A 42,890-nucleotide genomic window follows, 5' to 3' on the forward strand; every position below is an offset into this window, starting at 1 on the left:
GTTTAACTGCTTATCAATCTATTCAACAAGCTCTCTCTATTGATGGCTCCATTTTTTCCCCTAGTTGAGCAATTACGGCTAATCATTTTTTCTGAGCACTAATCTCATGGCAAACGTGTTTATCGCTTTCATCAGCATTATTCTGCAAATAGTCGCGCAGCCAATCGCAGCCTTGCACCAGCATTTCATCTAAACTTCTGATTGGTCACAACCGGGCTGTATTGTTATATGATGCCGTAGCGATGTATTGGCCGTCGGGACTAAAACTGACACTCGATACCCCATCTGGATGCCCTTTTAACCGATTTTGTTCTCGGATGTTTTCGAGAATCTGGTTGAGGGCAATCTGGGGAGTAGATATCGGGTAATCAGCAAAAGAACGAACTTCCTTGACTGTGGCTTTAAGTTTTTTTCCAATCTTCACGGCTGAGATTAAAGCATCTATTTGATTATTCCCCAACTCAGATAGTATCAAAACATCACTTGCCGATCGATCTAATTGGGTCAGTTTCTGTGCCTGATCCACTTGCTGGTACGCTACTCCCATTATAAGGAGAAACCCAATTAAGGTAATGCTAAGTATCGTTGCTAAAATAATAATAGTCAGCCAAGCATTTAGCTCTTTTAGCTTTGCTTCTGCTTTAGCAAATAGCTCTTTTCGCTCTGCTTCTACTTTGGCAAATAGCTCTTTTCTCTCTGCTTCTGCTTGTGCTAAAACCTGTTTGCAGTTCTCTGTTAGTTCTTCTGCTGTCAGAATTAAAGCTTCAACCTCCTTAACTTTTTTCCTTATTTCTAGTAATTTCGCATTTTTCCATTGGCGGACAAAAGGCACTAAATAATCGTGAACAAGTTGGTAGCGTTTCGGAGTTCCCGGCACTTCTAATACCAATCCCGATTTAACGACCATCTCTAAAACTAGCTCTAATTCTACTAACTCTGTTCGTAAATATGCTGCTAATTCAGCAAAAGTTTTCTGAGGACGAGTGTTGTTTTCATCCGTCAGTAAGTACAAGACAACTGCGGCAATATCTTTATTCTCTTTACCACAATCTGCGATAACTTCATCTAAAAAATCCTCAACCAGTTTGAGCTTTGCCTGACTGCCAAGTTGCTGATATTCACTCAGTTGAGTAATCTGCCTTTTTTCCAGTTGCATTCCCGCGATTTGCAGTTCTATCAGCCGCACTTCCCGCACTTCACCTGCTAAATCTTCTACCAGTACGTCTACCAAATCTTCGGATAAGTCAAGTTGAGAGCGTTTTGTTAAGGTTTGGAGAACAATTTTAGCATCGGGTATCGAAAAATTACCCAAGTAATAACAGATTTTTTTATTGAGAATGTCGTTATCAATCATCGATAAGTTGGTCGTGCGATTCCATTCTAATAAGTAGTAAAGATAATCTTCCCGCAGCGACAGGATAATTTTGAGTTCACCAATCTCATTTAAACATTCAGCCAAAAAATCATAGAACTCTCTCCGGCTAGTTGGGTCTTGATAAGCAAAGAAAAATTCCTCGAACTGGTCAAAGATTAGTACAGTCAATAAATTGCGGTTTTGATTCAGTCGTAACTGTTCCAGAAGAGCTGTCGGCGTGTCAAGAGGAGTAGATAAACTCTCACCTCTTAATTTGGCAATTCCCGATCGCAAACACTGACCGCAATCCATCACCCAATCATGATAAGACTGCAATAAAATAGGCAATACGTCCCGCGCATCAAAAGTTGTAAGTTGCAGGGCTGGAACTAACCCCGCTTGAATAATCGAACTTTTTCCTACTCCAGATTGTCCGTGAATGATAGTCAGCTTGCAAGCAGGTGTACCTATCCGTTCAATTATCCGTTTAACATCCTGCGAACGCCCGGAAGCGGCGACAATTTCCTCAACTATTTCAGCTTTTGACTGACCTGATTCTAAAGCAAGATTAATTGTTTGTTGCGGCGGCTGCAAACGGCCGACGCCAATAAAAGCTTGCAGTCGATATTTGATTTTAACTTCCTGTTGTTCTAGTTTTAAATCAAATGCTTTTAAATATTCGCTTTGCTCAAAATAGAGAGTTCTCAACTCTTCTAAAATCCTCAGATAAAGCTGCACATCATCTTGAGGCTGCGTATTGTCTTTAGCCGCTTCTAAGTTTTTAACAGCCTCCGACTGTTGACTGAGATTTCGCTGCGCTTTTGCCAAAAGTAGCAGATACAAACCAGTCTCTTTTTTGGTGGCTTCTGCTTGTTCTAAAACCGACAGTGCTGATTTAGCTAATTCGCAAGCTTTTTCCCACTGAGATTGTTGCAGCGCCACCTCAGCCCAAAAGCCGTAATCTTCAGCTACTTGACTCAGAGTGCCACAATCTTCGTGCATTTCTAAGGCTTTGACTGCTAAACTTTGCAACTCTTCCCAAGCTTGTAAAAGTCGCAGCACTTCGCCAAGTTCGCTAATACATTTAGCCGCTAAATCATTTCGTTGTGCTTGCTCAAAACTCTCCAGAGATTGCTGCAAATACTTTCTAGATTTTTGCCAATAATCCTGACTTCCCGCCCGGTGCAATTCTGCTTGGCGGTTGTAAGCTTGAGCAATTTTATGGCAGACAATTCCTTGCCTTTCTAATTGGCGATTGTGCTCCCAAAATGTCAAAGTTTCCTCATAATGTTCGAGTGCTAAATCTATTTGACTTTTATGAAATGCAACTAAACCACCAATAAATAGCCAACTTGCTTGCAATTCTGGGTTTAATGTTTCTCCCAAACTTGACAGGTCATTCCTCAGGGACTCAATTTTACAGTCATCTAATTTGAAATTCTCAGCATTAGCAAAAGCTTGCTCTGCTTTTTGCCACAACAAATTCATCAAATCATCGGGCGGCATGGTAAACTCAATTGGAGGAGGAGCCCAGGACTTTAGATCGTTAGCCGATCGACTAAATTTAGACAGTACGGAATCCGTAACCCATAATATCAAAGGAAAAGCAAAATCTTGCTTGAATTGATCTCGCGCTCTATTAGCCCCCGCTAACAGGTCATCAAGAGCCACCACCGATTCGATACCGAAAACTATTAAAGCTTTCGGCGGTTGCTCTTGGACGGCATTGAGAATGGTTTGATAAAGTGTTTTAGTTGCAGGTTCGAGGACTAATTTTTGATATTCAGCAGTCGAGCGATCGCGCAATTTTTGCAGCATTGCAGAACGCAAGCTAGCATAATTGCAGCGCACTATAGTTAAAGAAAACTTTCCTTGAAAGCGGGCGATCGTCCGTACCAAAGTAGAGAGCGATCTCTCATTTTGTGCTGCAATATCTTCGGCTAGATTTGAGTTTAGCATAATCTCACGAATTTTGCTGCTGCCACAGCTTAAATTTGTCAGTTTCCATCAACAGCGGATTCAACGCGAACCAATTTCCTTGAGTGTCTACATATTCAAAAACTCGCAGCTTTCCCAGCAAATCTTGGTATTCTTTATCTCCATTAATGCTTTGTTCTTTCACCACCTTAAAGAGTAATTCCCACTCATCATTATCAATGCCATTCCTAAGAGTATCGCGGGCACTGCGAATCACTGATTTTAACACATTTTGCGAAATAGGAGGGTCTTCTTGCTGCAAGCAACCAAACAGCATCCCCATCAAGTTTCGCAGATGACCTCCGCTGACACGACACAATTCATCTAAAGTTTCAGGACTCTCAAAAACTTCGGTAATTAATGTAATATTTTCCTCTGGAAAAACATCGGGAAATGCCCGCGACATCACCATGCGCCGCAGCAAATTCATCCCCTCAACACATTCGCTGCCGTCTCTATTCTTTACTGGTACCATCGGCAAAACTTTCGGGTCAAGTCCGCCCCCCAAGCGATTTTTTAAAATTTCACTTTCATTGCCAAAAATCAATCCCAGCGGCAGGGTATAAACTAAATGGCAATTCAGTTGCCGCAACTGATCGCCCCGGTCAATAAAGATATATTCTGGCAACAGTCGCCCCGCTGCATTGGGTCGAAAAACTATCCGATCTAAGTTATCAACAATCACCACCAATCCTTTTTTATCGCGCTGCTTTAACTGATTAATTGCTACATCAATAATTTCTTGATTAATCAGTTCTAACATTTTATTAGCTTGCGGTTCCATGTACTGTCTCAGTTTAGAGCGCAAGTCGGGATTACTTTTGATTTTGGCAGTAATTTTGGCGATTCCTAAAGGCAGAGAAATTTCCATATTTCCGTCTGTATTGCCCTTATATTTGCTGCCAAAAAGTTCTCCTTCAGCTTCTAAAGTCACAGGGGTTTGTAAAAAATTCCAACTATTTTTTAAGAATTCTTTAAAGCGCTGGGGCTGCAAAGAAATTTGGCCCTCTTCCAAGCTTTGGGTGACTCGCCGGGCGATCGCTAACATGATATCTGTCAAATCGAGATCCATTTCATCGAGGTCTTGTGTTGACTCGAAGTAAACTACATGAAATCCCTGATCTGTCAACTCTTTTTGCAGTCGCGATAATTCAGTAGACTTGCCGCAACCAATATGTCCGGTAAATAATTGGCAAGTCGGTTTATCTCGTGCCAGACGGGTAATTGTTCGTTTGAGTATGTCAATAATTTTCCCGCCGCGCACCTCAGCAAAATCAATGTAGTAGCGAATATCTTCTGAATTTCCAAACTTGAGGGAGTGACTGGGATTGCAGGCATCGCAAAATTGATCGAAATCTAGGTTCATAAAATTTTTTAAATTAGTTTTTGTAGTTATTGTAGGGTGGGTCAGGGCTGAATGTTATTACCAGAGACAAAACAATTTTCCGGGTAAGCACCCTACGGTTAGTTAGCTGACCACCCATACGTCGAAGACTATTAGTGTGAACCTGGATGCTGTTTCCAATATTGATAGGCGGCATAGGCTAAGGTGACAGCGCCGGTCACGATCGCCGCTTCGTCTACCTCAAATTGCGGGTGATGGAGGGGATAGTTCGGTTTGTCAGTCAGTCCCACTCCTAAGCGAAACATGGTTCCCGGTGCGTGTTCTAGATACATCGAAAAATCTTCCGCGCCGAGGGAGGGTTCTGGTAAAATTTGGACGCGCGATCGACCTAAAGCTTCTAAAGCCGCAGTTTCGACTAATTGCGTGAGTTTTGGGTCGTTTTGGACTCCGGGGACTCCGCGCTTGTAGGTGAGTTCGTACTTAGCGCCGTAAGTCGCGCAAACGCTAGAAACAATTTGTTCGATCCAAGCCGGCAGTTTTTCGTGGGTTTCCGGATGCAGCGATCGCACAGTTCCCAATAATTTTACTCGATCGGCAATTACGTTCGGCGCTCGTCCGCCGTTAATTTGCCCGATCGTCAAAACCAGTGGCCTCAAAGGATTTTGCGTGCGGCTAATGGCCTGCTGCAAAGTGGTAATTATCTGAGAAGCAATCCAAATTGCGTCGATCGCCTCGTGGGGACGCGCACCGTGGCCGGATTCGCCCATCACAATCAATTCTATGTCATCTGCCGCCGCCGTCAGTGCCCCGTGGCGGATACCGATGCAACCGCCGGGAATCGTCGGAAAAACGTGCACTCCGAGGATGCCGTCAACATCTTCCATCGCCCCATCTTTAATCATCCATTGAGCACCTTGGGCAATCTCTTCCGCCGGCTGAAACAAGAAGCGGACGTGACCGGGCAATTTTTCCCCTAGCTGAGACAATATCATGGCTGCGCCCAAACCGACGGTGGTGTGGATGTCGTGGCCGCAGGCGTGCATCACTCCCTCGTTGCGGGAAGCAAATTCTAAGTTAGTGCGTTCTTGAATCGGCAAAGCGTCCATATCGGTGCGAATTGCCAGCCAGCGGGACTCGCTGCTGTGGCCTTTGAGTTCGCCGAGCACTCCTGTTTTGCCGATTCCTTCGATCGCGCGGACTCCGCTGGATGCGAGAACTCCGGCTACGTAGGCGGCGGTTTGATATTCTTGGCCGCTGAGTTCGGGGTGGGAGTGGATGTGGCGGCGAATTTCGATTAAGCGGGGTGCTAGGGTGGTGGCTAATTCTTTGATGCGGGGAAGCATGAATTTAGTTGGGGAGTGCGGTACAAGTTGTAGTCAACTAGGTTAACGCATATGTTTGGGGTGAACCCACATCAAGCACCATTCTCCTGAACAGGCATCCTGCCTGTTCCAGCGGCTTAATCGTCTTTGGATTCATTGAACCTCCCTTCCTTCTGCGCTCTTTCGAGCCCTTCCTCCACCAAAAGTAATGCCATTTGGGACATCGAACGACGCTCAATGCTCGCCAGCTTCTCTAATTTCTCCTTAATTTCGGGCGGCGGGTAAAAGGCAACTCTGGGAGATTTTGCAGGACTCACATGGTTTGGGGGTAGCGTGTTCACCATGTCATTTTAGCTGACTGCAAATTTTTTAGATATTTTTTAAGTCAAGGTAGCACACCATAATCTAATTTATGCTATAGTAATCTAAATACCGAAAAACCAAACCCCCACCGCTCAGACTCGCAATCGTTCGGTGGGGGCTTGAACTCCCATATTCAGGAGGAATACCTATGATATCACAGCCAAAATCTGTTCCCGAACTACTTCGGGAAGAAATTCCTGACGTACCTCAAGGTAAGCAACCGATTCGTTTGCTGTTGTGTGGCGTTCCCAAAGCGGTAGACAGCATCGTTAATCTGTTGCACGTTTTAGGTTTTGCAGAAGTTGGGGAATGGAGCCCGCCTCTACCATCGCCTCTAGCGGGTGAGGTGATTCGGATTTTAACCCGTTACTGGAAAGAGTAATTGTTGAGGGCGATCGCACGAATTGAAAAAGTGCGATCGTCCAAGATCTTCAAACCGCACTGCCATTAATTAAATTGCGGTTGCCTTTTTGGATGTAGTCACGAGTTGGTAAGGCTATGACTTTTCAATACTCCGGACAGTTTTTGGAACGATACTACAAGCCTTACAGGGCAAGCATCATAAAAAAGTCGAATTAAATGCAAGTCAGGGGTAGAGGTGACATTGATTTAATTATCCACACTCGCCTCAAAGTCCTAGGGAATAAGCCATTGGGCCATATAAAAAGTGTCCGGACTATTGAGTTTTAAGAGTTTGCTAATGGTTTAATCACGTCCAGTATTTCTTGAAGCGTAAAGTAAATGTAGTAAAAAACTGGCTTTCCATTTATGTCTATAGTGCCATATCGACGCTGTAGGCGACCCTTACCATTTTTCTCTGCTATTTTAGGGTCAAAGCCACGAGATTCACTACTAACATAAATTAACTCAATAGGAGCGCATTTTAGGTCAAAAGTGATACCCCATTTTATTTTTGCTTCTAACTTTCCATCAGGCTTTCGCTCCAAATCGTAGAAGATATTTTCATAAAAATAGCTCATATCAATTTTTTTAAAGTCCAATTCTGTGATAAGTAGTGGATAAGCTAGTGGTTTTACTTCCTGAGCTTTCAACAATATCTTAAAAAAATTATTTGCTTCCCTAGTTATGTAATCCTCAGCAGCTTTTTTTTGATCTTCATTTTTAAATGAAATTAGAGGAACATAACTGCTTTGGAAAAGTAAAGTTTCAGGGCAAATTCCTATAATATTTATTTCCTGATTCATGAGTTTTCCAGGTATAGTTTTTGGATAATAAAGAAGTTAGCCTTAAATATTTTGATTCCTTTCATTTCTGGATTTTGTTCAGTTTCTCCCAAAGGGCTGTGCTGAGGTTCTGCTGTGTAATACCAAGGAATAAAAAATACACTCTCTGCAACAGTATGGGTTTGCTGGAGAGCCAATTCATAAGTAAGCTGCTTGATGATATCATTTTTGTATTTATTTGCCGATTTTGGCGACGATGAGGGATTTATATAAAAGTCAAGTGGTACATCTTTATAATCCAATATTTTCAGTTCAAATCCATTTTTTGTTTCCAATTTAAGAACTAAGTCGGGACGGGGAAACCGGCGCATTGCCGTACTTCTATCTCGGTTTTTTAATTCATCATGCGTTCTGTTTGAGTAGACCAGTCTTCCAACTTTAGTATCAAACTCAATACAAAGGAGTTCATTCCATCCAAAGAAATCGTCTTTATTAGGATAGCGAATATCAGATTTTGTCTTATAAATCCATTTATTACCGTACCCGTTGTTTCCATGATTAGCTCGGTGGTTGCCAACCCGTTTTGGTTCTTCACCTTGCCTCTTAGGTTCTGGATGTGGAGGATCTTTCAAAGGTATATCGGTATCTGCATAGCAGATTTTATCTGGGTATTTTTTGAAGAAATAGGTGCTGCACATATCCTCCCAAACCAGAGAAAACCCTTTTATTCCCCAGTAGTTACCATCATTCTGAGCGGGATTTATTTCGCCATATAGGAATATTTCAATAGCTTCATAAAGTCCCCAATAGTCAGCGTCTTTATAATAAGTATTTTTGTCTATATTATCCAGCGCTTCTTTAAGAATGCTGATAGTTTCACCAAAAGTGTCTTTGTCAAAAATTGACTGGTTGCTGGTCAAGTAGCCGTCTTGGAAGCCTTGAGCAAGGAAGCGAATATCTTGACTGTGTGCTTGAATATTATCGGGCACATCGCCATCCAACTGCTGTACAATCTCATCGAGTATATAACAATACAGGTTCACGATATCAGTGCTTTCATAGCGCACCGTCGGACGTGGCAAATCCATCGCCTCGACGTAAATTACATGGTTATCAAGGTAGATAGCGCGATCTAAGTATTTGTAAAGTTGAGAATAATCAATATCTTCACTGCGTCTGGCTTTCTTTTGGATTGAGTTGATAGCAAGGTCATCGTAGGCTTCCAGTACCCGCTCGATCATTTTAATCTTGCTATAGAGTACACAAACTTCCCCATCTTCCGTTTGCATACTGACTCCGCCACCAGAAAGGGTAGTCTGATCTTGGTCTTGCTGGAAGTCCGGTCTGTTAAGGTTGAATCGGTTTGTGCCTGTATTGTCTCTCTCAAACTTGCGGAAAGTGCGATACATCTTGAAAAATAAATCCCGCACCTCGTTAAAATCACCATCTGGAAAATTATCAAAGCCATTTGGCAGACAAAACTCATAACCATCTTCTAAAGCCGATTTACGGATTCCAACAAAAAAGTCATTGGAATTTTTAATCAACTTAAAGCTTGAAAAATCAAACATGGAGTGTCAAAAAAGAAAAGCTATTATTTTTAAGTAGAGACTTAAGACAAATTCAACGCTTGAAATTCATTATGTTTGTAATGAACTCATTATGCAATTTAGTGAAATCACCGAAAGTGACGAGTTCATCTCTTGTTACCTCCAAAAGCTCCACAAGGGGTTTTTTGTCACGGTTGAAAACGCTATCCCAGAGGAAGAACATGAGTTTATTTTGTATCTGTTCAGCAGTTACAGGTTGTTTGATAAAGTAATAACCAATTTGCTTGTCCTCAATTCCCCGAATGGAAGTGTGATGACTTTTGATAAAGCCGTTAAGGTTTTTGATTAGCTTTTTCCATTTATCTTCATCCAAAGTACCTTTTGTACCGTATGTTGCAGCAGGAGGTTTACTGTCATCCCAATCCCAGTTGACAAATTCCCAATCCCAACGTCGCTTGAAAGCACTGTCCATAAAGTAAATGGAATTGTCAGAGGTGTTCATAGTAGCTAGGAGTGATAAGTTAGGCGGAATGCGAATTGAACCGCCAACCATACTACTGCTAACTATATTAACGCTTAGATGTATTTTGTCCAAAATTTCTTGATACTCCTCAATTGCTTTAGCGTTTTTTACTTTACCATATTTATAGAAACCTATATTACCGCCATCTTCAAATCCCACTAACGTTAGTATTCTGTCTAACTCTAGTGCCGAAACATTTATACCATAATCTGACCAACCATTTGGGCTGCGATCTAAAAGTTGAAAAATTGTCCCAAAAATTGCAGAAGAGTTGCCACGATTGATTTCATCTATAACCAACGCAACATTTTTTATCTCCTCATTGTCCTTCGCCACAAGTATGTTTCTGTAAGCTTGGGCAAGGGATTTTAAAAAATGGCCTTCATAAAAGTTATATTCCACTTTTCCCGATTTTGTAATCGGCACCAGTTTTCCCATGAAGTCACCATAGGTGTACTCTGGATGAAATACTGTTTTAATGATATTCTCTGGACTTGTTATTCCCAAGTCATTGGGAATAATTACCTTATCGATTGTATGGCTTTTACCGGTTCCGGGACTACCAAAGAGGATTTTTTGAATGGGAGTTTTCACTTTGTTGGTCTACTTAAGTTACAAAATGCTGGTGAAGAGATATCAAGCTACAGATGATCGTAGTCGATAGCAAATTGAATTTGTCCGCTTAAATCAAGTAGGTTCCGCTTTTTACGGGTGCGAATTAATTCTTGCAAAGCAAAGTCAATCAGTTCTTTTTCTGTCTTAAAATTGGTTAAGCGAAAGGCTTCTTTAACCAATTATTCGTCAAGTTCAAGGGGGCTTTTCATAGTTGAGGCTTCCTTTCACTCTCTAATTAATTATGGCATATCCACACCCTAATCCTCAACCTCGCCCAACTCCCCCAACTCACCGAAACCAAGCTGCACACCTTCTATCCAACTCCTCTGCATCGACGGCAGCAAATTCGATAACCCCGATCGCCGGATGCCCTTACCCGCTTCGAGGGTACAATCTGTCTCATCACCGACACACCTCATCCACTCCTGCAAACCTTCTCCCCCCATGACCCCGATTTACTTCAAACTGTCGTAAACTGGCTCAAACGACTTCATCTAGAATCCTAAGTTTTGACTGTTGGGAGTTACGCATCAAAACCAAAGAAACCGGGTTTTTCACTTTAGTTAAAGGTCGGGATGCAGTATTCTCGAAAAAAAACCCGGTTTCTGACCACCCGCAAACCAAAGAAACCGGGTTTTTTGCCGGTTCTGTCGCTATAGCGCAATATTCTCGGAAAAAACCCGGTTTCTAGCCAGCCGTGCGTCCAGCACTATTAAAGCCATCCTCAATCCCAAAAATTGAGATAAAATATCGACAAGCCCTCAACATAACGAACAATGACTCTAGCCAACTATCAACTTTCCCTAAACTTTGAGCAAATTTTAGCCCTAGTCAAACAACTGCCCTATCCAGAAAAATTGCAGTTAAGTCAAGAGCTTGAAAAAGAAGTATTAAACAGTAAATTAACAGCTCTTTTGGAGTCATTTAGAACCGATGAGCTTTCTTTAGAAACTATCACTCAAGAAGTAGAAGCAGTCCGAAGCGAAATTCATGCCAGAAAAACCAGCCCTTAAAGTAATTATAGACACTAATCTTTGGATTAGCTTCTTGATTGGCAAAGAATTAGCTAATCTCAAAAAATTAATAGTAGATCAAGCTATCCAAGTTGTCTTGTGCGAACAAATAATCGAAGAAATCAATCTGGTAACTCAAAGACCCAAACTTCAAAAATATTTTCCGGTAACGAAAGTCCAAGAATTGCTAGAATTGTTGAGAATTATTGGTTTATGGATAGAAATAACCTCGGAAGTCTCTATTTGTAGAGATGCTAAAGATAATTATTTGTTGGCTTTAGCGAAAGATAGTCAAGCTGATTTTTTGATTACAGGAGATGGAGATTTATTGAGTTTGGTGAATTTTGAGGGGACGGAAATTTTAACTTACAAAGATTTTTTAGGCAAACTCAATTAAAACTATTATCCTAAACTATATTCATTATCTGCTAAAATGTCTTGTAAAATTTCAGGCGTTAAGCCTCGCTGCATGGCCCGATCGGAAATTTCTGCCATAACCTGCGTTAAAGTTTTATTGTGTAAATTTTCTCTAAAAAACAATTGAATAATCAAACTTAACTCTTGCTGAGTCTTAGGACTAGCTTCTTCAAACGCTGTCTTAATATTTTCATCAACTTGAATCGTAATTATTGCCATAGCCGTTAAAAAAAGTGTTAATACGAAAACATTTTTTTTCTAACTCTACTTTATCACACGTCTTGCACCATTCTCAAGAACAGGCAAGATGCCTGTTCCACAACAGATGAATTTTCGCGGGGGGCACGCGAGCCCGCCCTGAAAGGATTATTGAGAATGGTCAAGGTATTTTACATACTTATGACTTGGGCGTATAAGTCGATCGCACTTGCAACTCCTTCAACTGCTTCTCATCCACCCCAGCCGGCGCATTCGTCAGCAAACAACCAGCCTGCTGCGTCTTCGGAAACGCAATCACATCGCGAATCGATTCCTCGCCAGCCAACAGCATCACCAACCGATCCAAACCGTAAGCAATGCCTCCGTGGGGCGGAGTTCCATACTCAAACGCATCCAACAAAAAGCCAAACTTATTGTAAGCTTCCTCAGTTGATAAGCCGATCGCCTCAAACACCTTTTCCTGCACTTCCCGCTGATAAATCCGCAGAGAACCGCCGCCGATTTCTGTACCGTTTAACACCAAATCGTAAGCTTGAGCTCTCGCAGTTTTCAAATCGTTAATATCGTCAGGATGCGGCGCAGTAAACGGGTGATGCAATGCTTCCAAACGCTTCTCGTCAGCGTTCCATTCAAACATGGGGAAATCTGTCACCCACAGCAGATTCATCTTGTCTTTGTCTATCAATCCCAATTCGTTACCCACGAACAAACGCAATCTATCCAAAGTCTTATTGACAGTTGTCACATCAGCCGCTGCGAATAACAACAAATGACCGGGTTGCGCGCCCGTGCGATCGAGCAATTCCTGTTTTTGCGCTTCCGTCAAATTATCCTTAATAGCGCCGATCGTATCAATTTCGCCATTATCCCGCACGCGAATGTAAGCCAATCCCTTCGCACCCGCTTCGCTGGCTTCCTTAAACAAATCGCCGCCCGGTTTAATCCGCACGTTAGAAATCGCATCATTCCCGCCCGGAATCGGCAAGACTTTCACAATTCCGCCCGCAGCAACCGCCCCGGAAAATACCTTAAATCCCGAATCTTTCATCAAATCGGAAACATCGACTAATTCCAAACCGAAGCGAGTGTCTGGTTTGTCGCTACCATAGCGATCCATTGCTTCAGCGTAAGTCAAGCGCGGAAAAGGACGAGACAATTCTACACCTTTGACACTTTGGAAAATCTGGGAGACTAAACCTTCGTTTAATTCGATAACTTCTTCTAAAGACATGAAACTCATTTCCATGTCTAATTGTGTGAATTCCGGCTGTCTGTCGGCGCGCAAATCTTCATCGCGGAAACAGCGGGCAATTTGATAATATCTGTCCAAACCCGAAACCATTAACAATTGTTTGAACAACTGCGGCGACTGTGGCAATGCGTACCAATCGCCCAAATTGACGCGGCTGGGTACTAAATAATCTCTCGCACCTTCAGGAGTCGATCGCGTTAAAATCGGTGTTTCAACTTCAATAAAACCTCCCACATCTTCCAGGTGGCGACGCATAGCTTTGACTACTTGGTGGCGAAGCTGCAAATTGCGACTCATACGATCGCGCCGCAAGTCCAAATAGCGATATTTCAGCCGCAAATCTTCCCGCACGCTTTCATTTTCCGCCGTCGCCACCTGAAACGGTAACTGTTTGCGAACCGCATTCAACAATTCAATTTCGTCAGCATAAATTTCCACCTCACCCGTAGGCAATTTCGGGTTGAGGGAATCTGCGGGGCGGTTGGTGACTCGCCCGGTAATTTTAAGCACGTATTCGCTGCGTAAAGCCTCAGCCCCGTGATAGGAATCGGGGGTGCGTTCAGGATCGCTGACAATTTGCACGATACCCGATCGATCGCGCACATCCAGAAAAATCACCCCGCCATGATCGCGGCGGCGATCCACCCAGCCGTAAAGGGTGACAGTCTCTCCGATGTGTTCGCTTCGCAGTTCGCCGCAGTAGTAACTTCTCATAATTGGGGGTTGTGGACTAAAAATAAAGCTTTTTAATTATGCAGTATGCCTGAAACTTCTGCTGAATGCAAATGCACGCACGATCGCCATTAGCTTTGGAATTAATTCCAAAGCTAGCTAGCCTAACAACCCGCTGGGAGTTCCCAACCCCCGGCTGGCCCTTCTAGGAATCTCCGCGATCGCTGTGAGACTTGTCAAAAAACGCCGTCAGCGAGTTCCATGCAGACTTAGCCGCATCCGTCAAGCGAGTGCCGATCGACTCAATTTGCTTCACAATAACGTGCCAATTCTTTTCAGCTTCCGTGTGAATGTGGTCAACAGCTTGTTCGATGCGATCGCGTTCGATCAATTTATTTTGTTCCACCGCTTCTCGCGCTTGTCGCACTGCTTTCAAATAAGCTTCGCGACTGACTTCGCCGGCATCTTGCACCTGCGCTTGCGCCCGCGTTTTAATCGCATCCACCACCAGCCAATTTTTCTCAGTTTCTTTTTTAATCAGCCTGACTGCTGCTGTGACTCTCTCGTGGGCGAGATCCTTATTTTCTTCGATCGCTGCGGAGGCCTTATTCACAGCTTTTAAATAAGCTTCGCGGGTGAGTTCGCCCGCTGCTTGCACTTCGGCGGTGGCGCGTTTTTTAATTGCTTCAAACAGCGCCGCAGTTTCTGCGATCGCCTCATCAGTCGCGTCGGGCATCTCTTTTTTGACGATCGCCGTCGTTTCGAGAGTTGCCTCTAAAATTGGTTCCTCGGTTACTTTTGGATCTGTCATATCAATCTTCTCCTGTGGTAGTAAACATTTTCAAAAAATCTCACACTTCCTGGATGCAGACTTTGTAGGTGTAGCGCCCGAAGGAATTGTGGTCTTTTATACCGACTTTGTAGGTTTAGCGCCAGAAGGAATTCTGGCGTTTAATAAGAACTAGGCAATTCTTGTTCCAGCTTTATCAACTTTTGTATCCGCGCTTACCTAGTTGGAATGACCTCAGTTTTATTATATTATATCTACCAAAGTTGCTCTCGTGTGTAGGGTACCGCCAACTTGCAGGTACGGTTTAGCGCACTTAAATTTGTGATAAGTCTCTCTACCTCAAAACACACACACTAATAAACTTGATCTCTCAACACAATAAAACTGGTCACTTTAATAGTTTTTATTTTCCAACTGCAAATCTTCGTTTTCGTCCGTATATAACAAGTGGTGACATCTTTGAGCGTGCAATAAAGATTGAGGAAATTCGTACTGAGAGAAGAGGACTTCTTCGAGCGCAACTTTCATTTGATTGGCGCAGATATGTGGCGGTACTTTGCCCATTCCCGTACCCATGCCGGGAATAGCGATAGTTTCAATGATATGTTTGACTGGCGTTCCATCTGGGACTGAACCAAATTTTACCAGAGTCAAAATAGCGCGGGTTGCTAGATAAACATTTACTGTTTCTCTTAAAACTGTGGGAACGCGCATAATTGGTGCAGCTATTAAATAGGGAATTTCATCATGATCTGTGTCTAAAACTTCTGCCATTCCTACTAATAGTTCACCGTGATGTCGAGCCTGAATTAGTTTTTGCAAGCGTTGAAGAACCTGCCCTCCAAAATATTCCGAAATTTCTAAATCTAAGCCGTCGTCCATGAAACCAAAACTATTCCCAGGACTAACAATAGCATCGCATTTCACATCAAAGATTGAGCCGCGGTATATCTTGACATTTTCCATATTGCCGCAAGTGCTTTGCCACGCTCTAACTAAGTCATCGTCTAAGGTAGCCAGCACAATTTGCATAAATACTCTCTCTTAATTTTAATTGCGAACAGCTAGAGCGATCGCCAATTTAATCCTACAATACTTTACATAAGTCGGCTGAATTTAAAATTCCTCTCGATTTCAACTAGCAAATGTTCAATAGCTACGACATTTTTTGAACGCACACACCCTTAACCTAATACAGAGAGAGCTTTTAAGCCGGTTGCTACCCTCTCAGGTTTAGGTGTGATGATGTGTACTGCATCGTGTTTTCCGGCTGAGCGGCTAAAGTCTTCAAGCTGTTTCCCTATCTTGTTGTCAGTTTACTCTTTCTCGCTTGAACTCACGTTTAATAAATAATGCTTATGGCGCTTCAATATCGCTGTTCTCAAAAGAACGGTTGAGGATTTAAACAGCATTTGGTGCGTTTATGCTCGTACATGAGTTTGTCAGCCTTTGCCAGCAATTGTTCTAATAAAAATTCATTGTTTAAATCCCCAAACTCCACACCAAGACTTATTGATATATAAGCTCGCTCGGACTGTTGATTAAAGCGATCTATATTTTCTTGCAGCCGAGAATGGAAATTAGTAGATGGATCGCCGGAAAAGTTAGGAATAAATAAAGCAAATTCATCTCCTCCCAGTCGAGCCACAATATCCGCCTCACGAAAGGTTTGCTTCAATATTTGAGCTGCGTCAACGATTACTCTATCTCCCATTTCGTGTCCTAAAGTGTCGTTAATCTTTTTCAAACCATCTAAATCAGCGAACAAAATAAAATAGGATGTTTGCGTGCGTCGAGCAATTCTTAATTGTTGATTGGCTAGTAAAAAGAAGCCTCGTCGGTTATATAATCCAGTTAATTCATCGGTCACGGATAGCTGCCTTACTTCTGCTTCGGCTCTCAGACGTTCTTGGATTTCGTGTTCTAAACGTTGGTTTTGTTCGAGCAGTTGTTGGCGTTGCTGTTGGATGAGTAATTGATTTTTTACTCGCATCAGCACTTCCTGGTCTTGAAACGGTTTGGTAATATAGTCTACACCACCCAGTTCAAAGGCTAGTACCTTGTTTTCCACTCGTTCAAGCGCACTGATAAAAATAACTGGTATCTGAGCACTGGCTTCCGATGCTTTTAACTTTTGGCAGACTTCGTACCCATTCATCTCCGGCATATTGATGTCAAGTAAAATCAGACTCGGTGGGTCGCGATGAACACCTTGGAGTGCCATTCTGCCGTTGAGCGCTTTACGCACAATATAGCCCTGTGACTCTAGAATTTTGGCTAACAAGCGCAGATTGTCTGGGGTATCATCCACGATGAGAATATTCGTTTGGGCCGCAAGTTTGAATAAAGCTGTCATGGTCTTATTCCTAAATCTGGGTGAGAGTTGCGATCGCTTCAAGCTGAAAGTTATCGACCAGAGATGTCATCGCCGCGATGAAATCTTGTTTCTCCTTGGGAATTTGAGCAATAAGTTCATAAAGCTTATTATCACTAAGATCTAATGCTGCTTCATGAACTTCTGCAATCCACTTGGTTGGCATGGTTTTTAAGTCTGGAGTAAATATCTTTGGTGGGGAAGCTGATGAGTCTGGCGGAAGTTTTTCGGCGTAGCAGTAGCGGACGCCCAAGTGATGAGCTATTTTGTCGAAGAGTGTGTCTTCATTAAACGGCTTGGCAATGTAGTCATCGCAACCGACTTGCAGGCTGGCGATACGATCTTCTTCAAAAGCATAGGCAGTGAGGGCAATGATGCGTGTAATTTGTCTTTTGTTCTGTGATATTTGCCCTGAGTTATCTGCTGATGACTCATGACTAATGACTAATGACTGTTGCGCTCGAATCTGTCTGGTCGCTTCATAACCATCCATGACAGGCATTTGAATGTCCATCAAAATCAGGTCAGGGTGCCATGTTTGCCAACGAGCGATCGCCTCTACCCCATTTTCCACCGCACACACATCAAAGCCAACTGACTCCAGCAGCGTCACCAGCAGTTGCCGATTTTCTGGAACGTCTTCTACTACTAGAATTCGGTAGATAGGTTGCCCAGGTGCGAGCCCGATAATCCGATCGCTAATTTCAGGTTCCCTTAAATCAACGGACTCTGGTAGTTCCAAAACCACATGACAGGTAAAAGTCGAGCCTCGATTCAGGGTGCTTCGCACGGTGATATCCCCTCCCATCAGACGCGCAAACTCACGACTGATAGACAGTCCTAAACCTGTTCCCCGACCGTGACGACCGCGATTGGTTTGCATGAAAGCGTCAAAAATTGATTCTAAATCGGAGGGAGAAATGCCAGATCCGGTATCCTCAACTTCGAGACACAGGGTAATAGTTGGTTTAATATCGGGTGGATTAGTGGCGCGATCGCGAATTGTACCGGATGGCATATCATCTGATGAAAAAGCTCGTCCGCGCAGCACGATCGTTCCTGTTGTTGTAAATTTGATCGCGTTCCCCACCAGATTAATCAAGATTTGGCGAAGTTTTGCTTGATCGCCACAGACATAACGGGGGACAGTAGCATCCCACTCGCTGCTCAGATGTAACCCTTTCTCAGGCGCTTTGATGGTGAACATCTCGTTAATAGAACCTAGCAGTCGATGCAGATTAAAACAGCTTGTACTCAGTACCAATTGCCCTGCTTCAATCCTAGACATTTGCAAAACATCGTCGATCAATGTCAGCAGGTGTTCTCCACTACGGGTAATAATCCCTAAATGCTCTTGAAATTCTTCTGCGATATAGGGGCTGCGGTTCATAAGCTGGGTAAATCCCAGAATGGCGTTGAGTGGCGTTCTGAGCTCGTGGCTCATGTTGGCAAGGAACTGGCTTTTGGCACGGTTGGCTATTGCTGCCCTTTCTGCAGCGTGTTCTAGGGCAGCTTGCGAAAATTCTAACACCGCCAGCATGAGGATATGTCTCATTTCGGCGGCAGCTTCTAACTCTGCAATCTCCCACGGATAAGACATCTCCCGCACTGTCTCTTGCCACAGTTCAAAAGATTTGCGGGGACACAGGTGCATTTTTCCAATTTCGTCGATCGACACAGCATCATGTGGATTACCTGCCCAGTTTATAGTTTGAATTTGTTCGGGTCGGAACCAAAGGATATGGTATGACTTTTGTTTGGTGTAGGATAGAAAGATTGAGATTGCTAAAACACCGCTAGCTCGATCTTTGAATTGCTTCGCTTGGGGATACAACTGAGACAAAGAAGCGGTTGCAAACACTCGTTCTTTGTTTTGTTGCAGCAACCACTCCATGAGAGCGCCAACCTCAGCTTCAGATGGTGTTTTACCCACCAATGTCAGACCGCCATCGAGCAGAATTGCAGCTCCCTGAGCATGAACTAAATCTAGCAGTTGAGAAGCATTTTCGGTCAATACCTGTTCGATAAAATTAGAATCTCGCCGGAATGCCTGCTGAAGTTGATCCTGAATATTTTTCGCCTGCGATCGGTAAACGTTCAATTCTCGCTCTTGCTGATGTACCAGTTCGATCGAGGCAAATTGTCCTAAAAATTCACAGGTTTTGCGAGTTTCGTAATCTACCAATCGCGGGCTGTAATGGTGACAGGCAATTAATCCCCAGAGGCGCCGATCGTCAATTAACGAAATCGTCAGTGTCCCAGCAACTCCCATATTCTGCAAATATTCAATGTGGTAGGGAGATACTCCCCTTAACACACAAGCACTTAGATCCTGGGGTGTATTGGTTAGGGGATGGTTGGTAGGAATTAGGCGGGCCGGAGTGTAATTGATATTGGGAATTTGGCGTATCCAATTGCGGTAAAACAATTGGCGGGCGGGTACGGGAATATCGATCGCCGGGTAATGCAATCCCAGGTAGCTTTCTAGATAGCTTTCTTTCTCTTCAGCAATCACCACCCCATGCTCATCTGCTTCAAAACGATAGATCATCACGCGATCGAACCCGGTCAGGGCTTTCACTTCTCTAGCAATGGTTTGAGCTAAATCCGAAATATCGATCGCACTGCGAAAGTTGAGGATAACTGCTTGCAGACGCTGATAAAAATTGATTGAACGATCATTTTCAATAGTCAATTGGGGTTCTAGCTCCAGAATCAACTCATCTGGTAGTTGATTCAGTGTGCTTCTAAATGTTTGAATTTTGCCATCTTTTAGAGGTATTTTTATATCAAAAGTATTATGAATGTTGAGTTGTTCTTCATTGAGATGCCTGACAATTTCTTGTACTCGATCGTGACCCCATAAATCTGGCAATGGCTGACCTAGCAATTCTTGGGCAGAAATGCCAAAAAACTCTTCTACATTTTCGCTAGCTTGTAAAATATTGAGGCTGTTTCCTTGCATCAATAAAACGATTCCGTGGGGCTGAATATGACCGGGAGCATACACGGATTCTTCAGTGCATTCCTCTAAATTTGTTAAACTTAAAGGAGTGATTTGGGAAGATTTGGTAATTTTATGAGGCATTTTAGAGCAGTAATTTTCAATATAAATTAAGGAGGTTTTGTTCAAAAATCACGAATAACTAGATTGTATTCTTGTGTGCTGTTCCTAATTCCCTAGTCCTAATCAAACGTTTAACTGCACAACAGCTTATAAATCCAATGGAGGAATTCCACTGGGGAAATTACCTTGAATTAGATTAATGATTTTCTCAAATTGATACTGGTTGGCGAGTTCCGTCAGATGAGTACCGAATTGAGCGAGGTCTGAGGAAAGTTGAGCTACCAGTTCAATGATCGCAACATCATCCCCACATAAAGCAGCATCTTCCAACTGAACCACCCATACTTTTGGTAATGTCGCCAGAAGCGTTGGATCGAGGGAATGTGAAACCCCAGGGGAAACAGAACAGAGGTAAGAAGGAAAACAATCTGTTCCCCGTTCCCCCTTTTCTGTTTCCTCTTCCTCATATACATACTCTAAACTTAGGTATTCCGCCATCTTAAGAAATAGGGTCTGTTCCCGGAAGGGCTTGCTGATGTAGTCGTTGCAGCCAGCAGCTAAGGCGAGGGCGCGATCGCTCTGCGACGCCTGGGCCGTAAGTGCAATAATGATACTGTTGTGTCCGTCTTCCATTGCCCGAATTTGCTTCGTAGCCTCGTATCCATCTAACACGGGCATCCGAATGTCCATCCAGGTTAGGTCGGGTTGCCATTGTTGCCAAATCTGCACCGCTTGCTGTCCGTTGGTAGCTTCTTTTACCTCTAATCCTAATTGTGTCAGTAATCTGACCATTAGCAAGCGATTTTCTGCTTGATCGTCAACCACCAAAATGCGATGATCCAGTTGACTCGGAGCCAGCCCAATCACAAGGCGATTATTCTCTTCGGGTGTAACGTTAACTCCACTGATGGGGCTGACGGGAATGGTAAAGGTGAAGGTACTCCCCTGTCCCACAGTGCTGCTGACAGAAATTTTTCCGCCCATGAGTTCCAACAATTTGCGGCTGATGGTTAGACCTAACCCGGTACCGCCGATCGATCGCTTCCCAGCTTGGGCTTGCACAAACGCATCGAAGATAGTATTGAGTTCGACCGATGCAATCCCTACACCTGTGTCAGCGACTACAAACTGGAGAATCGGCCGAGTTGTGGTTAATGCCCCTGTACCGTCCGCCTTAATGCTGACTTGCAAACTAATGCTTCCGCGATCGGTAAATTTGATGGCATTACTCAGCAGATTGAGCAAAACTTGGCGCAGTTTTTGAGCATCGGCAATAATAAATTGGGGAACTTCTGGCGCAATCTCGAAACAAAGGTCAAGTCCTTTAGAACTTGCTCGTTCCGCCAACATATTTCGGAGGGAATGCAGCAGCGAAATTAAGTCAAATCCGCTTTCTTCAACTGTGAAGTGTCCCGATTCAATTTTGGAAAGATCTAACACATCGTTAATCAAACTCAAGAGGTGTTCCCCACTCCGCCGAATTGTTTGCAGGTCTTCTTTTTGCTTGCAAGTTAAAGAGGGGTCATGGGTCATCACCTGGGCAAATCCTAGAATTACGTTGAGAGGAGTGCGTAATTCATGGCTCATATTGGCTAGGAAGGTACTTTTTGCCAAGTTCGCGGCTTCTGCTGCTTCCATTGCGTGCAGCAGTGCCAGTTCTTTCCGTTTGCGATTGCTGATGTCTTTGTGCGTTCCAATCATTCGTAAAGGCTTACCATCTTCATTGTAGGCAACGACTTTCCCGTAGTTAGCGATCCACTTCCACTCACCTGACTTGCAACGCACACGATAGTCAAAGGCATACTTAACTGAGCTATCTTGCAAGTGACTATTCAGAGACTCCAAAACCCAGAATTTATCATCAGGATGAATGATCTGGTTCCAGACGTTCACATCCATCACCAATTCACCCGGCTTGTAACCCAGCATTTCCTGGTAGTAGGAATTAATGTAAACTTCTCCAGTTTCAATTTTCCAATCCCATAGTCCATCTCCAGAGGCTTCTAGTGCCAGCATTAAGCGTTCCTCACTCCGTTGTAAAGCGGTTTCCGCTTGATGCTGTCGCGTCACATCGATCGCCACACCACCTACTAGCATTTGCCCTGATAAGTCGGGGATGAGAAATTTGTAAACCAGAAACTCACCCAGGGTTCCATCTCGACGGGACGCAATCTCAATCGTTTCCATTAGCTCGTTGGTTTGAGCAACCGTTTGGATATTGTCTAAAAATTGTTGGGCAATGGCGACGGGGTAAAGTTCAAAAATGGATTTTCCAATCAGATCCTCAGTGGGTAACTCGAAGGTATTGAGATAAGTCTGGCTGGCATAGAGCATTACACCATTTCCATCGGTAATCCAGGCAGGGGCAGGGCTGTGATTCATGAAGGCTTGGAAGCGAGTTTCACTCTCTCGGAGTGCCTGTTCTGCTTGTTGGCGTTCCGCTTCGTTCCGTTTGCGATCGCTGATATCCCGGCAAATACAGAAGTGCATCATCTGACCTTCTAATTCCACCCGGCTCCAGCTAATTTCCACGTCATACTCCGAACCATCCTTACGCCGATGTCGCGTCTCAAACAGAGGAAGATTTTTCTCTTTTCTTAACATAACTTGTAGTTCTTCCTTCGTCCATTGAGCATCCCAATCAAAGACATTAAGATTCATTGTTTCTTCCAGGGTGTAGCCCAGCATCCGCGCAAAACTCGGGCTAAAATCGACTATTTTTCCGAGCCGATCCATGATAACAACACCGTCCAGGGAAGTGTTGAAAAAGCCTTTACTTCGCCGAAGTTCCTGTTCGAGTGCAACTTCGGCTTTTTTGCGATCGCTAATATCTTTCATGAAGCAGTAATGCCCCAAAAATTGCTGCTGTTCGTCGTAAGTTGAAATCATCACCATTTGTTTGTAAAAAACCGAACCGTCTTTACGAATTCCTTTCATTTCAACTTCCACTCTGCCCTCTTTCACCATCGGCCAATAGAGGGTAATCAGTTTTTTCAATTCGTCGGGATGTATCGTATTTTCCCAGGACATCCCGATCATTTCTTCTGGCTGATAGCCTGTCATGTCAGCATAAGCTTTATTCACATAGAGATAACGCCCTTGTATATCCAGTTTGGAAATGCCGGACACCGCATTTTTCATCACCTCACTCATTTCTCTAAGCTCTGCTTCTGCGTGTTTGCGATCGGTGATATCTTCTGAAAAACAAAGTAGGTACTGGGGCTGATGCTGCTCGTCGTAAATGGGAATCTTCACAGTATGCAGCCAACGTTGACCCAGACTATGACTGTCAATAACTTCTTCGAGAATATCCTCAGTTTTACCTTTCTCAAAGGCTTCTCTATCCTTTTGGTCAAAAAATATAGCCTGTTCTATTGGGAAAAAATCATAACAGCTTTTGCCGATCGCTTGTTCGGATGAGATGCCAAATAACCGTTCGCTGGTTTTATTCCAAAACTGAAATCTGCCAAATCGTTTAGGCTCTGCGTCCTTAACAAAAATTGCCACCGGTAGATGATCCAACAGTGCTTGTAAGAAATTGCGAGTTGTTTGGATTTCCTGCTCTACTTTTTTGCGCTTAGTAATATCAATAAAGGTAACTACAACTTGTGTAATTTGACCATTTTTATCGATCTCGGGGTAGGCATTAACTAATACCCAAACACAACTATCAATGTCTTTTTTAATTCCTAATAGATAATTTTTTCGGGAACTTCCAGTGGATAAAACCTGATTGACCGGATATTCCTGTAGGGGCAGAACGCTGCCATCTTCCCGCACAAAATGCCAGGCCGGAGATATCGCGGTTTTTCCCAGCATTTGATCCATTGAAAGCCCTAGTAATTCACCGGCCGTTTCATTACATAATTGGATGCTGGTATCTGTCGCATGAATCACAAAACCCGCATTTAAGTTATCGATCAATTGCCGATATCTGGCTTCGCTTACCTGTAAAGCAACTTCAGCTTGCTTGCGCTCCGTAATGTCGCTGTGAGAGCCAGCCATCCGAATTACCTTACCTGCATTATCCCAAAGTGCCTGACCGCGATCGAGAATCCATTTGTAGGAACCATCTTTGCAGCGAATACGATGTTCTGTGAGATAGAAAGGAGTTTTCTTGGCAAAATGGTCTTGAACGGCTTGCATTACCCATCCCAAATCATCGGGATGTACCCGATTTCTCCATTCATCTACACTATTTTGAATTTCCTTCTCTTCATAGCCCAAGATTTCCTTCGAGCGACTAGAGAAGAAGACTTCGTTGGTTTGAACATTCCAATCCCAAATGCCGTCGTTATTACCGCGTACAGCCAGTTCCCAGCGTTCTTCACTTTGACGTAGTGCTGCTTCTGCTTGTTTGCGGTCAGCAATATTCCGAGCAATCTTTGAGGCTCCAATGATATTCCCTGTTTTATCTTTAATGGGGGAGACACTCATCGAGACATCGATTAATGTTCCATCTTTCCTCAGCCTCTTTGTATCGTAGTGTTCGATGCGTTCTCCTCGCTGGATTTTGGTGAGAACTTCGTTTTCCTCATCTCGATAGTCTGCGGGAATCAGTTTTGTCCCTGATTGCCCTACTATTTCGACGGCTGTATAGCCAAAAATTGTTTCTGCTCCTACATTCCAACTTGTAACTACACCCTCTAAATCTTTACTGAGAATGGCATCTTCCGAAGATTCAACGATCGCAGCTAGTCGAGCGATCGCCATTTCTGCCTGTTGTCGCTGGTGAATTTCCCATTGCAACTGGCGATTGGCTTTTTTGAATTTATCGACTTCGGAATAACTAACTTGTGCGAGATACACGACCAACATAAGCAACCCAACTAAAATCAAGCCACCTATTAACACAACTCTTGGTAAATAAAATTTTCCTTCTAGGAACTCTAAAGTTGGATAAACATCTATTCGCCAGTCTACACTATAGGCTTTTACTACAACTGTTTTAGGCTGTAAATAGTGAGATAAAATCTCTTGACCGTAGATCAAATCTGTGCCAGCATAGATAGCCACATTGTACCCGTGTGACACTTTTAAAATACTGTCAAATAGAGTTTGAAACTGAAAAATTCCGACAATAAACCCCTCAAATTGGTTCCCTACAAATAAAGGAAAACTTGCTATAAACCCTTCACCCCCTTGAACAAGTGAAATATTGCGACTTAAGATAGGTTGACGCAAATCACGAGCTACTTGCAAAGTAATTTTGCAACGCAGTTCCCGATTAAAATCTAGGTTTTGCGCTGCCTCATTCCCTGCCAGGGGCGCAACCCATCGCACTTTAAATGATGGATCGACTAATGCGATCGCCTGATAACCGTAGAAATCCTTTACATAAGCCTCAGCATCGGCTTCCCAAAGAGCCTTTGGTGTACCGCCATTAGCTTCCCAGCGATTCGCCATTTGCCGAAGTGTCAACACCCGAATTGATAATCCTTCGCTCAGTTGTGACTGAATCGCATTGGCTTCCTGCTGAATTAACTGCTCGATGTGGATTTGTCCGTTGATGGTTAGCTGTTGCCACGTAAATAAAACAGCAACAGAGGCCACCACACCCAGCAAAAGAGGTAGCAATCGTTTAAGTGGTGTTTGGCCTAAACTTATAATTACGTTGCGTCGAGGGATTACCATAAATTAAGCGAGAAATGAATAGAGATCTCTTCAATTTTTTGGGATATACTTGGGTAATTTAATGATGCAATAAAACTAAGGTTTTACCTGAAATCCAGTTAATAATAAGGCCATCTCTAAACTTTATACCCCCTAAGTTGAGCTGTTAAATTGCATCGGTAAAGAATGTTGTTTCTTAACCCCTAGCCCTTTAACTATATTTATATAGGGCGATGAGCTAGATCTGTTCAGATTGTAAATAGGTATTGTTTGCCAACATTGGCGACAAAACCAGTAGATTTGATGCTGGCCAACGTGACGCAGCATTTGATTCGAGCAGCAGGGGCAGTGGGTCATAAAGACCTATTTTTATAACTAAGGGTATTTCACTCTTGTTGCAAAGTGCTGTAAGCTCGCTTGAAGCAACCATAACAAGACCCGAGAGAAAAAAATAAATATTTGGTAAATAATATAAAAGGGTTAAGAAAAAGATACAAATTTAAACATTCCGTAATAAAAGTAAGAGCGCCAAGAATGTTTATCCCACAATAGGCACATTGTTACACACCTTGTAATGTCACCTCTGTTTTTTGAGAATTCTACACTATTCGGAGGCAATTTATGAAGGTATCACGGGCCGACAGTCGGGTGTAAAAGATGCGGTATGCGGAACAACCGATGCCTTCGCTAGCGACAGGATGCTGTTAGTCCCAGAAGCGCTGAGACAGGGTGTAACTCAAAGCCAATATTCTCTTAAACAGCAGCAGCCTTTAACCTGCATTTCCTACGGCATAATCTTGCCAGTAAGCGACACTGAATGGAAAGAAACAGTCAATAATTTTATTCGCAATCAAAGTTCGACGAACCTGTTGGAAAAAGTGAGCGGGCGCAATTCTCCTTTCCTACCAATGAGTGTCGCCGATCGAGATAAATGTATTTAATACCCACTCGGCTAAGCTGCTTCGCGCGCACCCGATGGAGAGGGGTAATACTAAATCCCCGTTAAAAACCCTTTGCTCCGACTCGACGATGGAAATCGCTCAAAAGTCCAACTTTCGTCCTCGCTGAGAGCGACTAAGAAACAAAGGGGTATTTAAGCCGGATTTCATATAAGCTGCGGATATTGTCAGGGCAAGTGCGATCGCCACTGCAACCAGTGGCGTCAATAGGCTCTAAACTGGATTCAGGAAGGCGCGCAGCACAGGTTTAGGAGGGTCATCAGTGACAACAGAAAAAAATTATCAATCGTCTTCTCTACCCACCTACGCGCGAAAAGAACTCCGGGAATTAGTTCGATCGCAGTTAAGGGCCCTGTTGGAAGAAGGAGACTTTAAAGGAGCAAAAGCGATTTTGCACCCGGTGCAGGAAGCAGACATAGCTGAAGCTATCGAAGGTCTGCCAGAAACCATGCAAGTAATAGCTTTCCGCTTGCTTTCCAAAGACGAAGCCATCGCAGTTTACGAATATCTCGACTCCAGCGTTCAGCAGTCCCTCTGCGAAAAATTCAAACGCCAAGAAGTCATTGATATTGTAGACAAAATGTCCCCGGACGATCGAGCTAAACTGTTTGACGAACTGCCGGCAATATTAGTCCGTCGCCTGTTGGGGGAATTGAGCCCGACGGAACGCGAAGCTACGGCTCAACTTTTGGGTTACGAAGCCAGTACCGCCGGTCGGATCATGACCCCGGAATATATTTCTCTGAAAGAAAGCTTTACCGTCGCCCAAGCTTTAGACCGAATTCGCTCTTTGGCTAGAACTACCGAAACAATTTATTCTCTTTACGTCACCGACGCCGGACGCAGCTTGACTGGCATTTTATCCTTGCGGGATTTAGTCACTTCGCCCCTCGACAAAACTGTCGGCGAAATTATGACCCGCGACGTAGTTTCTGTTCAAACAGGAACGGATCAAGAAGAAGTAGCTAGGCTGATCCAGCGTTACGATTTTTTAGCTGTGCCCGTTGTAGACCGCGAACAGCGGCTGGTCGGCATCATTACAGTTGACGACGCGATCGACATCTTAGAACAAGAAGCAGCCAAAGATATTTATACCTTGGGCGGCGTCCAGTCCGGCGGCGACAATTATTTTCAGACCGATTTAATTACCGTTGCCCGGAAAAGAGTCGTGTGGCTGTTTGTTCTGCTTTTAACTAATACTGTCACTGGCGCAATTATTAGAGCTCAAGAAGATATTTTGAACCAAGTAGTCGCCTTAGCAGCCTTTATTCCCCTGCTGACTGGCACTGGAGGCAATGTCGGAGCTCAGTCCTCAACTGTTGTAATTCGCGGTTTGAACACTGACGAAATTACAGCAATGGGCCCGTTTCAAGTAATTGTTCGGGAGGGGATGGCGGGAGCGCTGCTAGGAGGTATATTGGGGACTGTAGCGACGGGCTGGGCTTATACTCTGCAAGGGAGTTTAGCAGTGGCACTCGCGGTGGGAGTGAGTTTGTTTGCGATCGCAATTTTAGCTTCTATTGCCGGTTCAGCTCTGCCGTTTCTATTTCGTTCTTTGGGTTTAGACCCCGCTTTAATGTCTGCCCCCTTTATTACCACCGCAGTTGATGTCCTTGGGGTCTTGATTTATTTCACTTTAGCTCGACTAATTTTGCAGCTTTAATATATTTAATTACATGGCTGTCAATAAAAAACTTAATGGGTTTTTCACCATTACTCTATCCTGCGCCTGCGTGCAATTCCCTACCGGATAGTTGCGCTCGCGTACTTTATTGTTATCCGCATACTTGTACCAGTTGAAAAAAATAATGCAATTATAGGCCCACGCTCCCAACTCCAAGCTTCCTCAGTCATTCCACATCTAAAATCTAAAATCTAAAATCTAAAATGGTATTAGCCTATGTCATCATCCAATTCACCAACGAAAATCCAAAATCCCACGTCCAGCAATTTGTTAGAAACTGCTGAATTGGTTTTTCTTGCTGCCTCTGCTGTGGGATTGGCTGCTAGTTTGGTTTGGGGGCAGAGCGTTTATGCTCAAGTGCCTGTAGTGATTTCGTTGGTGTTGAATTTTGTGAACCGGCAGAAGCTGCACGGGCAAGTTAAAGCAAGTACGGCGGCCACGTTCGATCGCGTAAATCAACAAGCAGCTACTACCGATCGCGCGATCGAGGAATTGCAACTTGCTGTAAATGCTTTAGACGAAGCTGTTGCTCAAACATCTCGCGAAAATCTCAATGTTGGGCCTGGAGAAAACGTACACTCTCTCATTTCCGCAATTGAGAACCTGCGCCAGCGACTAATAATTTTAGAAAAAACTATTAAAATGATTCAAAGCGAGATCGAACTCACCAGCCGCCAATTCAAACAGCGACCGGAGTTGCAACAAGTCGAAACTTTGACAACAATAATTCTGGACTTGCAGCAGTTTATCAACGAACTGCCGCAGTGGGGCAGTTTGCAGCAGCGGCAGCTAACAGAACTTCAGCAAAAAGTAGACAATGCTTTGGCTGAGCTCTCAGAAGAAATTGCTGTGATTCCCAACCGCGTGCAAGAGGCGCTAGCTAGTCGCGGTGGGGAAATTAACCCACAGTTTGGTTCTGGTTTGAATGCCGATCAAAAGAATGGTTATCGACCTAAAACCCAGAATGAGAAAATTCGCCAGAAATATCCCAGAGCTTATGTCAAGTGGAGTCAGGATGAAGACGAAAATTTGAAGAAAGAATATGCTAGCGGTCAACAAATTGACGAATTAGCTCAGAGATTTCAGCGACAGCCTAGTGCCATTCGTTCGCGATTACAAAAATTAGGATTAATCGAATAATGGGAATGGTATAGACAAAAATGAGTAAATCTAAAATCTAAAATCTAAAATCGGCAATAACAAAGCGATCGCCCTTTTTTCAAAAGAGCGATCGCTTTGTTTCTGTATTCAGTACCGGCTGCCAACAGCGGGCCACTAACATTACATCTCCAGACTTTTTAGCCTGGGTCTACCTCATTTTAGAAATCTTGGGGTAACAAAGAACTTAAACGCTCCAACAAAGGATCGGAATTCCGAGGAGGAGCAACTTCAGCATCAGACACTACATTATCATCCGCCACAGATTCAGACTCAATCGGGCCAGGCTCTACTACTTTTGAAACTTGGGCAAAAGAAACTTGAGCAAACTTACTGTTAACAGTCCCCTGCAACTGATCCAACTGCGCGCTGAGTTGACTCAGGTGATGTTCCAGTCCCTCCAAACGGCTTAATTCCTCTGCCGAAACATTGTGCTCAAACTCAGCAAATTTGACCACAAGTTCAGCAATACGCTGTTCCAACCGCTGAAAGCTCTGTGTAGAGCTAGCAGACTCAGATACAGACAAAAACTGCCACAAAGCTTGCTTGCAGAGATTGCTGAAAGTCTGATACTTCGTGAAAGCCAACTCTTTTTCAATAGCGGCCAGCAAAGTTTGATCCGCAGCATCTTCCGTAAACGCCACCGAGAAATTCGCCTTATTTTTTGCCCACAGTGCCATAGGGTTCAAGCCTTAATGCGTTACTTTATCGTGGCTAGCTGAGCCTCAGCATAAATAAACTGTCCCAAAGCATTAGCTTTCCGGGAAGGCTGAGCCAAGTGAGCCTTAAGATTGGCGTCTTTAAGCAAAGGTTGCAAAACCTCCCAGAAAAACTCGCCGCCCCCGCCAGTCAGAACCACATCCGTCACACGTTCCGGCAGCCACTGCACCAAACGTTCGGACAGTTCGTTAGCGAAAGCCTCCCGCAAATCCTTAATAATCGGATCTAAATTAGTCGGCTTAGTCGCTCCTCTGGGACGGTAAAAACGCTGGCCCTCGGGTTTATTCACCGCTTCCAGTAAAGACAGCGATTGAGGGTCTGCTCCCGGAATCTTTGAGGCAACTTGTTCGTAGAACTTGTTCATTGCGAAGGAATCGCTCTTAGAAGCCGCCCGGGCGAACCGGAAACGATCGACCATTAACAAATCGGTAGTTTGGTGTCCGATATCAACAACAGCCACCGACAGTTCGGGCAACTCCGGCGTAAACTCCTTGTTATCTTGAGCCTCACACCAAATCAGGCTGCCGAACCCTTCCGGCATCACCCAAACGTGACTGATGTTAATATCCACCCGCTCGCCCCGGTACACCACAACGTGGGGAGAGCGCAGTTGGCTGATAATCTCTTCCTTTTCCTTCTCAAACTGATCCTGCGAATAAAACGGCAAACCCAGCACAACTGCTACTTCGCCCTTCATCTGGAAATATCCAGCACAGGAAAAGACCTTAACCAAAGCATCTACTACTTTCGACTGGTCGGCGCCACCGAGATTAGCGCCAAAATCTGCCGCCAGTTGACCGATCGCGTACCCCTTGCCCTGGTACTCCAGCCACATATCCAACAGAGGGTCTGTTGCTTTCGACTCAAAGCTGCCACCCCGCACCTTTTCCACGGGCATAGTAGCCACGTTGGCAGGGATGAAAACAACGCTACTCGGGTTGCGACTCACGCAAGCTTTAGTTGCCGTCCGACCCAAATCAGCACTAATAATCGATTTGTTAGAAGCGACTTTAGTCTGCTGGGTCAGCATAGCCGAATTAGGAACAAGCTGTCTAGTTGTCATTGAAATGTGTTACCTCACTGAGCCTCACCATTATCATGCCTTATCCCTTGACACTGCCACGCTTAAAGACAGTGGGTTTTGCGGCGATTCTTCTAACTCTACCTAGATCGGTATCGAAATCAGCACCAAACATTATATTCGGGACGATCGCCCTTACCGTAACTAACCTAACTTTTTCTGGAGCGATCGTGGTCGAAGCTCTGTTGCCTGAGAGTGCATTGTTAAGTTAAATTTAGTTAAGATTCTGAGTGTAAACTTTTGTCGCACTTCTCCGACACCGCGATCTTACCCGATCTGTCCCCCATTCAAGGCATCCGCATTTATGAAAATTTCTTGGCGAACTATACTACTTTGGACTTTACCCGCCTTAGTCATCGGCTTTTTCTTGTGGCAGGGGGCCTTTGCCCCATCCCCGGCAGAAATGAGCAAGAACACCGCCAGCACCCGCCTGAGCTACGGTCGATTCTTAGATTACTTAAACGCCGGTCGAGTGACCAGCGTTGACCTTTACGACGGAGGTCGGACGGCTATTGTCCTAGCAGTCGATCCCGAACTGGACAATCACGAGCAGCGGTGGCGGGTAGACTTGCCCTCAAATGCCCCGGAACTGGTTTCTAGGCTCAGAGACTCCAAAATCAGCTTCGACACTCACCCACTACGCAACGACGGTGCTGTCTGGGGACTTTTAGGCAATTTAGTATTTCCCCTCTTGTTAGTAGGAGGCCTGTTTTTCCTCTTCCGCCGCGGTGGCAACGTTCCCGGCGGCCCGGGCCAAGCCATGAATTTTGGCAAATCCAAAGCTCGCTTTCAAATGGAAGCTAAAACAGGCGTACTGTTCGACGACGTAGCAGGCGTTGAGGAAGCCAAAGAAGAACTACAAGAAGTAGTGACATTCCTCAAAAAACCCGAACGCTTCACCGCAGTCGGGGCGAAGATTCCCAAAGGCGTGCTGCTAGTGGGCCCTCCCGGAACAGGTAAAACCCTGCTGGCAAAAGCGATCGCAGGCGAAGCCGGCGTGCCTTTCTTCAGCATCTCCGGTTCGGAATTTGTTGAAATGTTCGTCGGTGTCGGCGCTTCCCGCGTTCGGGACTTGTTCAAGAAAGCTAAAGAAAATGCTCCTTGCATCATCTTCATCGATGAAATCGATGCAGTCGGTCGCCAACGCGGCGCCGGTATCGGCGGCGGTAACGACGAACGGGAACAAACCCTGAACCAGTTGCTGACGGAAATGGACGGTTTTGAGGGCAATACTGGCATTATCATCATTGCTGCCACCAACCGCCCCGACGTGCTCGACTCAGCGCTGCTGCGTCCGGGACGTTTTGACCGCCAAGTTACTGTAGATACGCCGGATATTAAAGGCCGCTTGGAAATTTTGGAAGTTCACGCGCGCAACAAGAAGCTGTCTGCGGAAATTTCTTTGGACGCCATCGCCCGCCGTACTCCTGGTTTTACCGGCGCTGATTTGGCTAACTTGCTCAACGAAGCGGCTATTTTAACCGCCCGCCGCCGCAAAGAAGCGATTACGATGCTCGAAGTTGACGATGCAGTCGATCGCGTGGTAGCAGGTATGGAAGGCACTCCCTTGGTGGACAGCAAGAGCAAGCGCTTGATTGCTTACCACGAAATCGGCCACGCGATCGTCGGTACAATCATTCAAGCCCACGATCCAGTTCAAAAAGTTACCTTAGTTCCTCGCGGACAGGCCCGCGGCTTGACTTGGTTCATGCCCAGCGAAGACCAAGGTTTGATTTCTCGATCGCAAATTTTAGCCCGGATTAGCGGTGCTTTAGGTGGCCGCGCAGCCGAAGAAGTAGTTTTCGGCGATGCCGAAGTAACTACCGGTGCCGGCAACGACTTGCAGCAAGTAAGCGGCATGGCGCGGCAAATGGTGACTCGCTACGGGATGTCTACCTTGGGCCCGATCGCCCTGGAAGCTCAACAAAGCGAAATTTTCCTCGGCCGCGACTACACAGCGCGATCGGAATATTCCGAAGAAATAGCCTCTCGGATTGACGGACAAGTTCGATCGATTGTCGATCATTGCTACGAAGACGCCCGCCGAATTATTCGCGAAAATCGCACCGTGATCGATCGCTTAGTCGATTTGTTGATCGAAAAAGAAACCATCGACGGCGAAGAGTTGCGCCTAATCGTCTCTGAATACACTTTTGTTCCTGAAAAAGAACAATACGTTCCTCAGCTTTAAGACTTGTTTAAAGATTACGGACACGGCATTGCCGTGTCTTTAAAAAGTAGGGACGTGGCACTATTGCCACGTCCCTACTTTTTTATTAAACTGTCAATAATATTAAACCGCCCCTAAACGCCAATTAACGCAGATGAATACTACATTTGCCATACATACTAATAATTCGTCATTTTTTTTAATAGCAACTTTTATTTTTGTTTGTGTCAATACTTTGAGCGCCCGCGCTGAAAAATTAAGATGTTTTGTAGATATTTGCATCGACCCCAGCAGCGTTGAATTAAGTAAATCCGATATTCCCGGTGCTCCTTCTTATCCAGTCAGAACTATTTTAGGAACTCAACAGTTTAGTAAGGAGAAATTGTTGGCGCAAATGGAAGTTAACTGCCAGCAGGGACAGTTTAGAACTGTTAGAGTTAGCGAAGATGGCGAAAATTGGTCTAATTTCGATCCGAGATGGACTTTAGTCGATCGCAACTCATCTTTGTCTCGGCTGGTTGACTATACTTGTAAATTGGCGATCGCAGAACAATAGAATAAATAAGTATACCCCGAAAAAAAACCGCTCGCCTATATCTTCAACCTTGGGCTTGCGGGTGCAAGTCGGACAAGCAGCGATTTCAACCGCCGAGTGTTAATATTACACTCACTCTAAAATCTAAAATCTAAAATCTAAAATCGGATGACAAACCCCACCGAATACCGGCAAAGACGCGAACAATTAATGGCAAAAATTGGCAGCGGGACGGCGATATTTCGCAGCGCCCCCGCTGCCGTCATGCACAACGATGTAGAATATGCCTACCGACAAGATAGCGACTTTTTCTACTTGACCGGTTTCAACGAAGCTGCGGCGGTAGCAGTGATCGCGCCGCACCACGAAGAACACAAATTTGTGTTGTTTGTGCAGCCAAAAGACTTGGAAAAAGAAACTTGGCACGGTTATCGCGCCGGAGTAGAAGGCGCTAAGGAATTGTACGGCGCGGATGAAGCTTTCCCCATCGCCGAACTTGCGGAAAAATTGCCGAAATATTTAGAAAAGGCCGATCGCATATACTATCACTTCGGGCGCGATCGTACTTTCGACCAAACAGTCCTCAATCACTGGCAGCGCTTGATGGCAACCTACCCGAAACGCGGCACAGGCCCCACAGCAATCGAAGATTCCAACATTATTTTACACCCGATGCGGCTGGTGAAAAGCGAAACTGAATTAGCATTAATGCGAAAAGCGGCTAATATCTCAGTTGCAGCGCACAACCGCGCCCAAGAATTCGCCAAACCGGGCAGATACGAATATGAAATTCAAGCTGAAATAGAACATACTTTTGGCTTAAATGGTTGCACTCCCGCTTACCCTTCAATTGTTGCATCCGGTTACAATGCCTGCGTCCTCCACTACATCGAAAACAACAGGCAAATGCAGGAAAACGATTTGCTGCTAATAGATGCCGGTTGTGCTTGCGGGTACTACAACGCCGATATTACTCGCACCTTTCCTGTTAGCGGCAAATTTACAGCCGAACAACAGATAATTTATGACTTAGTTTTGCAAGCACAATTGCAGGCAATTAGTCAAGTCTATCCCGGAAATCCTTACAGCAAAATTCATGAAACGGCAGTGCGCGTTTTGGTGGAAGGTTTAATGGATTTAAAACTGTTGGTGGGCGACATTGAAGAGATAATTAAAGAAGAGAAATACAAGCCATTTTATATGCACCGCACTGGTCATTGGCTGGGACTGGACGTGCACGATGTCGGCGTTTATCAGTACGGCGAAAATCCGCAAGTTTTGCAGGCAGGACAAGTGCTGACTGTGGAACCGGGGATTTATATTTCTCCTTATATTAAGCCTGTTGAAGGACAGCCGGAGGTTCCTGAAAAATGGCGCGGTATTGGCGTGAGAATTGAAGATGATGTTTTGGTGACAGTGGATTGTCATGAAGTCTTGACGGCTGGAGTTCCTAAATGAATGAAGGAAGAAGGAAGAAATTAAGAAAAACTTTGGCTAATTAAGTTAGCAGGGAAGGCTTGAGCTTTGTTAGTATTGGCTTGAAAAAGCTCAAGTCCGCAACTGCAAAACATAAAGCATTATGTGTATTGATCCTACAAAGGGCGATCGACCTCTCGAAACCTGCGAAGCATTAGTAGCAGAGCAAAAAGCCAAAATTCGGCAACTGGAAGAGCATTTGCAGCAGCAGAGAGAATTGTGTCAGAAATTAGAAGCACAAGTCAAAGCATTGGAAAATGCTGGCTTTTCGGGTTCCGTAACTGAATCAGATAGCACCGAGGACGAGCGCATTCAGTTAATCGCATCTCTGGAAAAAAGCCAGGAAATGTACCGAATTCTCATCAAACATTATCCAAATGGCTCGGTGTTGTTGTTCGATCGCGATTTGCGCTATACTCTGGTTGACGGTCAAGGTTTGGCAGCAGTTGGTTTGTCTAAAGAACTGTTGGAAGGCAAAACCTTGTGGGAAGTATCCCCACCTGAAGATTGGCAACTTTTTGAGACTAAATATCGTGCGGCTTTGGCGGGAAAAGAGAATACTTTTGAATATAAATACGGAAATCGCGTTTATTTAATAACAGTTGCTCCCGTCGAAAATGACCGGGAAGAAATTTTTGCAGGAATGCTCGTTACTCAAGATATTACCGAAAAAAAACAGGCAGAAATAGCGCTGGAAGAAATCAAAAATCAGCTAGAAATTAAATATCAAAAGCGCACTGAAGACTTGAAAACAGCAAACGATCAATTGCAGGAAGAAATTCTCTCTCGCTGGCGCGCCGAAAAAGCTCTGCGGGAAAGCCAGGAACAGCTAGAATTGTTTTTCTCTCAATCTTTAGAGGGCTTTTTCTTTGTGATGCTGGACGAACCCGTACACTGGGACGATACAGTTGACAAAGAAAAAGTGTTGGATTACGTGTTTGCTAACGGGCGGGTAACGAAGGCGAATGATGCTTTGATAGCTCAATACGGAGGTATTAGGGAACAGTTTATTGGCCGCACGCTTGACTCTTTATTCTCCCGCAACTTTACTGGCTGCAGAGAGATAATCAAGCAATTTTTTGATGAAGGCAGAATTCATATCGAAAATGACAATCGCAAGTTTGACGGGGATATAATTTGGGTGGAAGGCGACTATATTTGCATTTACGATTCCCACGGCCGAATCGTGGGGTATTTTGGCGTGCAGCGCGATATTAGCGATCGCAAAAAAACAGAAGCAGCACTGAAAGAAAGCGAAGAAAGGTTCCGACAGCTAGCAGAAAACATTGAAAGCGTGTTTTGGATGATAAACGTTCAACCCCAGGAAATTATTTATATCAGTCCGGGTTACGAAAAGATTTGGGGCAGAAGCTGCGCTGATTTGTATGCTAACGGGCGCTTTTTTGCAGATTCCCTCCATCCAGAAGATCGCGAGCGCGTTATTGCTAATTTAACTAGAAAAATTGAGTCTGAAGACGAGATAGAATATAGAATTGTCAGGCCGGACGGCAAAATCCGCTGGATTCGCGATCGGGCTTTTCCGATTAAAAATCAATCTGGTAAAGTTTACCGCATCGTGGGCCTTGCAGTAGATATTACCGCCCGCAAACAGGCAGAAAAAACCATCCGCGAAAATGAAGAACGCTTCCGCCAGTTAGCAGAAAATAGCCAAGATTGCTTCTGGCTAATTTCTGCTGAGTTCACCGGTTTATTGTATCTGAGTCCAGCTTACGAACAAATCTGGGCGCGCAGCCGCGAAGGATTGTATGCAGATCCCTTAAAATTCATGGAGTGGGTGCATCCAGAGGATAAACCTTTGTTGCAAGAGGCAATTAGGAGAGTGTTACAGGGCGAATCCACCAGTACCGAATATCGGTTTTTTCGGTCAGACGGCACAATGCGCTGGTTATGCGATCGAGCTTTTCCCATTTACGACGAATCGGGCAAAATTTACCGCATCGCGGGTATTGCTGAAGATATCAGCGATCGCAAATTTACCGAGGCCCGCATTCAAGCAGCACTCCGCGAAAAAGAAGTATTGCTCAAAGAAATTCACCACCGAGTCAAAAATAATATGCAGATAATTTCTAGCCTGCTGCAACTTCAAGCTCAATACATTGAAGACGAACCGACGCTAGCTTTATTTGAAGAAAGCCAGACCCGCATACATTCAATGGCTCTAATTCACGAGCAACTTTATCAATCCGACAATCTCGATCAGATCGCCCTTTCTCCCTACGTCGAAAATTTGGTTGCTAATTTGTATCAATCTTTTGGTTGTGGGAACACTCCCATCCAATTTAACCTCAAAATTGACCCCATTTATTTAAACATAGAAACAGCCATTCCGTGCGGCTTAATTATTAACGAGCTGGTTTCTAACTCTTTAAAATATGCCTTTGTTTTAAGTTTAGCAGGTGAAATTGCTATTAAATTTCAGGAAATAAATGACCACCAATTTCATTTAACTATTCAAGATAACGGTCGCGGATTTCCGGCAGATTTAGATATAGAAAATAGTGAAACTTTAGGATTGCGATTAGTGAAAATGTTGGCGTACCAATTAGAGGGAACGCTGGCCATTGACAGTCAGTGTGGCATCTGCTATAATCTAATTTTTAAAGAGTTAAATTATCGGCGGCGCATTTAAGTAAAAATGAACTCTATAAAAGTTTTGGTTGTAGAAGACGAAGTTATTGTGGCCCAAGACATAGCAGGTCGATTAAAAAAACTGGGATATGCAGTAACAGCTACAGTTTCTTCAGGAGAAGAAGCCATTCAAAAAGCAATAGAAAACCCCCCCGATTTAGTGTTGATGGATATCGTGCTTAAAGGTGACATGGACGGGGTAACAGCGGCCGAGAAAATCCGAATTAATAGGAATGTGCCGACAGTATTTTTAACAGCTTATGCCGACGATCAAACGCTGCATAGAGCAAAACTCACAGACCCATTCGGTTATATTATCAAACCATTTCAACAAAATGATTTGCGGGTGGCGATCGAGATTGCCCTGCACAGACACGAAATCGAAACCAAGATGCGAGAAGCTCTCAAAGCTGCGGAAGCAGCCAGAGAGTCGATGGAAGAAAAATCGCACCGCCAAAACCAGTATATTTCAATGGCCGCTCACGAATTGCGGAACCCGCTCAACGCGATTTTAATCTCTGCGGAACTGCTAAAGCTCGATCGAACTCGCAGCAGTGACGAATCCCAAGTGAGAACCCTGCGGCTGGTGCACTCAGCTACCCAAAAAATGAACCAGCTAATCGACGATATGCTGTTCATGGGTCGAGCAGAAGCAGGCCAACTCAAATGCAATCCATTACCGATAAATTTAGTCGAATTTTGTCAAGACTTGCTCGATCAATTGCAGTTAGGAAATGAAGCCAAACACAAACTAACATTAATCCCGTCCGATGTTACGAGCGCGATGTTAGATCAACAATTGCTGCACGGCATTATTTCTAACTTAATCGTCAACGCCATCAAATATTCCCCCAACGGCGGGCAAGTCACCTTGGAATTGGAATGCCGTCCAGCAAGCGAAGGAGACAAAGAAGCTATTTTCTGCTTGTCTCCTCACTCTTTCTTTTCCAATTCATACTTTACCAATATTAACTCTCCCTTACTAATTATCCGCATCCGAGACGAAGGTATCGGCATCCCAGAAACTGAAGTAGGGAAAATATTTGAAATGTTTTACCGATGCAAGAATACTGGGAAGATTAAAGGTAACGGTTTGGGGTTAACAATTGTTAAAAAAGCTGTGGAATTGCAAGGAGGTGCGATCGCCTGCGAAAGCAAAATGGGCGTGGGTACAACCTTCACAGTCGCGCTTCCTTACGTAGCACTTTCCTGTTCGACTCAACGGCAAACAACTTAAATACCACTACAAACACTAATCAAAGTGTTGCAAAATCCACTCCACCGCTGCGGCTAAATTTGCTGCAATAAAATCCGGTTTAGTATGGTGCTGATACTCCCCACTCAACACACTTTCTCCGTAACCAGTCTGCACCAAAATACCAGTACAGCCCGCATTGTGAGCCATATCAACATCAGTGGCTTTATCCCCGACCATAAAACTATTTCGCAAATCTAAATCCTGTTCCCAAGCCGCCGCTACCAACATCCCTGTATTTGGTTTTCGCCACGTTGTATACCGCGTAAATTCTGGGTTGGTTCCGCCTTCGGCTGCGCTTAAATAAGGACAGTAATAAAGAGCATCTAACTTAGCTCCTGCTTCATTTTCTAATAGCTGACAGAGGCGTTTGTGCAAAGCTTCTACGTGGCTAACCGGATAATAACCCCTCGCCGGGCCGGATTGATTGGAAACCAAACAGCAAAATATTTGTTTGTCATTTAAACGGCGTACAGCTTGGGCTACTCCGGGGATTAAATGCAAATCTTCTACTTTGTGAATGTAACCAGCTTCGATATTGAGGACGCCATCTCTGTCAAGAAATACTGCTCGTTTCATTGTTGTATTGTTGCTTGAAAATTGGGTTTAGGGTGAGGATGCGGCAGTGTTCGTTGGTGTTAACTTAAGCCTAAAAACCTTTGTATCTATCGTTTATAGTCGAGTCTAGATCCCCCTAAATCCCCCTTAATAAGGGGGACTTTGAGTGTTCCAGTCCTCCTCTTTTTCCGCTTGGGACTTTGACTACTCTTGTCCCCCCCTTATTAAGGGGGGTTAGGGGGGATCGGGAAGACTGGACAAGGAAGACTATAGGCTGGCACAGCGAAAATCTAGGTACGATCATCATTCTAAAATAGATTGTTTGCCTAACCATTCGCGGAAACTATTATGATACAAACTATAGCAAATTTCTCCTCCAATTTCTTGTTGAGTTAAGAACTCGATCCAATTGTCTAACGCTTTTTCAACATCGTATTCATCCCGATCAATTATATTGGATATCGCACTTACAGATAAACTTGCTGTTGATTTTACCAAAACATTCAGCACAGACAACTCGATCGCCGATAAAGCATCACCTCTCATCCGCAGCCAGTGGTTTTGATAATACGCTGCTAAACCGGGAGGAAGTTCAGAGACAAGTGAGGACTCCCCCAGATTAGCATCGGGGTGTGAATTCTCGTTAATCGCAGGTAACATCTGACTCAGATACATGAAATTGTTTTCGCTGACAGTTGCGAGTTGTTGATCCAATTCCGGTGCAGTTAAATCCGGTGCGGTTGATAGGTATTGCTGAATGTAGTTCAGCGCATCCTCCCGATTTTGGGCGGGATAATCTCTTAAATCGAGGGTTTGAGAGGGCGTTTCAATTAACAAACCGGATTTCTCTCTCAAAAACGGGCGGCGGGCGAGGATAAAATAAGTACGATCGCCCAAATATCTCGGCAGATAAAACAGATTTGTGCTGGGAGGCTGACTCGTGCGGGCGATCGCGTCTACAGAATCAATGACTATTATCAACTTTTGGCGATCGTTTAATTTATCGCTAATTTGCTGAAGCAACAAAGACAGAAACCAACTCCCATCATCGGATTCGAGATTTTGAAGTTGAGATTTGAGCTTGACAATTTCGGATGTTTCCCCATTGGCGGCAAGGTATTTGTCAATCAGTTGAGTGCAGACAGAAGCGAGAAAATCTTCAGCTCGATTTTTGCCCTCAACTGCAGCGTTGTAATAGATACTGCGAGGATGGGCCCTGACATATTGGGCGAGGATGGAACTTTTGCCGCAGCCGGGAGTGCCGACAATTGTGAAATAACCGCGGCTGTGGGAGCTCAGAAAGTCGGATATGGCAGAAAAAACAAACTTGCGCCCGACAAAATTCTCGGTTTTTTCTCGCAGGAGTTGCTGAAATTCTTTTGGGTAAGAATCGGTAGAGATGGGAGTTGAGAGAGGTGAGGAATTCATGTTAGTGCCTCCATCCCTTCTAGTCGCAGGAAATATACGCGGCCGGATGTGTCGCCTGCGACAATTGTGACTCCATCGGGTGCGATGGTGCAAGAGGCGATCGGGCTTTCAGCCGTGAAACTGGCAATAACCTTTCCACTCGACAAATCCCAGAGTTTGATAGTATTGTTTGAACCAAAAATCACACGCTTGCCATCAGCATTGATGGCTACTGCTTTTACCGAATTGCTGTGACTTTTGAGAGTAAACAGTTGCTTTCCGGTTGTTAAATCCCAGACTTTGAAGATATTATCTAAGGAACCAGAAATTGCCCGCTTGCCATAACTGCTGATGGCTACTACTTTTACCGAGTAGGTGTGACCTTTTAAAGTAAATAGTTCCTTTCCAGTGGTTAAATCCCAGACTTTGAGGGTTTTATCATCTGAACCAGAAATCGCCCGCTTGCCATCAGGAGTGACAGCTACTGTTTTTATCCAACTCCTATCACCTTCTTCGGGAGGAAATAGTTCCTTTCCAGTGGTTAAATCCCAGACTTTGAGTATATTGTCTAAGGAAACAGAAATCGCCCGCTTGCCATCAGGAGTCACGGCTACTGCTGTTACCCAATTGCTGTGACCTTTGAGAGTAAACTGTTCCTTTCCAGTGGTTAAATCCCAGATTTTGAGGGTTTTATCATCGGAACCAGAAATCGCCCGCTTGCCATCAGGAGTCACGGCTATTGCATTTACCGAGTAGCTGTGACCTTTAAGAGTAAACAGTTCTTTTCCAGTTGTTAAATCCCAGACTTTGAGGGTTTTGTCATCTAAACCATAAATCGCCCGCTTGCCATCAGGAGTCACGGCGACTGCATTTACCGAGTAGCTGTGACCTTTGAGAGTAAACTGTTCCTTTCGAGTGGTTAAATCCCAGACTTTGAGGGTTTTGTCATCTGAACCAGAAATCGCCTGCTTGCCATCAGGAGTGACGGCTACTAAATTTACCGAGTCGCTATGACCGTTGAGAGTAAACAGTTCTTGTCCAGGGGTTAAATCCCACACTTTGAGATTTTTGTCCCAGGAACCAGAAATCGCCCGCTTGCCATCAGGAGTCACGGCTATTGCATTTACCGAGTAGCTGTGGCCTTTAAGAGTAAACAGTTCCTTTCCAGTTGTTAAATCCCAGACTTTGAGGGTTTTGTCCCAGGAACCAGAAATTACCCGTTTCCCATCAGTAGTGACGACTATTGCATTTACTGAGTAGCTGTGGCCTTTAAGAGTAAACAGTTCCTTTCCAGTTGTTAAATCCCAAACTTTGATGCTGTTACTCCACGAACCAGAAATCGCCCGCTTGCCATCAGGAGTCACGGCTACTGTATTTACCGAGTCGCTGTGACCTTTGAGAGTAAACTGTTCCTTTCCAGTGGTTAAATCCCAGATTTTGAGCGTTTCGTCATTTGAACCAGAAATCGCCCGCTTGCCATCAGGAGTCACGGCGACTGCATTTACCGATTTGCTGTGACCTTTGAGAGTAAACTGTTCCTTTCCAGTGGTTAAATCCCAGATTTTGAGCGTTTCGTCATTTGAACCAG

Annotated in this window: 33 protein-coding genes; 12 read left to right on the forward strand and 21 right to left on the reverse strand. The window is 44.4% G+C overall.

The genetic code is table 11. From position 1 onward, the window contains the following. Positions 1-205: 205 nt before the first annotated feature. The 4 genes from QUA71_RS21255 to QUA71_RS21270 all read right to left on the reverse strand — a co-directional run bounded on the left by QUA71_RS21255 (position 206) and on the right by QUA71_RS21270 (position 6,342). A complete protein-coding gene (locus QUA71_RS21255; RefSeq protein ID WP_333288010.1) occupies positions 206-3,313 on the reverse strand; it encodes an nSTAND1 domain-containing NTPase in 3,108 nt (1,035 codons plus the stop codon). Positions 3,314-3,317: 4 nt separating this feature from the next. Then, on the reverse strand, positions 3,318-4,697 hold the full coding sequence (locus QUA71_RS21260; RefSeq protein WP_333288012.1) for a P-loop NTPase fold protein: 1,380 nt from the start codon (positions 4,695-4,697) through the stop codon (positions 3,318-3,320). A 131-nt stretch (positions 4,698-4,828) separates the two neighbouring features. Next, positions 4,829-6,019, reverse strand: a complete 1,191-nt coding sequence (locus QUA71_RS21265) for a M20 family metallopeptidase (protein ID WP_333288013.1) — start codon at positions 6,017-6,019, stop codon at positions 4,829-4,831. A gap of 116 nt (positions 6,020-6,135) precedes the next feature. Next, on the reverse strand, positions 6,136-6,342 hold the full coding sequence (locus tag QUA71_RS21270; RefSeq protein ID WP_190663607.1) for a ribbon-helix-helix domain-containing protein: 207 nt from the start codon (positions 6,340-6,342) through the stop codon (positions 6,136-6,138). Between the two features lie 167 nt (positions 6,343-6,509). Between QUA71_RS21270 and QUA71_RS21275 the strand changes: the two genes are divergently transcribed. Next, positions 6,510-6,743, forward strand: a complete 234-nt coding sequence (locus tag QUA71_RS21275) for a hypothetical protein (protein WP_332942899.1) — start codon at positions 6,510-6,512, stop codon at positions 6,741-6,743. A gap of 304 nt (positions 6,744-7,047) precedes the next feature. Here QUA71_RS21275 and QUA71_RS21280 read toward each other — a convergent pair whose 3' ends face one another. From QUA71_RS21280 to QUA71_RS21300, 5 genes are all read right to left on the reverse strand, one after another. Next, complete coding sequence (locus QUA71_RS21280; protein WP_333288016.1) at positions 7,048-7,566, reverse strand: hypothetical protein; 519 nt, start codon at positions 7,564-7,566, stop codon at positions 7,048-7,050. Next, positions 7,563-9,116 carry a hypothetical protein gene (locus QUA71_RS21285; RefSeq protein ID WP_333288018.1) on the reverse strand — a complete coding sequence of 518 codons (1,554 nt, stop codon included), beginning with the start codon at positions 9,114-9,116 and terminating at the stop codon, positions 7,563-7,565. Before QUA71_RS21285 ends, QUA71_RS21280 begins: the two co-directional genes overlap by 4 nt. A 52-nt stretch (positions 9,117-9,168) precedes the next feature. Next, a complete protein-coding gene (locus QUA71_RS21290) occupies positions 9,169-10,212 on the reverse strand; it encodes a restriction endonuclease (RefSeq protein WP_333288020.1) in 1,044 nt (347 codons plus the stop codon). Positions 10,213-10,259: 47 nt separating this feature from the next. Beyond that, complete coding sequence (locus tag QUA71_RS21295) at positions 10,260-10,412, reverse strand: type II toxin-antitoxin system VapB family antitoxin (protein ID WP_333288022.1); 153 nt, start codon at positions 10,410-10,412, stop codon at positions 10,260-10,262. A 78-nt stretch (positions 10,413-10,490) separates the two neighbouring features. After that, entirely contained in the window at positions 10,491-10,679 is a 189-nt protein-coding gene (locus tag QUA71_RS21300) for a hypothetical protein (RefSeq protein ID WP_333288024.1), read from the reverse strand. Between QUA71_RS21300 and QUA71_RS29345 the strand changes: the two genes are divergently transcribed. The 3 genes from QUA71_RS29345 (at position 10,635) to QUA71_RS21310 (ending at position 11,643) form a co-directional block, all read left to right on the forward strand. Then, positions 10,635-10,739 (forward strand): NACHT C-terminal alpha/beta 1 domain-containing protein, encoded by a 105-nt coding sequence (locus tag QUA71_RS29345; protein WP_445243815.1) that lies wholly within the window; start codon positions 10,635-10,637, stop codon positions 10,737-10,739. The two genes, QUA71_RS21300 and QUA71_RS29345, sit on opposite strands and share 45 nt — an antisense overlap. Positions 10,740-11,009: 270 nt before the next feature. Beyond that, positions 11,010-11,246, forward strand: a complete 237-nt coding sequence (gene vap15 / locus QUA71_RS21305) for a type II toxin-antitoxin system VapB15 family antitoxin (RefSeq protein WP_190655710.1) — start codon at positions 11,010-11,012, stop codon at positions 11,244-11,246. Further along, positions 11,224-11,643 carry a putative toxin-antitoxin system toxin component, PIN family gene (locus QUA71_RS21310; RefSeq protein ID WP_190655709.1) on the forward strand — a complete coding sequence of 140 codons (420 nt, stop codon included), beginning with the start codon at positions 11,224-11,226 and terminating at the stop codon, positions 11,641-11,643. Before vap15 ends, QUA71_RS21310 begins: the two co-directional genes overlap by 23 nt. A 5-nt stretch (positions 11,644-11,648) precedes the next feature. On the opposite strand, the gene QUA71_RS21315 is transcribed toward QUA71_RS21310, so the two are convergent. The 7 genes from QUA71_RS21315 to QUA71_RS21345 form a co-directional block, all read right to left on the reverse strand. Next, entirely contained in the window at positions 11,649-11,882 is a 234-nt protein-coding gene (locus tag QUA71_RS21315; RefSeq protein ID WP_333288027.1) for a hypothetical protein, read from the reverse strand. 178 nt (positions 11,883-12,060) lie between these two features. Next, positions 12,061-13,848, reverse strand: a complete 1,788-nt coding sequence (gene aspS / locus QUA71_RS21320) for an aspartate--tRNA ligase (protein WP_333288029.1) — start codon at positions 13,846-13,848, stop codon at positions 12,061-12,063. Between the two features lie 163 nt (positions 13,849-14,011). After that, positions 14,012-14,617, reverse strand: a complete 606-nt coding sequence (locus QUA71_RS21325; protein WP_333288031.1) for a hypothetical protein — start codon at positions 14,615-14,617, stop codon at positions 14,012-14,014. 372 nt (positions 14,618-14,989) lie between these two features. Further along, positions 14,990-15,628, reverse strand: a complete 639-nt coding sequence (locus tag QUA71_RS21330) for a macro domain-containing protein (RefSeq protein ID WP_333288033.1) — start codon at positions 15,626-15,628, stop codon at positions 14,990-14,992. Between the two features lie 349 nt (positions 15,629-15,977). Next, positions 15,978-16,952, reverse strand: a complete 975-nt coding sequence (locus QUA71_RS21335) for a diguanylate cyclase (RefSeq protein WP_333288035.1) — start codon at positions 16,950-16,952, stop codon at positions 15,978-15,980. A 10-nt stretch (positions 16,953-16,962) separates the two neighbouring features. Continuing rightward, the gene (locus QUA71_RS21340; RefSeq protein WP_333288037.1) at positions 16,963-20,058 is read right to left on the reverse strand and encodes a response regulator; all 3,096 of its coding nucleotides are present in this window, start codon (positions 20,056-20,058) and stop codon (positions 16,963-16,965) included. A 126-nt stretch (positions 20,059-20,184) separates the two neighbouring features. Beyond that, positions 20,185-25,671, reverse strand: coding sequence for a PAS domain S-box protein (locus tag QUA71_RS21345; protein WP_333288040.1), 5,487 nt, complete (start codon positions 25,669-25,671; stop codon positions 20,185-20,187). A 569-nt stretch (positions 25,672-26,240) separates the two neighbouring features. Between QUA71_RS21345 and QUA71_RS21350 the strand changes: the two genes are divergently transcribed. From QUA71_RS21350 to QUA71_RS21360, 3 genes are all read left to right on the forward strand, one after another. Continuing rightward, positions 26,241-26,591 carry a hypothetical protein gene (locus QUA71_RS21350; protein WP_333288042.1) on the forward strand — a complete coding sequence of 117 codons (351 nt, stop codon included), beginning with the start codon at positions 26,241-26,243 and terminating at the stop codon, positions 26,589-26,591. Between the two features lie 280 nt (positions 26,592-26,871). Then, positions 26,872-28,272, forward strand: coding sequence for a magnesium transporter (mgtE, locus tag QUA71_RS21355; protein ID WP_190655688.1), 1,401 nt, complete (start codon positions 26,872-26,874; stop codon positions 28,270-28,272). Between the two features lie 237 nt (positions 28,273-28,509). Then, the gene (locus tag QUA71_RS21360; protein ID WP_333288044.1) at positions 28,510-29,433 is read left to right on the forward strand and encodes a hypothetical protein; all 924 of its coding nucleotides are present in this window, start codon (positions 28,510-28,512) and stop codon (positions 29,431-29,433) included. A gap of 179 nt (positions 29,434-29,612) precedes the next feature. Here QUA71_RS21360 and QUA71_RS21365 read toward each other — a convergent pair whose 3' ends face one another. Continuing rightward, a complete protein-coding gene (locus QUA71_RS21365) occupies positions 29,613-30,131 on the reverse strand; it encodes a hypothetical protein (RefSeq protein WP_190655684.1) in 519 nt (172 codons plus the stop codon). Positions 30,132-30,151: 20 nt separating this feature from the next. After that, positions 30,152-31,234: a ParM/StbA family protein gene (locus tag QUA71_RS21370; RefSeq protein WP_190655682.1), complete on the reverse strand. Its 1,083-nt coding sequence runs from the start codon at positions 31,232-31,234 to the stop codon at positions 30,152-30,154. Positions 31,235-31,556: 322 nt separating this feature from the next. Between QUA71_RS21370 and ftsH2 the strand changes: the two genes are divergently transcribed. The 5 genes from ftsH2 to QUA71_RS21395 all read left to right on the forward strand — a co-directional run bounded on the left by ftsH2 (position 31,557) and on the right by QUA71_RS21395 (position 39,319). Next, on the forward strand, positions 31,557-33,443 hold the full coding sequence (ftsH2, locus tag QUA71_RS21375; RefSeq protein ID WP_333288047.1) for an ATP-dependent zinc metalloprotease FtsH2: 1,887 nt from the start codon (positions 31,557-31,559) through the stop codon (positions 33,441-33,443). 133 nt (positions 33,444-33,576) lie between these two features. After that, positions 33,577-33,978: a hypothetical protein gene (locus tag QUA71_RS21380; protein WP_333288049.1), complete on the forward strand. Its 402-nt coding sequence runs from the start codon at positions 33,577-33,579 to the stop codon at positions 33,976-33,978. 147 nt (positions 33,979-34,125) lie between these two features. After that, entirely contained in the window at positions 34,126-35,415 is a 1,290-nt protein-coding gene (locus QUA71_RS21385) for an aminopeptidase P N-terminal domain-containing protein (RefSeq protein WP_333288052.1), read from the forward strand. A 121-nt stretch (positions 35,416-35,536) separates the two neighbouring features. Then, on the forward strand, positions 35,537-38,083 hold the full coding sequence (locus QUA71_RS21390) for a PAS domain S-box protein (RefSeq protein WP_333288054.1): 2,547 nt from the start codon (positions 35,537-35,539) through the stop codon (positions 38,081-38,083). A 6-nt stretch (positions 38,084-38,089) separates the two neighbouring features. Continuing rightward, positions 38,090-39,319 carry an ATP-binding protein gene (locus QUA71_RS21395; protein WP_333288056.1) on the forward strand — a complete coding sequence of 410 codons (1,230 nt, stop codon included), beginning with the start codon at positions 38,090-38,092 and terminating at the stop codon, positions 39,317-39,319. Between the two features lie 15 nt (positions 39,320-39,334). On the opposite strand, the gene QUA71_RS21400 is transcribed toward QUA71_RS21395, so the two are convergent. From QUA71_RS21400 to QUA71_RS21410, 3 genes are all read right to left on the reverse strand, one after another. Further along, positions 39,335-39,916: an HAD family hydrolase gene (locus QUA71_RS21400; protein WP_190736768.1), complete on the reverse strand. Its 582-nt coding sequence runs from the start codon at positions 39,914-39,916 to the stop codon at positions 39,335-39,337. 282 nt (positions 39,917-40,198) lie between these two features. Next, the gene (locus QUA71_RS21405) at positions 40,199-41,323 is read right to left on the reverse strand and encodes an ATP-binding protein (RefSeq protein WP_333288058.1); all 1,125 of its coding nucleotides are present in this window, start codon (positions 41,321-41,323) and stop codon (positions 40,199-40,201) included. Beyond that, a partial coding sequence (locus QUA71_RS21410; RefSeq protein WP_333288060.1) for a WD40 repeat domain-containing protein occupies positions 41,320-42,890 on the reverse strand: 1,571 nt, incomplete at its 5' end. The genes QUA71_RS21405 and QUA71_RS21410, both read right to left, overlap by 4 nt.

This window comes from Microcoleus sp. MON1_C5 (genome assembly GCF_036701875.1).
Taxonomy (GTDB): Bacteria; Cyanobacteriota; Cyanobacteriia; order Cyanobacteriales; family Microcoleaceae; genus Microcoleus.

Coding starts and splice junctions, on each gene's coding strand:
- QUA71_RS21300 (WP_333288024.1), bottom strand. CDS start 10,679: ATGGGGGGAGAAGGTTTGCAGGAGTGGATGAGGTGTGTCGGTGATGAG.
- QUA71_RS21390 (WP_333288054.1), top strand. CDS start 35,537: ATGTGTATTGATCCTACAAAGGGCGATCGACCTCTCGAAACCTGCGAA.
- QUA71_RS21270 (WP_190663607.1), bottom strand. CDS start 6,342: ATGGTGAACACGCTACCCCCAAACCATGTGAGTCCTGCAAAATCTCCC.
- QUA71_RS21395 (WP_333288056.1), top strand. CDS start 38,090: ATGAACTCTATAAAAGTTTTGGTTGTAGAAGACGAAGTTATTGTGGCC.
- QUA71_RS21405 (WP_333288058.1), bottom strand. CDS start 41,323: ATGAATTCCTCACCTCTCTCAACTCCCATCTCTACCGATTCTTACCCA.
- vap15 (WP_190655710.1), top strand. CDS start 11,010: ATGACTCTAGCCAACTATCAACTTTCCCTAAACTTTGAGCAAATTTTA.
- QUA71_RS21255 (WP_333288010.1), bottom strand. CDS start 3,313: ATGCTAAACTCAAATCTAGCCGAAGATATTGCAGCACAAAATGAGAGA.
- QUA71_RS21400 (WP_190736768.1), bottom strand. CDS start 39,916: ATGAAACGAGCAGTATTTCTTGACAGAGATGGCGTCCTCAATATCGAA.
- QUA71_RS21315 (WP_333288027.1), bottom strand. CDS start 11,882: ATGGCAATAATTACGATTCAAGTTGATGAAAATATTAAGACAGCGTTT.
- QUA71_RS21345 (WP_333288040.1), bottom strand. CDS start 25,671: ATGGTAATCCCTCGACGCAACGTAATTATAAGTTTAGGCCAAACACCA.
- QUA71_RS21335 (WP_333288035.1), bottom strand. CDS start 16,952: ATGACAGCTTTATTCAAACTTGCGGCCCAAACGAATATTCTCATCGTG.
- QUA71_RS21385 (WP_333288052.1), top strand. CDS start 34,126: ATGACAAACCCCACCGAATACCGGCAAAGACGCGAACAATTAATGGCA.
- QUA71_RS21310 (WP_190655709.1), top strand. CDS start 11,224: ATGCCAGAAAAACCAGCCCTTAAAGTAATTATAGACACTAATCTTTGG.
- QUA71_RS21340 (WP_333288037.1), bottom strand. CDS start 20,058: ATGCCTCATAAAATTACCAAATCTTCCCAAATCACTCCTTTAAGTTTA.
- QUA71_RS21260 (WP_333288012.1), bottom strand. CDS start 4,697: ATGAACCTAGATTTCGATCAATTTTGCGATGCCTGCAATCCCAGTCAC.
- QUA71_RS21285 (WP_333288018.1), bottom strand. CDS start 9,116: ATGTTTGATTTTTCAAGCTTTAAGTTGATTAAAAATTCCAATGACTTT.
- QUA71_RS21370 (WP_190655682.1), bottom strand. CDS start 31,234: ATGACAACTAGACAGCTTGTTCCTAATTCGGCTATGCTGACCCAGCAG.
- QUA71_RS21330 (WP_333288033.1), bottom strand. CDS start 15,628: ATGCAAATTGTGCTGGCTACCTTAGACGATGACTTAGTTAGAGCGTGG.
- QUA71_RS21280 (WP_333288016.1), bottom strand. CDS start 7,566: ATGAATCAGGAAATAAATATTATAGGAATTTGCCCTGAAACTTTACTT.
- ftsH2 (WP_333288047.1), top strand. CDS start 31,557: ATGAAAATTTCTTGGCGAACTATACTACTTTGGACTTTACCCGCCTTA.
- QUA71_RS21360 (WP_333288044.1), top strand. CDS start 28,510: ATGTCATCATCCAATTCACCAACGAAAATCCAAAATCCCACGTCCAGC.
- QUA71_RS21380 (WP_333288049.1), top strand. CDS start 33,577: ATGAATACTACATTTGCCATACATACTAATAATTCGTCATTTTTTTTA.
- QUA71_RS21325 (WP_333288031.1), bottom strand. CDS start 14,617: ATGACAGATCCAAAAGTAACCGAGGAACCAATTTTAGAGGCAACTCTC.
- QUA71_RS21265 (WP_333288013.1), bottom strand. CDS start 6,019: ATGCTTCCCCGCATCAAAGAATTAGCCACCACCCTAGCACCCCGCTTA.
- aspS (WP_333288029.1), bottom strand. CDS start 13,848: ATGAGAAGTTACTACTGCGGCGAACTGCGAAGCGAACACATCGGAGAG.
- QUA71_RS21365 (WP_190655684.1), bottom strand. CDS start 30,131: ATGGCACTGTGGGCAAAAAATAAGGCGAATTTCTCGGTGGCGTTTACG.
- QUA71_RS21275 (WP_332942899.1), top strand. CDS start 6,510: ATGATATCACAGCCAAAATCTGTTCCCGAACTACTTCGGGAAGAAATT.